Below are 57,128 nucleotides of genomic sequence, written 5' to 3' on the forward strand. Positions count from 1 at the left end.
ACGAGGCTTTGAGTCGGATCAGATTCGTGAGGCGCTGTCCGCGCTGCAACAAGACTAATCGCTCCTCCTTATATAGAAGCAAAATAAAAACGGCCACTCATCTGAGTGGCCGTTTGTTTTAGCGCTGTATCTTTTATATGCCCTTAACTGGCTTTGGCAAACTGGCTGAGGCTAAGCGCAGGCTGCATGATCGCCAGCACCTGTTCGGCAGTAATGGCGTTTAGGCACTCATTTTCCACACAGCTGGTCTTACGGTGGTTGGCGGCGCTCACACAAGGAGAGCAGGCTAGCCCAGCATAAATGGGGGTACAGTTACCCAGTGCGCTGTACAGGCTTGGTGTCTCTGGACCAAAAATCACGAAAGTTTTAAGGCCAGTAACCGACGCGAAGTGCGGTGGACCTGAGTCGTTCGACAGCATCAGATCAGATGCGGCATAAAGTGGTACCAACTCCTTAAACTCAAATAGGCCAGCACTGTTGATGCAGCGCGGATTGTCCACTTGGTTTGATAAAACTTCTGCCCCATCAAATTCCGCTTTAGAACCGGTGATGATCACCAGCATGTCAGGGTAATCGCTGAGAACTTGACGAATCACCTGAGCAAAGCGGTCTTTGAACCAGCGACGCTGTGGCAGAAGATCACTGGCATTGGGATTGACCAGCATAATTCGTTGCTGCCCAGGCACAAACTGCGGGTAACGGCTTTGAATTTTATCGAATACGCTTTGAGTCAGTTCCGGATTTATCTCAGCTCGAGCCAGCACCACTTCGTCATCGCTGATAAGGGCTTTCTGATAGTGAGTGCCCGGTTTTGCCAACGCACCACGAACCAGCGCCATAAAGTTCTGAGAAATATGACGGTGGCTATTGTACATCACCGGGTGCGTCAACATGTTGCCACGGTATAAGCCTTCATCGTGAGTGCGGTGAAAACCGACCCGATTGCTGGCACCACAAAGACCACTGAGCAGCGCAGTAAAGCGGGAGAACAGCTCAAGATCGATTACCGTATCGATGCCCTTTTGGCGCGACCAAGCCAAAAACTTCAAGGTATCCAAAGCCAGAGTCACCAAGTTGTCAGGGCGGATGGTGAAGATGTTGTCCTTGGGGATGGTGTTTAGCAGACTCAAGCTCACCGCATTGTCTTTAAAGATCACGAAGTGAAGCTCTGTATTTTGCTGCTTTAGCCAGCGCATGGCTGGGTCGGCCAAGATGGCGCTGCCCATCTCTGACAGCTCAACAAACAGCACGTTTTTCGGTGCGGTGCGTTTAGCTGGCGTAAACCAACGGATGACGGACTGAACCATCGACAATAGGAAACACAGCGGCACGCCGGCGTAATGGTCGATGTTGCGCATGGTATCGACTTTCATGCTTATTGCTCCTTAACCAGAGCGCCACGACGCTTGGTAAAGACGAAGAGTGAGGCGATGGTGAAGTTAAACAGCATCCCTGCGGCAACACCGGCAATCAGCGCCAACTGCTTATGTTCCATGAAGTAGGGCGCAAAGGTTGTTAGTAGGTAGTAGGTGCCCCAGTTCGGTACGAAACTGATGAGACACATGGCCATGTACTTGCCCCATTGGGTGGCTTTTGGGGTGTCATTGCTGCTGGCAAAGGTGACTTTGCGGTTCCAGAACCAGTTCCAAGTGGCGGTCATCCAGTAGGAACCGCCGCGAGCCGCTAGGTGCGGAATGCCAAATAGAGTTGAAAGCAAGCTGTAGAGCATCAAGTCCACAACAAAACCACTTGAGCCCACTAGGCCAAATTTGATGAAGCGAAACGCCACCTGTTTGAAAGCCAGCCACTGAGGCTCCAGTTGAGCTTGATGCTCAGCCAGAAACGCTTTGGCAAGCAAACGCAGCTCGGACAGTGACATCACCAGCGCGACTAAGGCCAATAGATATTGAAACGCCACCAAGTAGCCGAAGACTTGAAAATCGTTGTCGTAGAACGGCAGCGTGAATACGGCAACAAAGCCTAAGAAAACAAAGGAAAGGCGGGTCTTTAGATTGTCTAGAGACTGCGGTCGAATGGTGCTAGCGCTTTTGGAAACTTTGTTGGCCCAGGCGTTCCCCAAAATGGCGGAGACAATGCCAACCCAGGCTCCTGCCAATACGTCTGCGGGCCAGTGGGCGCCAACGGCAATGCGGGAGATAGCGGTACCGATAGCGAGCGCAACGATTAGCGTACGAAGGTGGGATTTCAGGTGCAACATAGCGATGCCAGCTAGCAGGAAAATGGTGCCAGTGTGCCCCGATGGGAACGCGTGTTTGTTTAGCGCTGGGCCAATCACATTGACCAGTTCAGCGCCCAGAACGCCATGGGGACGAGCGATGCCCAAAATCGCTTTACCCGTGTTAAGAAGCACAGCACCGACGAGCATGGTGAGCAGCAGCGGTAACCAGGTTTGGCGATGTCTTCTTAACAACAGCATCGCCAAAGGGAACAGGAAGAAACCGTCTCCTAGGTTTGTGAGCAGAACCCAAACAGGCTCGCCGAAAGTGGGTGCCAAGGATCCATTTAGCAGCAAAAATAGCGGTTCATTAAGCTGAAACAACAGCAGTGCCGCGGTTGCAGGTAGCAGCAGTAAGCTGGCGTACCTAAACAGGGGCATTGCACCAAATGGGGTTGAACTCATACCTCGGAACACCTTGTGAACAATTTTTATCTTGCGGGCATCCTAGAGCAGTGGCCGTGACTAAAATGTGGAAAAAAGTTCACATAACCCTGCTTGGAGTTGAGGTTTGTTTAACTTGTCAGGAATTCTCTTACGACAGGAGTTTTAAATAATATTATTTAAATCAATTGTTTAATTTGGTGGGTGGCGTGTGGGTTGGAAACAGGCGCTGGCGATGAGAAAAAATCGGTTAGGGACTGGCAAAGTGAAAAGCGCACCTTTTCGGTGCGCTTAGTCTCAGTAATTTCGGTCTATTTGGCTTGGCAAAGATAAAACTGGAACTGGTTAATGGCGATGCCATCGATGCCGGTTTCCAGTGAGTCAATGCGTTCACAGCTCAGTCCGAATTGTGGGTAGTCGAGGTTCGCTTCGGCGCCCTTATCTCGCACTAGGATGCCTCGGCTTTGAGGGCTCGGCTGGCCAAACCATATGCTAAACTGGGTGGTTCTGTTTGCCAGTACCTGAGTCTGTTCAGGGTAGGCGTACCATGCTATTCGGCTGGCTTTAGTCCAATTATCGACCAGCAATACGGCATCGGAATTGGGTCCGAAATGCTCGGATTTCAAGGTGGCGGCATGTTGAGCAGCTTGTTGCCAACCATTTAGATCTCGTAGAGCTTTGGCCATAAATGGCATGGTCTTAAGTGGCATGAAGGCAAAAAACAGGAATACAAAGCCGATGACCACTAATGACAGTGAAGTGGATGCGTAGGTGAGTAATCGTACCCAGCGTTGTTGCCATTGCTCAATGATCCAAACTGCGCTTAATGGCGCCAACAGTGTCCACGCCATGGCAGGCCAGTTTGGCAGCACCGGACCATCTCCCGCGGAGTAACCAATTACCAGTAAAAGAGGCCATGCGCTCCAGACCAGCAGCGCGGCGCTGTCTTTATCGCTCTGCCAGCGTTTACGCAGCAGCGCAAGGGTGGCCGCAATGGCACCCACATACGCCAAGAAGGAGTACAGCCCCGCCTGTGCTAGCTGAATTACCACCGCATCTTTGAGCTGCCAAGCGTTGACAGTTAAGCCGCGGTCGGTTTGGTAGTTAAAAGAGATCCAGTCATTGGCTTGGTTCCAGATAAGCACCGGAGAGATTAAAGCCAGAGCCAGCAGGGCGGCCAGCCAAGGAGCGGGTTTGAGTATCCAGCGCCAGCCGTGGTATTGGCACATAAAGCCAATCAGCCCCAAAGGCAGGAATACCGCGGTGTATTTGGATAATCCAGCTAAACCGTAGAGGGCACCAAGGGCTAACCACAGTCCGAGAGAGGGGGCTTTGTGGAGTTTGTAAGTGACCTGAATGGCTGCCAGTGCCACCACCATCAGTGGCATATCAGGAACCAAACCCCAGCCCATCAACTGCAGAAACGGCGCAAGGTTTAAGATCGCCACGGCGACAAATGGCGCGCGCTCATCAGCCGCAGGGAACAACTGTCGTGTTAGGTGCAGCACCTGAATGCTCGCCATGGCAAACAGCAGAGTTGGTACCAGGCGCACTGTAAACTCAGAGTAGCCAAAAGGGGCTATCAGCATCTGCAGCCATCCCACCAGAGGCGGATGGTCGAAATAACTTAACGCAGGGTGCAGAGCGTAAAGGGCATAGTGAGCCTCATCAACACCCAGTGGAACTTGACCTGCAATGGCAAGGTGGATCAGGGCGATGACGGCAATAAGCAGGTAACTCATGCGCTGAGACTGGGCAGAGTTTTGGGGTAATTTCATGGAAATGCCTGTTGGGCTGAAGATGGCGCTAGTCTACGAAGAGCCCTTTGTGAAAATCAAGCGAGCTGATTTTTGTACCAATGGAGTTCGGTTTTTTGATGAGCTTTGCCATCGCTTGACCCTACTGAAGAGGACAAATCGCAACATTTGCTGATTCGCTACTGGTTTGCGTGGTGACGTTGCGGATATAATTGGCCGTTTGGATAGGCCACTTTATGGCACGCTTGCCATTTAAAGTCGCCCAAATGAATTTACTACTGCCTTTTTCAGGATGACCGCATGCGTATGACCACGGCTGAAATTCGGGAAGCTTTCCTGGAATATTTCCGTACCCAAAACCACGAAGTGGTGGCTTCCAGCTCTCTGGTGCCACACAACGATCCCACCTTGCTGTTCACCAACGCTGGTATGAACCAGTTTAAGGACTGCTTCCTTGGTGCCGAGCAACGTAGCTACACCCGAGCCACCACAGCGCAGCGCTGTGTGCGAGCTGGTGGTAAGCATAACGATCTGGAAAACGTGGGTTTTACGGCGCGTCACCACACCTTCTTTGAAATGTTGGGTAACTTCAGCTTCGGCGATTACTTTAAGCGTGAAGCAATTAAGTTTGCGTGGGAGTTTCTGACGGTAGAGATGAAACTGCCGAAAGAGAAGCTGTGTGTAACCGTATACGAAACCGATGACGAAGCTTTCGACATCTGGAACAAAGAGATGGGCGTGCCTGCCGAAGACATCATTCGTATCGGTGATAACAAAGGCGCACCATACGCTTCAGATAACTTCTGGCAGATGGGTGATACCGGTCCATGTGGTCCATGTACCGAAATTTTCTACGATCACGGTGAGCAGCACTGGGGCGGCCGCCCTGGTACGCCGGAAGAGGATGGCGATCGCTTCATCGAAATCTGGAACATCGTATTCATGCAGTACAACCGTCATGCCGACGGAACCATGGAGCCTCTGCCTAAGCCTGCGGTAGATACCGGTATGGGCATTGAGCGTGTGGCTGCCATTCTGCAAGGTGGTCACTCCAACTACGACATCGACATCTTCCAGACCCTGATCAAAGAGGCTGCTAACGTTGTTGGCACCGAAGACTTGGACAATAAGTCACTGCGCGTGATTGCCGACCACATTCGCTCGTGTGCCTACCTAATTGTTGACGGCGTAATGCCATCCAATGAAGGTCGTGGTTACGTACTGCGCCGCATTATTCGCCGTGCGGTACGTCACGGGAACAAGCTGGGCGCTACCGGTACCTTCTTCCACAAACTGGTTGGCCCGCTGGCCGAAGTGATGGGTGGTGCTGGTGAAGAGCTGAAAGCTCAGCAAGCGATGGTTGAAAAAGTACTGCGTATCGAAGAGGAAAACTTCGGTCGTACTCTGGAGCGTGGCCTGCAAATTCTCAGCGACGCCCTAGAAAACTTAGATGGCAAAGTGCTGGATGGCGAAACCGTATTTAAGCTGTACGACACCTATGGTTTCCCTGCGGATCTGACCAACGACGTGGCTCGTGAGCGTGGTTTTGAGATCGACGAAGACGGCTTTAACGCCGAGATGGAAGCACAGCGTCAGCGAGCCCGCGATGCCGGTAAGTTCAGCGTGGATTACGCCAACGTTACCGCCATTGATGCGCAAAGCGAATTTACTGGCTACGACAAGGCTGAGCAGTGGGGCAAGGTTATCGCCATCTACAAAGAGGGCGAATCCGTTGGCCAACTGCTGGAAGGTGAAGAGGGCCAGGTGATTCTGGACCGCACCAGCTTCTATGGCGAAAGTGGTGGCCAGGTGGGTGATACCGGTGAGCTTATCATGCAAGATGGCGCGTTCACCGTTACCGATACTAAGAAATCCGGCGATGCCATTCTTCACATCGGTTACGTCTCCGGTGGTGAAATCCACGTGGGTGAAGAACTTACCGCTGCGATCACCGAAGAGCGTCGTCAAGCCATTAAGTTGAACCACTCTGCGACTCACTTAGTTCACGCCGCGCTGCGCAAAGTGCTGGGCGACCACGTGACTCAGAAAGGCTCTCTGGTTACTGCCGATTCACTGCGTTTTGACTTCAGCCACTTCGAAGGTGTGAGTGTGAAAGCACTGCGCACCGTAGAAAAGCTGGTTAACGAGCAGATTCGCGCTAACAACCCCGTGGCAACCCGCCTAATGGACATTGACGCTGCTAAAGAGGCAGGAGCTATGGCGCTATTCGGTGAGAAGTACGACGATGAAGTTCGTGTTGTTGGCATGGGCGAGTTCTCTACCGAGCTCTGTGGTGGCACCCACGTTGAACGCACCGGTGATATCGGTTTCTTCAAGATCATCTCTGAAGGTGGTATTGCTGCGGGTGTTCGCCGTATCGAAGCGATCACCGGTGAAGTGGCGATTGAAGCCATGCACGAACTGGGTGAGCAGCTGGATCAAGTGGCAGCTCTGATGAAGAGCGACTCTCGCAACATCGGTGAGCGTGCTCAAACCATGATTGAGCGTACCAAGTGGTTGGAAAAAGAAGTTGAGCGTTTGAACGCCAAACTTAGCGCCCATGCAGGAGCGTCTCTAGTGGAAGACGCGCTGGATATCAATGGCACCAAAGTCATCGTGGCTAATCTAGAAGGAGCCGATCCTAAGAGCCTACGTGACACCGTAGATCAGCTTAAAAATAAGCTAGGTACCGGTGTTGTGGTATTGGCTGTGGCCAAAGATGACAAAGTGAGCTTGATTGCTGGCGTTACCAAAGACCTTATCGGCAAAGTGAAAGCAGGTGAGCTGGTGAACATGGTAGCTCAGCAAGTCGGTGGTAAAGGTGGCGGTCGTCCTGATATGGCGATGGCTGGCGGTAGTGATGTTGCCGCCGTACCGACAGCGCTGGCAAGCGTTAATGATTGGCTGGCTCAGCGACTGTAATCGGTGGCACTGCTAGTACAAAAATATGGTGGAACCTCGGTAGGCTCGTTTGAGCGTATCGAGGCCGTGGCCGATCAGATAGTGCGTACCGTAAACCTGGGTCATCAGGTGGTGGTGGTGCTGTCGGCCATGGCCGGTGAGACCAATCGTTTGTTGGGTTTGGCATCCAAGGTTTCAGCCAAGCCCAGCGCTCGTGAGTTGGATGTTCTTGTGAGCAGCGGTGAACAAATCTCCGTTGCCTTAATGGCATTAGCCCTTCAAAAGCGGGGCATTCAAGGCATATCCTTGTTGGGAAGTCAGGTGTCTATTCATACTGATGATCACCATGGACGAGCTGAGATAACCGAAGTGCAATGTCAGCGCATTGAGCGTTGCCTGACTCTTGGGCAAGTGCCGATCATCGCGGGTTTTCAAGGTATTAATGGTGCTGGAGACATCACCACTTTGGGCCGAGGTGGTTCAGATACCACAGCGGTTGCAGTGGCCGCTAGCATTCGCGCTGATGAATGCCAGATTTTCACCGATGTGGAAGGGGTCTATACTACGGATCCACGTGTAGAACCTCATGCTCGAAAGATGGACTGCATTACCTTTGAAGAGATGCTAGAGCTCTCTAGCCTCGGAGCCAAGGTGTTGCAGATCAGGTCGGTTGAGTTTGCAGGAAAACATCGTGTACCTTTGCGAGTATTATCCAGTTTCCAAGCGGGAGAGGGCACCCTTATCCGTTATGACAATCAAGGACAGAGTGAAGGAATTACTGGAATTGCGTTTAACCGTAATGAAGTTGCCATTACCCTTTCCGGTTTAGAAGAGACGACCACTACAGTCGCTGAAGTATTTGCGCCTCTCAATGAAGCAAAAATACCCGTGGATATGTTGGTGCAGTCTGCTGCAGTTAATGATAGGGTGGAATTGACTTTTACGTTACCGCAGAGCGATTTAGCGGTAGCCAAGTCACTACTTGATCCTGTTGTGGAACGTTTCTCTGGCCAGCCTTTGGTTGCCAAAGAGAATATGTGTAAAGTCTCTGTTGTGGGAGCAGGCCTGCCTCAGCATAGTGAATTGACTCAACAAGTGCTGGAAGTGTTAGCGGAAGAAGGCATTCATGTACATCTCTTGGCGTCTGCGGAAATCAAGCTTTCTGTGGCCATCGAGGAGAAATACTTAGAATTAGCGGTCAGAAGTTTACATAGTGCTTTTAAATTGAGTGAGAACGTATAATATCTGCCTATACGGGTAGAATTAATCTAAGCTAACTTTATAATAGCGCACAAGAATTCACTACTGACCGTAGTGGGCTTGATCAAAGAGGAGCAAGAGAATGCTGATTTTGACTCGCCGCGTAGGCGAAACCTTGATGATTGGTGACGAAGTCACCGTCACCGTTCTGGGAGTGAAGGGAAACCAAGTGCGCATTGGTGTTAATGCTCCGAAAGAGGTTTCTGTACACCGCGAAGAGATCTACATGCGAATTCAAGCCGAGAAAGACGGCTCGCCGCAAGGTGGAAACTTCTAAAAAAACCGACGCAATGGCGTCGGTTTTTTTATGGGCGAATGAAATTCGCTCTTGCGCTATTTCGAGTCATAATATTTGCTCTATTTGACCGATGACAGACCGAGTTGGGCAAAAACAGTGCAGTCGATGTCGTTGTCGGGAAAAAGCGTTTGACTTATTTCTGCCACACCGTAATATACGCCCCGCACCAACGCAGAGACACTCTGTATTGGTGTGGGTGGTACTTCCTCCCAAACGATAAAGTGCATGGTGAGGTGGCCGAGTGGCTGAAGGCGCGCCCCTGCTAAGGGCGTATACCTTGATCGGTATCGAGGGTTCGAATCCCTCCCTCACCGCCATTGCGCGCTCGTAGCTCAGCTGGATAGAGTACCTGGCTACGAACCAGGCGGTCGGAGGTTCGAATCCTCCCGAGCGCGCCATATTATTGATGTCTGAGCGGAGCTCAGATTATCATTGCGTCACGGTCGGATTGCCGGCCTTCGGGACAAGCCCTACGGCGGTTATACCGGCGAAAGCGTTGCTTTCTAACTTCCGTTATAACCCTCCCGAGCGCGCCATTATTTAAGGAAGCCACGCAAAAGTGCTTGCGTGGCTTTTATTTTCCCCAAGGGGAAGACAACAATTTGAAGTGCGTCCTTAGCTCAGCTGGATAGAGTACCTGGCTACGAACCAGGCGGTCGGAGGTTCGAATCCTCCAGGACGCGCCATTTTAAATTGCTACCTGAGCAAGCTCAGGTGCTGTTGGCGACTTAGGTCGGATTGCCGGCCTTCGGACGAGTCCTACGGCGTTTATGCGGCGAAAGCGTTGCTTTCTTACTCCGCAGAAACCCTCCAGGACGCGCCATCTTATTGATTATCTGATTAGATTCAGATAATAGTGAAAAATACGCGCTCGTAGCTCAGCTGGATAGAGTACCTGGCTACGAACCAGGCGGTCGGAGGTTCGAATCCTCCCGAGCGCGCCATTTTCTCACACAACAACAAGTTTCTGCGCGCTCGTAGCTCAGCTGGATAGAGTACCTGGCTACGAACCAGGCGGTCGGAGGTTCGAATCCTCCCGAGCGCGCCATTATTTTTAGTAATTCTTAGAATTATCTAAATCTGCGTCCTTAGCTCAGCTGGATAGAGTACCTGGCTACGAACCAGGCGGTCGGAGGTTCGAATCCTCCAGGACGCGCCATTTTAAATGCTGCCTGAGCAAGCTCAGGGGCGGTTGGCGACTTAGGTCGGATTGCCGGCCTTCAGACAAGTCCTACGGCGTTTATGCGGCGAAAGCGTTGCTTTCTTACTCCGCAGAAACCCTCCAGGACGCGCCATTTTTAAATCGAACTCAATTTCATGGAAGTTCGACTACAATCAAGTTTCTGCGCGCTCGTAGCTCAGCTGGATAGAGTACCTGGCTACGAACCAGGCGGTCGGAGGTTCGAATCCTCCCGAGCGCGCCATCATTTATAATGAAGCCCGAGCAGTGCTCGGGTTTTTTTATGCGCGTTCGGTCGGATTGCCGGCCTGCGGGCAAGCCCTTTGGCGTGATACCGGCGAAAGCGCTGCTTTCTAACTTCCGTTATCACCCTCCCGAGCGCGCCATCATTTATAATGAAGCCCGAGCAGTGCTCGGGTTTTTTTATGCGCGTTCGGTCGGATTGCCGGCCTGCGGGCAAGCCCTTCGGCGTGATACCGGCGAAAGCGCTGCTTTCTAACTTCCGTTATCACCCTCCCGAGCGCGCCATCATTTATAATGAAGCCCGAGCAGTGCTCGGGTTTTTTTATGCGCGTTCGGTCGTATTGCCGACCTGCGGGCAAGCCCTTCGGCGTGATACCGGCGAAAGCGTTGCTTTCTAACTTCCGTTATCACCCTCCCGAGCGCGCCATCATTTATAATGAAGCCCGAGCAGTGCTCGGGTTTTTTATGCGCGTTCGGTCGGATTGCCGGCCTTGGGTCACGCCTGAACTTTTCCATGTATCGAGAATCCGTTTAACCCCTAATAAGCGCTTTACGCTGTCCTGACAGCGTTAGGGATACCAAGTTCGTATAATGCGTTGGAAGTGTTTCTGGGGGCGGCTGTGGCTTTGTGGGGAGGAGGGGGAAACCCTCAGTGACTTCATAAGTTGAAGTCACTGAGTATTCTGGAATCAGTCGTAGATGGTGGGAATAGGTTGGCGTTTATGTTGAGTCGCCTTGTAGATCCCTATTAGTTTGGCCTCAGCTTCTGCCTCGATGGTCTTTCCTTCCAGAAAATCATCAATTTGATCGTAGGTCAGGCCTAGAGCTACTTCGTCTTCCAGTTGAGGGCGGTCCTCCTCCAGATCGGCCGTTGGAGCTTTGACGACCAGGCGTTCTGGGGCGCCAAGGTAGCTCGCGAGTTTACGCACTTGGCGCTTGTTAAGACCGAAGATAGGCGCTAAGTCGCAGGCTCCATCACCATGCTTGGTGTAAAAGCCGGTGATGTTCTCGGCACTGTGATCGGTTCCAGCCACTAAGCCGCCAACGAGTCCAGCAATCTCATATTGAGCGACCATGCGCATGCGCGCTTTAACGTTACCTTTGACGAAATCAACTTTGGCGACATCGCTGGTATCGATGCCAGCTTCTGCCACTGCATTAAGAGTGTCGGTGTGAACCCCATCGACTCCTGCTTTGACGTTTACCGTTACCAGCTTGCTGGGCTCGATAAATCGGCATGCCATTTGTGCTTCATCTTCATCCTGCTGGGTTCCATAAGGCAGGCGCACAGCAATGAACTGGTATTCAGGTTGAGCTAAATCTTGGTTTAAGCCATCGATGGCCAATTGGCATAAACGGCCGGTCAGGCTGGAGTCGACACCGCCGCTAATGCCTAGAACCACGGCTTTGCAGCCCGATTGTTTGAGTTTGCTTTGAATAAATGCCACACGGCGAGTGACTTCAAACTCTGGCTCAATATCTGCCAATACCTTCATTTCCCTAAGGATCTGCCCTTTCACTGGATACTCCAACTGATTCGATACATGGGGTTAATCTATCACTGCCTTTTACGAGGGAAAAGGCCGTATAGGTCATCGACAAGCGATTGTGATGACCTAATAGTCGATAGCGCCACATTGCAAGTGTGATCTGGGTCAATTACTGCTTGCTGCGTGGGTTGCACTTGATCACAGTTGCTGAATTTTAACCATCAGCTTTGCTGATGGTGCATAGTGGTTTTATTGATGAATATGCTTAGAAATGAGACTTTTGGCCTCATTAAATATGCATTCTCGAATAGGATTGTCAGCACTGTCTTTGCGCCATATAAACGAAAGTGTTCGTGTCATATCCATCTCCGGTACATTGAGGGCGACCAGTCGGCCCTCGGCGAGGTCTTTGGCAACGTCGAGATAGGGAAGGCAGCTTAAATAATAGCCTTGGATCACTAAGTTTCTTAACACTGGCACATGCTCATACTCACGCCACACATCGAGCTCTGGTGCGAGGTGGTGAATGGCGGTGTTAAAGATACGGCGAGTACCAGCACCGGGCTCTCGCAGTACCCACTTAGCTTGGCTAAGTTGTATGGGACTTATCTGTTGATATTGGGCATAGGGATGGTGTTTACCGGCGACGATCACTAGGTGGTCTTCTCGCCATACTTTTTGGGCGATACGGCTGTCATCACAGCGTCCTTCAATGATGCCCAGATCATAGTGGTAATCCAAAATTCCATTAATTACCTTTTCGGTGTTTTTAACTTCAAGATCGACCCTAACTTCAGGGAAATCGCTGTCAATCCTGCTAATTAATGTGGGCACCAGGTGCTCGGCCGCGGTCTGGCTAGCCGCCAAAGTGATCTCACCACTGACCAGGTGTTGGTCATAGAGTCCTAACTCAATTTGACGAGCATCATCGAGCAGTTTTTTGGCTTTTGGTCGCAGCCAGTGACCCCAATGGCTGAGCACCATTCGTTTACCATGGCGCTCAAATAAGGGCCGACCTAGACTGCGCTCCAATTGAGATAGGGACATGCTGGCTGCGGACTGGGTCATGGCCAGTTGATTGGCGGCCTTTGACACGCCTCCGGTTTCGGCAATTGCATGAAAAACGGCCAACTGTTTAAGGGAAAATCGCATTCGAAAAAACACCGAATAAGGATGATGTTTCATTAGACCACAAAACCAACAATGCATCAGTTTTATTGAATAAATCTGGAAGCAATATCAATTATCTGATTCTTGAAGTTCGGGGTAATCTGAGGACGTAGATAGAGCACAACAATAAAAAAGGTAGGTAATGTGATGACTCGTTTTCAGAAAGTGGCTGATTATATGCACCCGCCCAAAGTGGTGCTTGCCCCCACTCAGACCATCACTGACGCGTTAGCCATAATGCAGCAATCTCAAGCCGGTTGGGCGCCGGTTGTGGACAGTCGAAACCAGTTGGTTGGCGTGTTGACGGAGCACGATCTTCTCATCGACCTTTGGTGTTGTGATTATCGTCCGTCCATGGATTTAACAGTACAAGAACTGATGCAGCAGCAGGTGGTGGCATTGAGCCCAAGGGATCTGATTCGAGATTTAGCCGAGCAGATCTGCATCGATGTTGAGCAGGTTTACCCAACGTCGGTGATGGGACGAGCAACTGCGTTGTGTTCATTGTCCCTTAAAGAGCGGGTTCGCCAAAGTAAACCCGCTAAGCCTCATCAATATCCTGTGGTGGAAAACGGCCAATTGGTGGGCACCATGAGCCGTCACGATCTATTGCGAGCCCTGAGCCCCCTATATGGCGAATCGGTAGCTAAAGCCAGTTAACTCATGCTGGTGGCTCGAGTATGGCCACCAGTTATCCATTGCCCCTGTCGCTTGATTGTCATGTTGGTACATCACTACCTCAGTAGAATGTCGAGTTAGCAGTTGAGTTCGCCTAAAGTGTGGTGTGCTTTCAGCGGCGGGGCGATTTAGGGATCCGACACACACAGGCAGAGGGATCTGCCCTCCCTAATCAATAAAAAAGGAGAGCTGGGCTCTCCTTTTTTATCTCAGCGAAATTCAGTGATCACACTGTTTGCGACGACATAGAGTAAAGTTACGTATGTGAGCGCCCGCTATGGTTGCTGCGCCCACTAAAGTGGCGATCTTCTCCCCGTTCTCTCCAAGTACGTCGTGTCCCCAGATGCCAGTGAAAAGCAAAGTGATCAGGCCTAAGGTGCCAAAAATGGCAACGGCTATATCTTTGTGTTGCTTACAGCCCAAGCTTAAGGAGAGCATGCTTAAAGGAACCACCAGCCACAACAGCAGTTGATGGAAGGCTTCCTGCCCTAAAATGGTGGTTCCCAAGCTAGGTGATAGGGTTAGCAGCAGTGGCAGTGTTAAGCAGTGGATGGCGCAGAGTGCCGATGCTGAGATGGCGTATTTATCGAGACTCGGGCTAAATTCGGACAGGGCTTTCATGGTAAATAATATCCATTTTCATTTGATTTGTTGCAACGTAACATATTTAGGGTGGCGAGTCGTGTATTTTAGGCAGGACTAAATTGCTCCGTTGACTGATGCTCGATTTCCCAAGCACGCCGCTAATTCCACATGAATGCCGGGAAACTGCTTTTTGAGGGCTTGGGCGAGCCCTTTTTGCGCTAGGGGCGTGCCATGAATCAGGCGAATCTGCTTAGGTAGGGTTGTCATTTTTCTGACAAATTTGATCAGATCCGGTTGGTCGGCATGGGCAGAATAGCCGCTGAGACTGTGTACTTTGGCATTGACCTGCATGAGCTCATCGTCGATGACCGCTTTGCCAGGGCCCGTCATCTGGCTGAGTCGGTGCCCCAAGGTGCCTTTTGCTTGATAGCCGACAAATAGGATGTCGGTGCGGGGATCGCCTGCTAGGGCTTTTAAGTAGTTAATAATTCGACCGCCACTGCACATTCCACTGGCGGCAATGATGATGGCGGGCTCGCCAGTTTTCGCGAGCCGATTGACCAAGGCTTGGTGATGTTGATGGCTATCTATGGTGATCAGTTGTTCGAAGTTCAGTGGGTGTCGCCCTTGAGCCACCTTTTGTTTGGCTTCGTTATCCCAAAGCCATTGCAGCTTCTGGTAACGGCGATTTATCTGGGAGGCCAACGGCGAGTCCAAAATGATCGGCAGACGTTGATGGACGGCGTTTTTCGATAAGTGAAACAGGATCTCTTCAATTTCGTAAAGCAGCTCCTGAGTTCGCCCAATGCTAAATGCTGGGATCAGCGTGGCTCCGCCATCAGCCAGCGTGTTTGACAGCAACTGTTTTAACCGTTCAGTGCGCTGGCTACGTTGCTGATGACTGCGGTTACCATAGGTGGATTCCATGACCAGTAGATCGGCTCGTTCTGGCGACACAGGATCTGGCAGCAGCGGTGTGTGGTAGCAGCCAAGATCGCCACTGAACACCACTCGCTGCTGATTTTTTAGTGCCACCTCCACCACGCTGGAGCCTAAAATGTGTCCCGCAGGGTTAAGCCGAATCATTGCCGCGGCGTCGCTGTCGATGGCGTGCCATTGATTGTACTCCACGGGGCGCAGCTGACGTTCTAGTTGGCCAAGCATCGCCTGAATAAGGCGACTGTCGGAGGTGATGCCTAGGGCGATGGCGTCCCGTAGGATCAAAGGCATCAATTCGGCACTGGCGTTGCTACAATAGATAGGGCCTCGAAACCCCTCGATGAGCAGGTGTGGCAGTCGGCCAATATGATCAATATGGCAGTGAGTAACGATCACCGCCTCGATGCCGTTAAGGCAAAAATCGATCTGTTTATCGTCATCGCCCAAACGCTGGCGCTCTTCTCCCTGAAATAGACCGCAATCGATGAGGACGGAGTGCTGTGAGTCCAGCCACAACTGGTGGCATGAGCCGGTTACGCCATTGCTGGCACCATGATGGGTGATTTTCACCTGCAAACTTCCTTATTAGCTTGTGCTAGGTGGCAAAATCGGATTCCAGCGTCCTTCATCCTTGAAGTTCATCGCGCAGAGGATCCGCTTACTATCTTATAGCTGAATTTAGAAAAACCGTTGCCGTTGTTCCATGATTTGGCTCAGTAATTTGCGGTTTCATTCACTTGAAGCCGACCTAAAGCGGCGGCTCTGAGCGACCAAGTCTTGGATTGCTTTCTTTGATGAGAAGCCGTTATTTTCGACCTCGTGCGCCACTGTCAAAGACAAACCGCAATTAATTAGAACCGATATTAGTAGTGTTAAATCAAGGATATTCCTCTTAAGGTCAGCGATAATAGGCTCTAATCAAAGCGGTATTTGACTGACCGAACCGGGTCAGTCGTTTTAGGAACACACATGCGTCGACATCAACAAGCCACGGTAAGTTATCAGAACGTCAATTTTGGCGTGCTTAAATCACTGATTCCCTACCTGCTCGAGTTCAAAGTGATTTTAGGCTTGTCGTTAGCCTGCCTAGTTGGTGCCAAGGTCGCCAGCGTTGGCTTGCCTTTCATCTTAAAAGACATCGTAGATACCCTAGATGGCGTTGGTGACATTCCCGCCGCAACGGCCATCCCTCTGGCGCTGTTATTGGCTTACGGCCTGACTCGTTTTGCCAACGTACTGTTTGGTGAACTGCGCGATACCCTGTTTGGTCGCATTACAGAGCGCGCCATGCGCCGAGTTGGCTTGAAGGTGTTTAAGCACCTGCATCGTTTGGATCTGGCGTTTCATCTGGAACGGCGTACCGGCGGTGTGTCTCGCGACATTGAGCGGGGCACCAATGGCATCAGTTTTCTGATGCGGTTTATGGTGTTCAACATCGTTCCGACTCTGCTGGAAATCACCTTGGTTGTGGGACTGTTATGGTGGAACTACCACATCGGTTTTGCGTTGATTGTTGCTGTGGCCGTCACCGCATACATCGGTTTTTCAGTGGTGGCCACTGAGTGGCGTACTGACTTTGTTCGTCAGGTAAATGCCGCTGAATCTCAAAGCAGTACCCGCGCCGTAGACAGCTTGTTGAATTTTGAAACCGTTAAGTATTTCACCAATGAAGATCATGAAAGCCAGCACTACGACAAGGAGCTGGCTAATTGGGAGCAAGCGCGTCGGAAAAACCGGCTGTCGCTGTTTGCCCTAAATGGTGGTCAGGCGCTGATTATTGCCGTGGCCATGACCGCCGCGATGATTCTAGCGGCATCCGATGTGGTGAATGAGCAGATGACTTTGGGGGATTTTGTACTCATCAACAGCTTCATGATGCAGGTGTTCATGCCTCTAAACTTTCTCGGTTTTGTATATCGAGAGATGAAAGGGGCGCTGGCCAACATTGAGCGGATGTTTGAGCTGCTTGATAGAGAACCGCTGGTCAACGACAAACCGGAGGCGCCAGCCCTGAAGATGAACGGCGGCACCATCTGCTTTGATAATGTGGCCTTTGGGTATCACCCACAAAGACCGATCCTTAACGGGGTTAGCTTTGAGGTAAAACCTAAGCAAAAGGTGGCCATCGTCGGTGCCAGTGGCGCGGGTAAATCGACCCTGTTTAAACTGCTGTTCCGGTTCTATGAGGTGAGCTCCGGTGAGATTCGTATCGATGGTCAGGCCATTGATGGCATTACTCAGAAGTCCCTTCGTGGTGCCATTGGCGTGGTGCCGCAAGATACCGTGCTGTTTAACACCTCAATTTTTGACAACATCCGTTATGGCCGCGTTGATGCCAGTGACGATGAGGTGTGGCACGCCATTCGGTTAGCCCACCTTGACCAGTTTATTGAGCGGTTGCCAGAGAAGGAGCAGACTCTGGTTGGCGAGCGCGGCTTGAAGCTCTCAGGCGGCGAGAAGCAGCGAGTTGCTATCGCCAGAGCGATCTTAAAGCAGCCGCCGATCATGGTGTTTGATGAGGCCACCTCCAGTCTAGACAGCCATTCTGAACGACACATTCTGGCGGCGATGCAGGAGATTGCTAAGGAGCAAACCACGTTGGTTATTGCTCACCGCTTGTCGACCGTTGTTGATGCAGACAACATCATCGTGCTGGATCAGGGGCAGGTTGTGGAGCAGGGGACTCATGAAGAACTGCTTGAAAAACAAGGGCATTACAGTGCCTTGTGGCTGGTTCAGCAGCAGTCACAGCGTCAGTCTTTGCAGCGTTCACAACGTCAGGCGGATGACCTACAAAACGGCGGTGAGATCTCCTAGCCCTCTGCCTTGAGTCGCAATTTGTGTCTCTGGTAGCTTATTGGGCGTAGAAAACCAATCTCAAGGATGAGAGCCATGAACCGCCTGTTAATAGTGTCTGTCGCGTTGCTGGTCGCCGCGGCATTGTGGTGGACAGACACCGCTACCCCCCATCAGACAACGTCGTTATCGGCATCGCCGGAAGCGAAGTCAGAAGAGGCAAAATCGTCAATTTTCGAGCTGGCTAATATGGAAGTGGGTCGCATCCCACCTAAACCTCAAAAACAGCGCCGCGTCAGTGAAGACCAAGAGCGCGATCAGGTTGATGAGCAGCCTATCTCCTCTGAGCCAGAGCAAGCCCCTCAACCGGTACCGGCGGCCACCGCTCACCATCAGCCGATGGCGGCTCCAGCCAATGGCGCGGGTTTCGTTTCTCACCCCAGCCACAAGGCACCGCTGCAGGCTCCGATCAGCCAGACCAGACCCAGTACACCACAGCCTTAGCTTTCAAGGTGAGTGGTGCCGCGGGGTAAGAGATTCTCTGCCTCGCGTTGTCTCCTTCCACAACTTTCCCTCAGGCAGGCCTTAAGCTTGAGTTATCCATCCATATCCTTGGCTTAATACCTGACGTATTTCGAAACATTTTGGGGTATGAATAGTGAAGTGCACTTGCTAGTTTACTTATGGACAGGAGTCTAAATATTAAAAACTAGGGAAAGTGAGATGAATAAAATCGTTAAGGGAATTGGCGTTACGGCCATAGCGGCGGTGATGGCTGGCGTCAGTTTTGCTGCCCATGAATGGTATGCGGATAAGCCATTTCTGTTTCGAGCCTACTTGGACCGGCCACTGATTAAAATTGCCATGGATCAGCCTGAGATGTTGACCAGTTTAGGCGTATTGGAGTCCGTGGGGATTACCGGCCATAACGCTTATCTGGACAACGACAGCCCAGAGCAAGGGGATAAGCTGTTTGCCCAGATGGCATCATTACGAGATGGGCTTTCTCAATACGACAATGATTCACTGTCAGAATCGGAGCTGCTGTCAAAGCAGGTGGCCCAATACCTGCTTGACTTAATGAGCCAAGCGGAACCGTATCGATATCATACCTATCCGGTGAATCAACTTTTTGGCATTCAAAATGGTTACCCAACCTTCATGCAAGCTCAGCACCGTTTGCAAACTCAGGAAGACGTGGAGCATTACCTAGCGCGACTTGATGCGGTTCAGCTCAAGTTTGCTCAGACGCTAGAGGGGTTAAAGCTTCGAGAGCAAAAAGGGATTATCCCGCCGCGATTTATGATTGATCGAGTGTTAACGGAGATGACTGAGTTTGTGGCTCAGCCCATTGAGACCAACATTCTTTATACCAATCTGGAGCAAAAGGCCGCCGAGATTGAAGGGGTGTCATCGCAGCAGTCTCAAGCCTGGCTGGCGGACGCCAAATCGCGAATTCAAGACTCAGTTCATCCTGCCTATCAGTCTTTGATTGACTATTTTACCCAATTGGCGCCAAAGGCTGGCAACGACGTGGGCTACTGGCATCTGCCTGATGGTGATAAGGCCTACGAGTTGGCGCTCAAGCTGTTTACGACCACCGATTACAGCGCCGAACAGCTGCATCAGTTGGGATTGTCTGAGGTTGAGCGGCTTCAAGCGCAGATGCTGTCGATCATTACGCAGCAGGGGTACTCCGTTGACGCGGGGTTTGAAACGGCGATGGCCGAGTTAGCGGCGGATCCTAAGCACTATTATCCAGACAACGACGAAGGTCGCGCTCAGATCTTAGCTGACTATCAACGGATCTTGGATGAGATTGACGCGGGATTAGACCCTGTATTTAACGTTCGCCCGCAAGCCAGCATGGAGGTGCAGCGAATTCCTGAGTTTAAGGAGAAAACCTCACCTGGGGCGTATTATCAGCAGCCCTCTCTCGATGGAACTCGACCGGGCCGCTTCTTTGCCAACCTGTATGACATCAAAGCTACGCCCCGCTATAGCATGCGAACTCTGGCTTACCATGAGGGGATCCCCGGTCACCACTTCCAGATTGCCATCGCCATGGAGCTAGAAGGGTTGCCGTTTATGCGCCGTATGGCCCCATTTACCGCCTACATTGAAGGTTGGGCGTTGTACGCCGAACAAGTGGCTTGGGAGGCGGGATTTCAGGATCAGCCGCTGGATAATTTAGGACGCCTGCAGGCGGAACTGTTTCGTGCGGTGCGGCTAGTGGTTGACACCGGCCTTCACGCTAAGCGCTGGAGTCGTGAGCAGGCCATCGATTACATGGCCGCGAACACAGGCATGGCAAAGTCTGATGTGGTGGCAGAAGTTGAGCGCTACATTGTGATGCCAGGGCAAGCCACGGCGTATAAGGTGGGCATGCTCAAGATTCTTGAACTTCGCCAAAAAGCGCAGCAAGCGCTGGGGGATAAGTTTGAATTAACGGCATTTCACGATGCGGTACTGAAAAACGGTGCGCTGCCTTTAGATATTTTGGAGCAGGTGATTGACGATTACATCGCCAAGGTCCAAGCCAGTTGATGAGGTGAGCCCGCAAATGCGGGCTTTTTTAAGCTTAAAAGCGCCCACCCACTCGGCGTATCAGCCGCAGGGCAACTCGCAACAGCCAATTGGGAAGTGGCATCATCTCCGGTTTGATACCAGCCTGATAAGCCGGTCTGGCTTCGATTCGGCGAAGCCATTGCCGAACATAGGGGAAGGGGTGTACATCGTAGCCAAGGCGCGACAATAGCTTGGCATTTGGGTACCAAGCGATGTCTGCCAGTGAGTACTCACTTCCAGCCAGCCACGCCGTTTTACTCAGTTGACACTCTATCTCTTCGAACTGCGCATCCAGCACGGATTTGGCTTGCTGCAGATCGCTTCCAGCCTTTCCCAAACGTCGCTTGCGATGGAATTCCGCTCGATGAGGCACATGTTGTTCGTAGTATCGCCACTGCTCTGGCGTCGGCAGCCGCCCCAGCCCATTGGCATAGACGAAATTGACCACTTGGTGCTCATGGGACTGGGCCGCCTTCTCTAGCCAGCGAGTCATTAGCTGAGCCTGTTCAGGTTGTTGTGGCGTCAATGACACCTTGGGAAACTGCTGCTCCAGATAGGACAAGATGGTGCACGATTCGGTTATTGAGTGGTTGTTATGAACCAGCGCGGGCACTTCACATTTTGGGTTGATGGCTCGGTAGTGGTCGCTTAACTGTTCATTGGCCATCAGATTGATTTTGATTTTCTGAGGCGTAAGCCCTTTTTCGGCTAAGGCCAGCATTACCCTTTGGGCGCAGTTAGAGTAGGGGTGGTAATACAGCGTGAGTGTTTCAGTCATGACATCGGGTCTCATGGATTATCGGCAAGCCTAAGCGGCTAAGGGAGAGAAGCCGCCGCTTTTTTGCAGCGCTCTTTGGTAGGCGGGGCGTTTTCGCATCTGGAGCAGGTAGCGTTCAATGTGAGGGTAGTCATCGCCGAAATCGACACGGACCTGAGCCACCTCAAGGCAGTAACCTATTACAATATCTGCGGCCGTCAGTTGGTTCCCAGCGATCCACATTGAGTTTGATAGGGTATTGTCGATGTGCCCGAGCATCTTGCTCAAATTGGGCTGAAGGTAAGCAGACACCGCACGGTTGATCACCAGTTTTATCAATGGGCGAATCAATCGCGGGCTTCTGCTGATTAACCTAGAAAAGATCAATCGTTGCAGTAACAGGGGCATCAACGAACCTTGAGTTGCATGAAACCAGTAGAGATAGGCTTCGCGGCTTGGGCTGCCGGGTGTTGGTCGTAGTGGCGAGTTCGGCTGTTGATCAAGCAGGTAATCCACAATGGCATTGGTTTCCGCGAGTCGGTTTTGCCCGTCAGATATGGTGGGGGCTTTGCCAATGGGATGGAGTGCTTTGTATTCAAGGGGCGCCAGAGTGTTTGGACCTACTCGGGCGTATTTCTGAAGGTGATAGTCAAGCCCAAGCTCCTCCAGTAGCCAAAGAATCCGAATGGATTGTGAGTTTTCTAGATGGTGTACGGTTAACATTGATCATTTCCCCATTGGAAAGGCCAGCGGTAATGCTGTCCAATACTCATTTAAATGTCATGATATATATCGTGACATCTAAAATCTAGGGTTTTATGAGTTCAGCAGAGAGACGGTGTCGACGGGTGGGGTGCAAGAGGAGAGCTTTAGGCAAGCCTGGTGCTTTTAAGCCGCCAGGCTGAACCTCGTATCCAATGCGTGTTACCGCGGGGAGACTTTACGGATGTAGCCGTAATCATTTTCGGTAATGTAGAGGTTACCCAGATGATCCAATGAGATCGCTCTGGGCTCGCTGATTTTCTCACCTACGGCGTTAAAGGGCAGTCCATCGCCGCTGTGCTGATGATCCCGTCCACCGTCAATAAACAGATGGATGATGCCGCTGGGGTCAACAAACCAGATCTGCCCCCCTTTGTGTGTCGCGAGAAAATAGCCTCCGTTGGGGTGAAACCAGATTCCTCTGACTTCATTCAAGCCGGTTTCCAGTGCCGGGTAGCCATGGCCGCCGCCTCGGATCTTTCCATTTCCGGCCACCGCCGTTTTGTTACCCTTGGCATCAACCCGGTAAACCTTGTGACCATTGCGGTCGGTGACATAAAGTTGATTCTTGTCGTTCAAGGCCAGATTGGCTAGCTCTTTGAAGCCACTGGCGATCACCTCAACCCCCGCCTCGGGCGTCCAGCGTTTGAGCTCACTTCCAGAGGCGTAGTAGGCAAGAGTGGCATCCGAGCTCACCCACAACCCTCTGCCAGTTTCAATGCCGCTAGGGTCGTGGAATAGGGTGGAAATCTGACCGTTGGGAAGCACTCGGCGAACTTTGTTATTTCCGGTATCTAAGATGTCCACTGCGCCGCTTCGCTGAACCCAGATCCCATTGGGAAAACACAGCGCCACTTGTTGAGCTGGAGCCGGTTGGTCGCCACCGTCAGCGCATTGGTTGGTGCCTGCCAAGGTGGTTATCTGGCCTTGTTCATCAATGCGCCGGATGCCGTGAGCATCCTTATCGGCAATGATGACATTACCCTGATAGTCGGCAATGGCATGATGAGGGCGAGATAACTCAACTTGAATCGCAGGCTTACCTTCAAATTCTGAATGCCAGTTGTTTAGGTATTTTTGGCGATCTTCACCGGTTCCGGCAATGGTTGAGATGCTGCCATACTGATTACTGAACCGCTCAAAGTTGTGATATTGATTGATCTCCATGGCCAGTGTGGCGCCGACCCCGGCAAGTAACAGAGCACCGGACAGTAGGATAAAGTGGCGAAAGGGAAGCTGTGACATCATGGTCTCCTAAAAAATTCGGCCACTGGCGAGAGTGGCCGCTAAGCATGAAGAAAGATGACTTAGTCAATGGCGACTACCTGCACTGTATGGCTCAGTGTATTGGTGCCTCACTAACGGGTAGGTACGATACGGTAATGGTCTAAAAATAACTTTGATCCACATCTAAAGTTTTGATCAAAACTTACACTTGGTGTTTTTAGAGCCATTCTTTAATTGGTTTTTGATTCTTAACTGGTCGAAACTATATGGTGGAATGCATTCCAGTCCGTGACCTTGGAAAGTGTTTGAAAATTGAGAGCTGGCGGCGATTCACACAAACAACATTTACACTCGCACGAGGCTGTTTTTATCCACTTGCTCGCTTAAGCTAATGTCAATTGCTGATATTCACAGCTTGGCTCGCTTCGGTAGAACTCTGTTGACCCCTACCTTTGTCTAAGTGCGTTTTGGTTGATTACTGGCCAAATTGGCTGCGATATTAGTGTCCAACTGTCTCCCATTTAGGAATTGACTCATGTTTAAAGCCCTTCAGCTAACTCAAGACGGCAAAGCAACTCTGGCCAAGGTATGTGAACTGGACGACAGTGCACTGCCGGCGGGAGAGGTATTGGTGGAGGTTGTTGCCTCGTCACTGAATTACAAAGACGGCCTAGCGGTAACCGGTAAGGGTAAGATTATCCGTGATTTCCCTATGGTCCCAGGCATTGATTTTGCTGGTAAGGTGCTGGAATCCAGTGACGATCGCTATCAGGCAGGAGATGAGGTGGTTCTCACTGGGTGGGGCGTAGGTGAGCGTCACTGGGGCGGTATGGCGCAGCGCGCTCGAGTCAAAGCCGATTGGTTAGTGCCGATGCCCAAAGGCGGCGATCACCACAAAGCGATGATGATTGGCACTGCAGGCTTGACGGCGATGCTGTGCGTTCAGGCGCTGGAAGATGCCGGAGTGAAGCCCGAGCATGGTGAGGTGCTGGTTACTGGTGCCAGCGGCGGGGTGGGTTCAGTAGCAGTAAGCCTTCTGTCCCAATTGGGCTATGAGGTCGTGGCGTCCACAGGGCGTGTCGAGGAAAATGGCGACATGCTGACCGCGTTGGGGGCTAAAACCCTGATGCCTCGCAGTGAACTGGAAGCTGAGTGTCGTCCATTGGAGCGTTCCCGCTGGGCGGGTATTGTCGATACCGTGGGCGGCCAGGTGTTGGCCACCGCTTTGGCCCAAGCTAACTATGGTGGCGCGGCGGCCATCTGTGGTTTGGCCGGTAGCTTTGCACTGCCAACGACGGTAATGCCGTTTATTTTGCGTGGGGTGTCGTTACTGGGGGTGGATTCGGTAATGTGCCCTCTTGAAAAACGTCAGCGCGCTTGGAATCGAATTTTAGAGATCTTGCCGCAAAGCTACTTTGATCAAGCTTGCACCAGCATTAGTCTGGAACAAGTGCATGATTACGCAGACCGAATCGTAAAAGGCCAAGTGACCGGTCGTGTGTTGATCACTCTGTAACTTTGTGGTTTGTCAGTGAAGCCAGCACTCTGTGCTGGCTTTTTTATGCCTGAAATGTATATCCATGGTTTCTATTGTTCTGAGGAATCCGGAAAGGAAAGGCGCTCCGCACCTATCTTGTTAGAGAACCCTAATGGTTATCTAGGAGCATCAACATGGATAAAGGCAGTGGATTGAAAGCGGCGGTAACTGGTGTGTTGTCCGTTGGCGTATTAGCACTTTCCAGCCAAGCTCATGCGGTACCTGATCAACCCAAGGCATGGGAAAAATGTGCTGGAGTGGCGAAAAAGGGCATGAATGACTGCGGTGCTCTCGATGGCAGCCATGGTTGTGCAGGGCAGGCGAAAATGGACAACGACCCCAATGAGTGGGTGTACGTGCCTCAAGGCACCTGCAAAAAATTAGGAGGTAAGGTCGCTAAAGTGAAACCTGCAAAGGGCGCCGCTTAGTGTTATCACTCTCATCGACTGCAGCGAGTTTTAGCGTTCGTGAAACTCACATGGGCGAACTCCTAGCGGAGGCGACGTCGTTGCCGTTTATTGAAGTGATGGCCGACAACTTTATGGCCCTACGTGGGCCACATTATTATCAGCTGCAGCAATTGGCGGAGCGTTACCCGGTTGTGTTGCACTGCGTCGGCCTCTCTCTAGGGGGAGCTGGGCCAACGGAGGAATACCTGAAACGACTTACCCACATGGCCAATGAATTAAGCGCCATTGCCATCTCCGACCATTTGAGTGTCAGCACGATTGACGGCACAGACCTTCATGATCTACTCCCCATTCGATATGACCATCGCACCTTAGAGCAGCTCGAGTCCCAGATACAGCGGGTGCAAACACAAACTCGGTTACCGCTGCTGCTGGAAAACATCTCTCGCTATCTTGCTTATCGTGACGACCTCATCGACGAAGGGGAGATGTTGGCTGAGCTGAATCGGCGCACAGATGTCGGAATTTTGCTGGATATTAATAATCTGTACGTTACCGCGCATAACCTTGATGACGACCCGCTGGTGCTGCTTAAGCACTTTCCCTTGCATGCAGTGGGTTACTGCCACCTTGCTGGGCATGAACGCCGACAGGCGCTGCTAGTGGACACCCATGGCTGTCATGTTAGCGAAGCCGTGTGGCAGCTTTTTCAACAAGTGCTTAACAGTATGGGACCCAAACCCACCATTATTGAATGGGATAACCAGATACCCCCTGTGGTGACCATGTTGCGAGAGAGTGCCATCGCCGAGCGCATTTTGCAGGAGGCTAATTATGGCTAACAGTCGTGATCCGCTTAATTTTTATCAGCATCATGGGGTGTTGGGGTTTAAAGCAACGCTGGCTCCGATTGAGCAAGCGTTGGCAATTTATAGAACAAATCGGGTCGGCGCTTATATCACTGCGGTGTCGAATAGTTATCCTTGTTTTCGATTTTTAATTGGCGATAAATTATTTGAACAAATAGCTAGAAACTATGTCTTAGACTTTGAGTTTGCTAGAAACAGTTCGATGAAATTAGAAGATTGTGGCCTGAACTTATTATCGTGGCTGCAGGCTAAACCTCAATCGAAAGTGCTTTTGATGGACTTTCCATTCCTCGGGGCTTTACTTAGGTGGGAGTGGGGATGGCATTGTGCCCACCATACCCCCAAAGAGGTAGATCTGGATCACGCTGCTTGCTCCGAAAAACGGTGCTATGTGGCATCTTCTTATGATATTCCTGAAATCTGGAAAGCCTTGATGTCACTGGCTCGTGGTGATGAGGTTGAGCTGGACGTCGTCAGTGGCAAGCAGAGGTTGTGGGTAATAGAATCCAAACCGAGATCGGTGCAATGGCAGCGATTGCGCTGAGTGAATTGTTTGAGTGAATAACATGGGAAAGTGTGACGAAGATCAAGAATGTTTTTTCTTTTGAGGCGGAGATTATATTTCTTTGTTATTTATTAACTGAGTCATTTTTAACTTCACTACTGTTCTTAATGTACCTTTGTACCAACTTATAAAGTTGGAACTCATTCCAGAAAATGATCCTATTAACCTAACTTCTTAAAATTTGCAGCCGAGCTTATTTTTTAGGAAAACCCCCTGGTTAAATGTGTTTAATGCCAATTTCTCCCGTTTTGGAATTGGTTCCAGATTTACACTTGCCATCAAGTTAATCACAACAAAGGTGAAAACCAGATGAGCAAGGTAGATCTGTTAGGACGCCGTAATTTTATTAAAGGCTTAGGCGCCGCTAGCGTCGCCATGGCCACTCCAGCACTGGCTTCTTCTGTTAGCGCAAACGAAGTTAAATGGGATGAGACTGTTGAAATCGCCATTATTGGTTCCGGTTTTGCTGGTCTGGCAGCTGGTATCGAAGCAACTCGCAAAGGTTGCAAATCTGTAACCATCTTTGAAAAGATGCCAGTGTTTGGTGGTAACTCCGCTATCAACGGTGGCCTGTTTGCTGCACCTGGTACTCCAATGCAGAAGAAAGAAGGTGTGGACGACTCTGTAGAGCGTATGGTGTCCGACCAGCTGAAGTCTGGCCGTGGCATTGCTGATGAAGAGCTGTTGCGTCACGTTGCTTCTCACGCTAACGAAGCGTTGCAATTGACCATGGATGCTGGTGCTGAATTCCACCCTTACCTACAGCAATTGGGCGGTCACTCCGTTCCTCGTACTTACCAAACTACCGTAAGCTGTGGTGCTGGTATCACTCAGCCGCTGCTGAAAGAGTGTCGTAAGCTGGGCGTTGGTACGGTAAGCCGCGCTAAGTTCGAAGGCTTTGTGCTTGACGATAACGGTAAAGTAGTGGGTGCTAAGATCCGCACTGGTTACTACTTCGGTGAAGAAGGCAAAGGTAAACTGATCTACGTTAAAGCGACTCGCGGCGTGATCATGGCTACCGGCGGCTTTGGTCAGAACATCGATCTTCGTATGGCTCAGGATCCTACTTTGACCGCAGAAGTTGGTTGTACCAACGCCAAAGGTGCGACCGGTGAAGGTATGTTCGAAATGTTCCGTCTGGGCGCAATTCCTGTACACCTAGCTCACATTCAGTCTGGTCCATGGGCGTCTCCAGATGAAGGTGGCTTCGGTTACGTATCTAACTACTCCATCTTTAACTTCCCACACTCTATTGCGATCAACCGCATGACTGGTAAGCGTTTCATGAACGAAATCGCTGACCGTAAGACTCGTGCTGACGCTGAGCTGAACTGCCGTGATGCGCAGGGCAACCCGCTGCCACCAATCATGATCACCAGCTACGAGCATGCGAAAGAGCACCCTAACTGCAAGAAAGTACTGAAGTACAACGTAGGCTGGAAATTCGATTCTGTTGAAGAGCTGGCTAAGCACTTCGACGTACCTCTGAAAGAGCTGAAAGCTCAGATCGAAGAGTACAACGGCTACGTTAAGTCCGGTAACGACGAGCAGTTCGGTAAGAACATGGGTAAAGCCAAAGGCAAATACATCAAAGCACCATTCACCGTGGTACGCCTGTGGCCGAAAGTGCACTACTGCCAAGGTGGTGTTCAGGTGACTAAAGAAGCTCGCGTAAAAGACAGCTTCACTGGTCAGCCAATTGAAGGCCTGTTCGCTGCTGGCGAAGTGTGCGGTGGTATCCATGGCGTGAGCCGTTTGGGTAGCTGCTCTATCCCTGAGTGTATGGTGATGGGCATGACTGCTGCACGCACCATCATGGGCGCCTAAGTCTTAGATCGATTTTAGAGGATACAATGATGAACAAATTTATGACTCTGGCTGCAGCTATGATGCTGACCTTCGGTGCTCAAGCCGCTGATCTGCAGCCTGGTGACAGCATGACCAAAATGGGTGCTAAGCACGGCCGTGTATACCACGAAATGAACTACGACGATGGCTGTAAGTCTTGTCACGACCAAGGTATGCGCAAGCGTCCTTCTGACACTGCTTGTCTTGAGTGTCACGATCGCGATGATTTGGCTGAAGCGACTGCCCGTGAAGGTGATGAAGTGTGGCAGAACCCACACAACAACCTGCACTACGGAAAAGAGGTACCGTGTATTGAATGTCACGGCGAACATCAAGCTAAGCGCCCTCTTTGCCTAGATTGTCACACTTTTAAGTTTGATAAGCATAAACAATAAACAAGACACAGCTTAAATAACTTAAAATAAATTTCTAGAGTTGGGTGGGTAGTTCTCCGAATTAACCTTCCCACCCAACTCATTTTATATTCTTAAATTTCCAGTATGATTTAAGAACTGTTGTAGGAATGATGATAATGAAAAAAGCACTACTATTTGCAAGCCTATTCGCTGCTAATAACGCCATGGCGATTGAGATTCCTGATTTTCTTGATAAAAAGGAAATTGAAAACGCCACCTTTAAATGTCTGACTGAAGAGCAGAAATATTCTGCAGCAGATCAAAAATACGTTGATATTTTGTGGCAAGAGACCCTGAAATATCTTGAAGGTTACGCGGTTGCATTGAGTACCTCTGATGGTAACTGCCGCAACTCTGACCTGACCATGTACCAAACCAACACCCATGACCTGAAAGGTCCTCAGTACATGTGCATCATGGACCGTCGCGACATGAAGCTGATGGTTAAGCACATCTACTCTGTATTGGCCAACCCTGATGAAGCGAAACAGTGCTTCGGTGCTCGTGAAGACGTAAACTGGATCTACAGCCCAGGCGGTGAGTTAGAAGCCAAGTCTCCAGTAGCTAAGTGGTTGAACCGTACCACTTTTGAAGAGTTCTTCGAGAAAAACGTAACCAACGAAGAAGTTAAGAAGTACGGTCGTGAATACACCAAGAACTTCTACAAGATGGTAACCGGTGACGACATCAAACTGCCTGATGCTTTCCCATTCGATGTCAGTGCAAACTCTCTGCCTAACCTGTGGGCGTCTGTGGGCTGGTTCCCAATGTACGCAGAAGAGAGCGAGCGTAACAAGCGTAACTTCGAAAAGACCCGTGGTAACTACGCTTACGCTGAAGTATTTGGTCACTGGGGCCTGCTGCGAATTGATGAAATTAGCGGCGAGAAAGTGGGCGCCGAAGTGGGTATGGTGACTCAGCGCGTAGATTCCTTCTATCCTTACCACAACCACGCTATCTCTGAAATCTACTACACCATGCGTGAGCCTGCGTGTACTGATGAGTTCAAGAACTTTGCGGTTCGTGAAGACAGCCCTCTAGTGAAAACCATCAGCGAAACCGACACCGTTCGTGAAGTGGAATTCGATGCTGGTATGGCTAACGAAGAGTGGTTCTGGGCCAACACCTCTCCAGAGAAAGATGACCTGGCGTACTTCCACCAGAACACCATCCACGCATTCCAGTACAACGGTGCAGAGTGCCACGCTAAGCCAGAAGAGAAAGCCATCGTAACCGTATGGGCTCGCTCTAATGCTAACGACAAGCGTAACGACTACGGCACCACCTTGCTGTGTGAGTCTGCAGACCGCCCTAACACCCCAGCAATGCGCGGCGAAAAAATTCGCTGTGACCTGACTAAGCTCAAGTACTAAGTCAGATTATTGCCTGCGAAGTGAATGCTTCGCAGGCAATTAAAAATACCCATTACCAAAGCAAGTAATAGTTATTTTTAAATTAAACATTTATCAACTCTCTCTCTAAAAAGAAAATTATTAAGCCCTTGTCAATCCTATTGGCAAAATCTCTATTAAAGGAACGAATGATGAAACTCATGAAACTAACTACTTTAGCGGCACTATGCCAAATGGCTTTAGTTCCGGTAACTCACGCAGCTGTAAATGGCGACCTGTCTTTAGGTGGTTTTGTTCGCGCTAACTATAGCTTGGTTGATTACAGCGACTCTTCTAAAGATAAAAGCGGTGATGCCTCTTTTGATGCAATGAGCCTAACTTTTGATGGCAAAATTGATGGCATCGGTATTAGCGTTGATTACCGTTTTGCTAGCGGCTTTAACTACATCAAGCGTGGCTACGGCTACTACGATTTCAACGACAACACCCAACTTCAGGTAGGTATTGTTAAAGTACCTTTCGGTAAAGAAGGCTTCCTGTCTAACAGCTACTGGTTCAGCACCAACTACTACCTTGGCTTCGAAGACAACTACGACACCGGTGCGAAACTGGTGTGGAACAAAGATAACTGGCACCTGGATTTTGCCTTCATCAAAGGCGCCGAGTACGGTAGCGACACCAACGAGCGTTACGGCGCTGACATCATCGGTGCTCATGAAGAGATGAACCAAGTGAACGCTCGTGCGGTATACACCATCCCAATGAGCGAAGGTCATCTGAAACTGGGTGCGTCCGTAGAAGCAGGCCAACTGTACTTCAAAGATGCCGATTCTCAGTTTGATGGCGATGACGATAGCCGTTACGCCTACGCTGCCCACGCTGATCTGCAGTGGGGCGCTTGGAACCTGCAAGCTCAGGTAACCAACTACAAATACAACACCGTTGATGGTGGCGACACCCTGACTGTGGGTGTGGTTGGTGGTACCTACGATATCGCTGCAGAAGCGACTGGCTACAACTTCAACATCGCCCGTGCATTCGACATGGGTTGGGGCACCATCACTGTGTACAACGACTACGGTCTGGTTTCTCCAGAAGGTGACGGCCAAGACGACTCCATGCAGAACGTGACTGGTGTGAGCATCTCTCGCGGTCCTATCTTTACCTACATCGACTACATCATCGGCGACAACATGACCTTCGCCGGTGGCCCAGGTGTTGGTTTGGATAACGACAACACTGACAACGAGAGCCGTTTGAACATCAACTTTGGTTTCTACTTCTAATGAGTATTGGGGAGGCTCTGCCGCTCCCCATTTTTATCGAGGTCAGCATTGTGTCTGCTGACCTCGACGTTTCATTGTCTACCCGATTTCAGGTACTTCATTCACTGACAACTTAAAAGATTCTCAGCGGTTCTTCGAGCGTTAGTCACGCTTATATGAGAGTCTATTGATGCGCTAGGTTTTGGTTGCGTTTCATCATCATCATTTCCCTGCAACGCGAAATTTGAAGTACCTGCCTTTTCCCTCTTCCTCTACCTACACGTGTTTCCACGTAGTGATCAGCCATGAATACCAATTTCTACATTACTGGGGTGGGATTGGGCACAAAAAAAGCCACCTTGCGGTGGCTTTATTGCATCTGTCTGCCTCTATTCTAGTGGGTGCACCATCTTATTGAGGTTGGCTTTGAGTAGGCTACGAAGCTGCTCCAACAGCTCAGAATTAGAGTTGGGGTTAACGTAGTAAGACTCGTTAAACATCGGCAATTTGGGCAGTTTGTGCTCCACCGGATCCAGAATCTGCATCTTGTCGCTGACGCGGAACTCTGCAATAGGGGCAATAACCAGATCATCTTCTACCGCCATGCACATTGCTTGAGGCGAAGGTGTAGACAACAACAGGTTGATGGGGCGCATCGATACGTTGTGATTGGCAAATACCTGGGCTCGGATAGGGCAGTTTTCTGGGTACAGCGCCATTGGGATGGAGTCACGCTTGAAGGCGTTACCATTTTTGGCCGCGGCCCAAACGAAGCGACGTTCAAACAGCAGTTCACCATGGGGCTGAGGATGCCAGTGAGTGGCGATGATGGCATCGAACTCACCATTATTTAGACGCTTGTAAAGGTTGCCTGATACGTCAGTGTCGATGGCTAGCTGGATATTGGTGAATTCACGGATGAACTCAACCAAGCCACTTTGCAGGTACCATTTTACGTAGTCGGTGGGCACCCCGAGGCGCAGAACCTGCTTGGTCTCCTCTTTGAGGTCATCCAAGGCTTGCACATTGAGCTGCACCATCTTGTAGGCGTAGTTCAACAACTTTTCACCCGCTTCCGTCAGCGTGGCACCACGATTGTCGCGAACCAATAGGGTTTGACCCACGCTTTCCTCAAGCTTTTTGATCTGTAAGCTCAAGGCGGACTGGGTGCGACAGATACGCTCTGCTGCTTTGGAGAGGTTTCCAGTTTCGGCAACGGCGATAAAACTTTCGAGCAGTTCAACTTTTAGCATGGGCTATTGGATTTAGTAATGATGCTCTGATTATTACTCAATATTCACCTAGACCCTAGGTTGGTAACCTAAGAGTGTGAGTTACAACCGTGAATATATCGGAGTTAATCATGAGCAACTGGAAGCAACGGGAAAACTTTCTGGTGAACGTTGCAAGACGTCACCTTCGTGGTCATAAGACCTTTGATCTGTGTCGTTCTCACCTAGTTAAAGCGAGTCAGATATCAAAAGGTACAGTTTACAATCACTTCGCAAGTGAAGCCGACCTGATGGTGGCTGTGGCGACAGCCGAGTATCAAGATTTTCTTGCCCAAGCTCATGATGACAGTCGCGGGTTTGAGGACCCATTGTGGGCTTTTCTCTACCACCACTGTCGCCGCTTGAGCGACATCATTAATAATCAGCGATTTGTGATCGCACGCATTATGCCAAATCCAGACATTCTAGCTCAAGCCAGCCCTGAAAATCAGTTGGCCTACCAGCAAGCCTATCGAGCCTATGAAGCTTGGAATCGTAATCAGGTTGAAGCCATGGGTGAGGTAACAGGGTTTGATCGACTGGAACTGGTGACCAACTTTATTCGCGGTACCATGATCAACATTGATGATGCCGAAACGTGCTGTGATGATGCGACGGTTTATCATCAGTACTGCTATGCGATGACTCAACTGTTGGGCCACTCTCACCGGCGAATTCCTGAAGCCAGAGAGTTAAAAGCCTGGTTCGTAGAGGTCCGTCAGGTCGCCTAAAAATCCGAATGCTTGGCATTCTAGATTGAAATATCATCAAGGCTCAGCTTTTTGGTTGATGGTGCTGTCTGCCTTGCAGTAACTGGGCTTTGGTATTGGTTTTCATCATGGTGCTACAACTATTACTCAATTTTCAGCTTGATAGTGAGTTGGTACTCTAACAGGGTCGAATTAACCCATTCCACGTTGGAGTAGACCATGAGCAGTTGGGAACAGAGAGAGAAGTTTTTGGTGGACGTAGCCCGTCGTCAGTTAAGGGGCCACAAAACCTTCGATCTGGTGCGTTCTCATCTGGTTAAAGCCAGTCAAATCTCCAAAGGTACCGTCTACAACCACTTTCCCAGCGAAGCCGATCTCATGGTGGCGGTGGCCACTGCAGAGTTTCAGGATTTCCTTGAACAAGCCAAGGAAGATCGAAAGAGTTTTGACGATCCTCTGTGGGCCTTTCTGTTTCATCACTGCCATCGAATCAGTGATGTCATGTGTGACGATCGATTCGTCATTGTTCGGGTGATGCCAAACCCAGAGATTTTAAGCCAAGCCAGTGAGTCGTATCAGACGGCATTTAATGAGGCGTTTGGTGCCTACACCCAGTGGACCGACGAGCTTATTGCTGAAATGGGTGAGGTGCCCGGGTTCGATCGTCCAGCCTTAGTTCGAGATTTTATCCGAGGCACCATGATCAACATTGATGATGCCGACAGCACCTGCGGCGACTTACCGGTTTATCAACAATATTGCTATGCATTGACTCACCTGCTTGGCCATTCGGACAAACGCATTCCAACGCAATCGGATCTTAAGCAGTGGTTGTCTATGCTGAGAGAAGCCGCATAACCGTTGCATCACCACCAACACAGCAAGCCGTTGTTACGCTTCAAATGAGCGATCGAGTTCGAGGTCAACTAGGAGAAGTGCGTGTTGAGGCCCCACTTATTACTGACATATGGGGCCTAAATGCTAGCGCTTGATGGCGGTTACCGAGAAGCTATGCCAATGCTTGGGTCGTCCAAGGGAGGTCATGCCGGCTTCGTTTTGCTCATCCCAGCGAACAATCTCAAACTCCGTAAACATCTTCTGTAGCTGCTTTTCAGAGATTGGTGCGGTGCTGCTGCGGTAGTTGGTCGCCCAGGTGTCATCAGGGCCCATAAAGTTACCCGCGAACACTCCGCCTTTCACCAATGCTGTGCTTATCCGTTTCCAGATGGCTGACAGCTTTTTGGGCTCGGCAAACAGTAAGCTGGAGTTGGCGACAATCACTCCTGCTTCTGGATACTCAAAGTCGTCAAAACTGGCCTCAGACAGGTGCAAGCTGGGATGGTTGCCAAAGCGCTGTTTGCATAGCGACACTGCCACTGGATTGATGTCAAAGCCGTGCACTTGGTACTTCCTATCCAACAGATAATCGACATCACTGCCTGTCCCACAGCCGCAGTCGATGGCCACCATGCAATCTGATTGATTCAGCGATGCTGCTTGAGCCGTTCTCGGATGATGGGGGCGGCTGAGTGCTTTATCGTAATATTGCCGCCAGATGACATCGTTACTGTTCATCGTCATTGGCACCCTGAACTGGAGTGTGGCTTTGTGACCAGACGGCGAACTCGTTGCCACTTGGCTCGATAAAGTGGAAGCGGCAGCCGCCAGGGAAGTCGAAAATCGGCTTGCTGATGACGCCGCCGTGGTGCTGCACTTTCGCTTGTGTGGCTGAGATATCGCCGCTGTAGAACACCAGTAGCGCCCCGCCGTGATGGGTGGTGTTACTGAGATTGGCTCGGTAAAAACCGCCATCCAGACCTTGATCGCTAAAAGCGGTATAGTCTGGACCATAGTCGGTAAATGACCACCCAAATGCCGCTTCGAAAAAGCGTTTGGTGGCGGTTAAGTCTTTCGCTGGAAACTCAACATAGTTCAGCTTGCCATCCTGGTGCATAGATCCTTCCTTGCTCCGTGCGAACCGGTTTAGCGTCAGTCGGTCGGGCTCGCAGCTTTGATTAACGATTTGTTATAGCGGCGCTTTTTCCGCCAGTCTTGAATTATAAGGCCGCCGCCACTGTAAACCAGTCCCAAGCTCAGTAGTGCCATTAGCCAGGCAAGAGGTTGATTAAAGCTACCTTGATTGAACAGATCCATAAAATGCAGCCGCCACATCAAATCGGCGACCTCAGTGTGCCGATTTTTATGGCCGATGAGCTGTCCACTGCGTGCGTCTAGGTAAACTCGAGTGTGTAATGTGTCGTTAAATTGAACTTGCCATAAGGCATTGCACTGCTTGGGCCACTCAGATTGATTTTGGGGGATATGGTTGGTGGCGACAACTTGCCCTGGGCCGGAATAGCTTGCGTTTGCCAATGATGCTGCATCTTCGGCGTTCAATTGGTAGGGGAGGCCGGTTGAGGCATCGACCAAACTCTGCTGCTGGCATTGATGGGCGTAGCGAGTGGTGCGATGGCTTAGAAGATAGTAGGGCCGCTGATTTAGCCAGATCAAACTGAGTGTCTCAGTGCTTGAGTGGCGCTCCAGTATGGTGGCGGGCTCCAGTAAGGTGAACTGAGACAGCTTGGGTACTTTGGCTTGGCTTTGGGTTGCCAAGTAGGTGCTGCCTTTGAGCTCTTCATGGGGCGTTAAGTTGAAATAGAGACCGGTTGTTAGCCAAATGAGCAGTTGCCAGCCCACCAGCAGAGCTGCCAGTCGATGTAGATAACGAATCGTCCGCGGTTTCATTACAGTTTTCCTCGGCGCCAACGCTTTTGGGCCAGATAAAAGCCACTGAGACTGGCCACAAGCGCCAACAGAGCGGTGATCAGCAGCAGAGGATTATCAACGTCAGCACCGTCGTCATAATCCATGATGTGCAGTCGCCAAAAGAGGTCAAAGGCACGCCACAGTTCATGGCGACGAGTGACAACCTCACCGGTGGCCATTGAAACGTACAAGTGAGTTGCCCACAGATTGTCGAACTGCAGCTGCCACACAGGGAGATGGCGAGAGCTCAGCTCCTGCGGCGCCTTAGTGGTTATGGCTCGAACTTTAGTGATCTGGTAATGCTCAGGCACGTGAGCGGCAGCCACCGTCATGGCCATCGATTTGGTTATCTGTTGTTGCGCCCTGCCGGTAATGGCGTTGACCAAAAGTGGTTGCTCGCCGCGCAAGCGGTAGTAGGGTGTGCCTGCGATATTGGTCAGCTCAATGCCTGTTGCGTCAGGGAACCTCCGCTGCAGCTCAACAATCGTCAGGCGGATTTGCTGCGGGCGAAGAAAATCCGGCGAATGGGGCTGATAGTGATCGCCGCGAATGAACCCTAAGTCCATCCACACAAAATAGGCACCACTGATAAACCAGATGGCCATTGGTAATAGCAGAATCTGCATCAAGCGACGGTGGAACTTGGCGGCAGTGAGGGGTATTCCTTTCATCTAAATCCATAGGATTAAAATCGAAGTTCAAACTTAACAAAGAGTTAGAGCGTGGAGTAGGGCTAATTTTGTTATAGGGGAACAGATGGGCGTCGATGTGTCTCGGTTTGCTTATGCACGATGCTTATAGTGATTGCATCTTTGTTTCAGGAGGGCCAATGATGCGCCAATTTCGTTCCTTAACCCTTGGCTTTGTGATGACCTCCGGTATGCGTGAGGCGGATGTAGTGAATCTGCAGACCATTTTTTCCGCCCATCCACGTAACCGATGCTTGTTTATCAGTGAGACTGGCGAGCCGGTAACAGGCCGAAGTGGTCTCAGGCTAGAAGCTAATTGCCGCTTTAGCCAAACTCCGAAGCTGGATCTACTGGTTGTTGGAGAGATGACTGAGCAGTCACTGCAAAATCCTCAATTACAGGCTTTTTTAAGTCGAGAAGTCCCGCGGGCTAGTAAGGTGATTGCGGTATCTAATGCTGTGGTGGCGTTGGCAATGGCGGGCTGTCTCGACGAGTTTTTGGTGACCGCCGACACACCTAGCATCCATCGATTGCAACAGCTTGGCATTAAAGCGATTGATTGTGGCCAGACCATAGTTGATGGCAAATTCTATACTTCAGGCCCTTGCACCAGCGCTATTGAATCGGCCTTCATGGTGATGAATGAGCTCAGAGGCAGCGGGCTGACAAAGCTGTTAGAGCTTAATCTTGAATATCACCCTAAGGCTCGGTTCTCCGACGTTTCGGTTCCTGCCCAGGCACCAGAAGAACTGGCTAGCATCAAGCCGTTAAAGATTGGGGTTACCGTCAGTCATTTTCTCTACCTGCCTGATGTGATGGGAGCCATTGATGTGCTGTCGGCACTGCCAAAGGTTGAGTTCTATTTTGTTGGAGATGCGCCAACAAAGGTGCAAGCGGCGCTGGGGCCTGAGGTTTTCATCGATACTCCGTTCGAGGATTGCCCACCATTAGACATTTTATTGGTGGGGGCGGCCATGCCTAAGCAAAGTATGAATGTCGAGCTGTTGCAGTTTATCAAGCGGCAAAGCCAGCAGGCCGCTGCAGTGATTGGGGTGTGCGCGGGCTCAGTGCTGTTGGGACAGGTAGGGTTGCTGAAAGGTAAAACCGCCGCCACCAACTTTCATATGCGCAAGTTGCTGCCACACTTCGGTGCTGAGATCTCCCGTGGGGAGGTGGTGGCTGATGGCAAGGTGTATACTGCGGGCCCCGCAATTGGCTCTTATGAAGCGGCATTGATGGCGGTAGCCGAGCTTTTTGGTCAGCCTGTGGCTGCGTATCTGGAGCAGCATCGACTTGAGTACCGCCCTCACCCACTGCACGGCGTCGGCACTCCAGAGCTGGCGGGCAAAGGGTTAACCAATTTGAGCTTAGTGCTGTGCTGTGGTTTCAATCCGTTATATCGACAAGCCGCTAAGATTGGGTGTCGACGATTGGCGCAAACAACGGCCTGATCACAATACTGGCAACGCCATGACAATAGGGGCTTTGTCTTAAATTTTGAGTTTGAGTTAGTTGTAATTTAAATGCGTGAGCTGGTTGGAGTTTTTAGTAATTTCTTGTTGGACAGTCGCTGCCAATCACTCTTTTCCATTGTTAATCAAATCAGAACGTTAAGTCTTAACCTTTACTCGCTTAGGTGGCGAGCTTTTGCTTTAAATTATGCGATTTTTATTGTCAACAATTAGTGAAATCAATGACATGTGATAATTGTTGGTTGAGAAAAATCCGGGCGTCTCTATCATTTTTCGCAGGTTTAAGAACTTGGTGAGACCCCATGAGATCCATTTTGTACACCACTTTTGGCATTGCTCTGTTAAACGGTTGCGGTTCGGGAAATTCGTCACCAACACCGGATACCCGGCCAGCCGCTCCGCAAGAGCAATCGATTATGGAGTCCGATCGGTTTGAGGTGATATCACCGGTGCCTGATGCCGTGGTAAAGGCTTACAAGCTGGACCGTGATTATTACGCTAAGTACATCGATGTTTGGGGCATACCGGTGCTTGGCCCTGAAACGGTAAGTAGTGTTCTTTTAAAGAACGCCGCTGAAATTGTGGCCCACCAATTGAGTGACGACAATTTGCAGGCTGGCATGGGCCCGCTCATTCGTGAAGCGCTATATGACCGCCATTTTCGGGTGGTGATTTTTCCGAAGCAGCCCGATGGCTACGGCTCAACTCTGGTTCCTGAATATCGTAATTTCCCTGACGAAGCGGGTTACGGCGCCACCCCCGAGGTGCCGCTGACAGGCATCAATTCTAAGGCGCTAGTGTACATGGGAGATTGGCCTAATCCACAGTCGGGAAACACCCTAGTGCATGAGTTGACCCACTCAATCCATCTACTGACTCTGGATACCTTAGTGCCCGATTTTGAAGCGCAATTGGCTAACGCTTACCAACATGCTCAGGCTGAAAATCTATGGTCGGGTACAGGCATGGGGTACATCAATACCAATCGTTTTGAATATCTCGCGGTGGGCAGTGAACTTTGGAACAACGTTAGAGCTCATGAGGCTTTGAGTAGCCGCCCTGAATCCATGAGTTTAAGGCAGCACCTGCAAGACAACGATCCCGCACTGTATAATCTGCTGTCCCTCATCTATAGCGATGAGCACCATTTGACGGAGCAGCTAACCATCTATCGGGGATATCACACCTTGACGGTGGAGCTAACCGATGCCGATTATCCCATCGCGTTAGACCTCAACCAAGTTAACTCTCAGCTTTACTCCGCAGGTGAGCGCTTTTATGTGTCCAAAATTACCAATGAGCAGGTAAGAGACCTGGCGGAAGCTCGCTACGCCTATGGTTTTAGCGCTCGTTTTCCTGGGCATGATCTGGATATTGATCTGTTTATTCCTGATCTGAACCAACGTCATGGGGATTATGTAATGCAGGAATATCGATTTAGACTAACTCAGCTGGACACGGTGCTGGCCGACTGCAGCTTCACTCGTCAGGAACTTCTTAGCTACGCGGATAGCGAGGGAAGGATACGGCTCGCGGATCCTATTTCCTGCCAACTGAGCCGTTGAGGTGACACGGGCCAGATGAATTCAAATCGCGAACAAAGGCGGCGTTGACTGAGACGCCGCCCTGAATCAATGAGAGAGTAAAGCGGTAAGATTAGGCTTTTCCTTGCACCGCTTTAAAGCGCGGATTTGACTTACAAATGACGTAAACCCGGCCTCGTCGCTTAACGATTTGGCAATCTGGGTGGCGCTTCTTGGCGGTTTTCAGGGAGCTGAGAACTTTCATGATTTGCGTCCTAAGCTCTTAAAGCGTTTCTTGAACTTCGCAATTTGCCCTTCCGACTCAACAACCCGCTGCTTACCCGTGTAGAAAGGGTGCGAGCTGCTAGAGACATCAATGGTGACATAGGGGTACAGCTGCCCTTGGTAGTCTATGGTTCGATCGGTCGCGACCGTTGAACCGACCACAAAGTACTGATCAATCGAGGTGTCGTGAAATACCACCTGGCGATATTCAGGATGAATGCCTGATTTCATAATTAGTCTCCTCCAAACGTGTGGGGAGCATAGTAATTGTTACTTTATAACATTTCAATGAGTTTGATAATTATTATCGTTTATTGATGGCGTTCATCGTATTGAGGTTAATCCAATAGCCAGCTCGGCAGTTCACCACTAGGGGAAGAGGTGATTGGGATTACTTCAGTATTGCCAAACTCCCATACCCGCAGACAAACCAGCAGGCAGATGAGTAACGTAATCAGAGTTACCTGAAAGGTTCGCATACTCGCCTCCAACAAAAAGGAGCTCAATGTGAGCTCCTTTCAGTGTAGAGGACCCGTGCCATTGGGCTGTTAATTCGCCGCCGTTACTCTGAGTTCAGGTAGTAGTGATGGATAACCCCAACCATCTTGGTCTTTGGTGATGGTTTCGCCACTTAAGTATTCGTATATCGTGGGTGCCAGCGAGCCATTTTCTCCGAGCTCGATGCGCTGCTTGGCGGTGACCGGTGCGCCCCAGAACCCTACGAATGCGTCTTTCTCAAGATAGTGCTCTCCCGCATGGCGACCAGGTACCTTGGTGTTGTAGCCCACCCCCTCTTTAGGAAACAGGTTGATGGTGCCGGAGCGGTCTTCATCGTACAGGTGCGCCAGTTGGTTTACGGCATCGGGGCGAGCGCCAAAGCTTGCCAATTGTCGCCACTGGCTTTCGTTACACCAACTCTCAGGGTTGCTTGGGCTAGCTTGAATCAGACAGGCGTCTGCCAAGCGCTGCTGCTGTTGACGCTGAAGCTTGGTGAGTGGCGCCTTGTAGGGATTATCTGCCAACAGGTTTAGCAGTGTGGGTTTGGATTGCTCAGCTAGGCTTCGATACAGCACCTTTTTCCCTTGGCGCTGAATCAGTTCATCGAAACGCTGGCCGTCACGGTGCCCCACTAAGCGAACGCTGCACTGGCGAAGGTCGCAGGGGCTTTGACGAACCACCAGGTAATCCAAGCTGTGCTTGAGGCGAGTGGCGGCTTCGCTGATCAGATCGATCTCTCGCACTGAGTGTTGCGGTTGCCAGTGGATAAGTTCTCCGTAGAGAGGCTGGGTTTGCCAGCTTTGGTGTGAGTTAAACAGATCCAGCATGTAGTTACCGCCAGCGGTGGAGGCGATCACCACATCCACACCTCGGTTGCTAGGGAAGTTGAGCGCATTGGTGATCTTCGGGCCTTCCCCTTCGTCGGAAGAGATCTTTTTCACTTCCAGTTTGATACCGTAATCCTGCTGCAGCGCTTCCAGCACCTGAACCTCTGGGTTTAGGGTGTAGTAAACCGGTGCTAAACCGTGGTCTCCGGCCATCCCCCACAGGGTCTGCTCATAGATGCCTGCATCCTTATAGACCGATTCCGTTTTCCCAAGCCAGAAGTCTAATCGATTCAGTTCACCGGTAGGGGCAATGATCTCGTCACTGAAGGGCCCGGTGAAATGAGCGAAGTGATCTGGCCACGGGTTGTAGATCAGCAGGTAGTCCGGCATGCCGGACTCCGCCAGTTGCGCCAGATTGATGATGCGCTCAATAAGATGGCGTTTGCCGCTGATTTTACTCAGGGGCGTTAGCCAACTGAGCTCCATGTAGTCAGAGAGGGCGGCGATCAGTTGTTGTCGCTGCTGGCGAATCTCAACTTCTGCCTTGGCGCGGCGGTTAAGCTCTCCAAGGCAGCGGCGTTCACCAAAGTCTCGAATGGCTTCTCCAAGACCGAGGTTGAGCAAAGCGTCAAAGCCCAGTTGAGCGTTCCAGTCATACTGGGCGTTGCAGCTCATGGTTTTGAGGTAGGGCAGGCGATCAAACATGCTGCGCCCGCCACTTTGATTGAAGATGCGCTCCAGTTGCAGGGCATCGTTGCCAAAGAAGTAATAGGCGCGGTCTTGCTGGCGGTCGACAAAGTGAAAGTTGGGGATGCCAGTGCCGCCGGGACCGGCCACTTTGGCTCCGGTCTTGGTGATAGGCAGGTTGCGTACGCTGATGGTTGGGGTGCTGGCGCTGCCCTGAGCGACGATGCCTTGGGGCTGCTGATACAGGGCTTTGAAAAACGGTAGGTAGTTAGGATCTTGATAAGGCGCTTCGGCCAATTTGGTTAAAAAGCCCAGTTGCTGCTGATGCTCTGGAGCGCCGCTGGCCTCATTACCTGGCTCAAATTGCTGGCGATTCTGATGTTGTTGCCACGCGGTGGTGAGAAAGCGGTTCGGGGCATTATCGGCATCGACCAGAGCTTCCACCAAGCCTTGCTGCAGACCATCCACCACCACCTGTACTGCGCGAGGACGTTTATCTTGGCTGCGAAGAAAATCCAGCAGCGCCTTGGGATCTTCATCGAGGGTATTGGTCATCCAGTTCTCAAAGGCGTCACTGCGATGCTTAGCAAGGGCAAACTGGCGATAGCTTTTAAGCACCGAGAAGCGCACAAAGTCGATAAGACTGATGGTGACCGCCTGTGCCTTGTTGTTCACTTTATTGGCATTTTCTGGCTTAGCATCCTCAAGGATCATCCCCAGCATCTGCTTAAATTCACCAGGCTCCATTCCTTGATGCACCTTGGCTAGCAGCGGTATCAGCAGAGGCTGAACTTTGGCGATCAGCGCTTGGTCGGCGTCGCTGTTATCGAGGTATTGGTAATGATCGTCCAGATTGCGGCCCAGTACCCAGCGTTCGTTGTTGAACAGCACGTCATACAGGCTGACCAGAGTGGCGATAAGTTCATCGTTGACAAGGCTTGGGCTTTCCGGCTCCTTGCTCGGTTCAGCGGGTTTTGATGTAAAGCGCATTAGCGAATGTTCAAAGCTGGAAAGCGCTTGAGGCTCATAGACGGTCAGCAGATGGGCCTTGAACTGGTCTTGGTCATCGTAGCCACCGTACAGGCCTTTAAACATCGCCAGAAAATAGCCCAACTGAATGGCGTAGGCTGGGTTGGCGAGGCGGGCGATCACTCGGCCTTTGGTGTCGGCGTCCAGAGGCAGGGTCAGGATATAGGCGTCTAGCGTCAAGCCACCCACAGTAAACAGGGTCAGATCGCGGCTGGTGGCGATCAGGTTGCTGCTGCCATCGAGGATCTGCTCCTTGATGATCTGAGTGCTGTGGTAGAGGCCGCCAAGAATTGGCACTTTGCTCACGGGCTCGGCCTGAGCGGTGGATGCGGCACCTAAAATTAGTGCTGCCTGAAGCAGTTTGGCTCTCTGTTTTTTAAAGCGTGTCATCGCCTGTCCCTGAACATCTATGTCGGTTTTCACTCTAACTCATTGAATGATTTAAAGACACCAACACAAGATCGAAATCTGCACCCTAAGATATTTGTAAAAATGACAAAAGTAAGTTGTCTTTTTTGTGGTTAATCGCCGGGGCGTCTCGCAGTAAAGTGTCGTCACTATCGATACGTTGGAGGATGCCATGGGCACCGTTTTAATCACCGGCGCAAACCGCGGTTTGGGTCTTGAGTTTGTTCGTCAATATGTGGCCAGTGGTCATCAGGTGTTGGCCTGTTGCCGCAACCCTCAGTCAGCCACGGCGCTGACCGAGCTGGCGACAGAGAGTCCGCAGGTTGAACTGCTGGCGCTGGATGTGACCGACGAGACTCAGATTAATCAGCTGGCAAAACAGCTACACGGTCGTGCCATCGACATCCTCATCAATAACGCAGGGGTATTGGGCGAGCAGTGTGCCGAGTTAGGCAAGATGACTCAGGCGGATTGGCTCAGCGTGCTGACCATCAATACCGTGGCTCCAGCGCTGATGATTCAAGCATTTGCAAGCCATGTGGCGGCTAGCGAGCAGAAAACCATTGTTGGCATCAGCACCCGTGTGGCCAGTATTGAAGACAATGGCTCTGGGGGCATGTACAGCTACCGCGCTTCCAAAGCGGCGCTGAATCAGATCTTAAAATCTGCCGCCAATAACCTGCAAGCAGAGGGCGTTAAAACGCTGGCTATCCATCCGGGCTGGGTGCAGACCGACATGGGGGGCGAGAACGCCACCTTTACCCCACAGCAAAGCGTTTCCGGCATGATCGCCGTTATCGACCAATTGACCCCAGAGGCATCTGGAAGCTTCAAGGTGTTCGATGGCAGCGACATCCCTTGGTAGACGCTAGATAACCATTTCATTTTGCCAGCTTCGGGCTGGATGCAGTTTGAGAGAGCAACCATGACCGATTCGTTGTTTAACACCGTTCAATTGGGCGGCCGCACTCTGGCCAACCGCATTGTTATGCCACCGATGACCCGCTCCCGTGCCAACAATGGCGATGATGCGGCTAACGCCATGATGGCGGAGTATTACGCTCAGCGTGCCGATGCGGGCTTGATTGTCTCCGAGGGCACCCAAATTGGGCCTTTGGCCAAAGGCTATGCCTGGACGCCGGGAATTTACACCCAAGCGCAGATTGATGGCTGGAAGCTCACCACCGACGCGGTGCACGCGAAAGGCGGGGTGATCTTCGCTCAGTTGTGGCACGTAGGCCGAGTAACTCACCCGGACAACATTGGTGGCCAGCAGCCGGTATCGGCGTCTGCCATCAAGGCGGACAATGTGAAGGTGTTTGTGGATAACGGCAGCGACGAGCCTGGCTTTGTGGACTGCGTAACCCCACGAGCGCTGTCGGTGGCCGAGATTGCCGAAGTGGTTGCACAGTATGCGCAAGCGGCTCGCAACGCCATCGAAGCGGGTTTTGACGGCATCGAACTGCACGCTGCCAACGGTTACCTTATCAATCAATTTATCGACTCAGAGTCTAACGCTCGCACCGACCACTATGGTGGTAGCTTGGAAAACCGTCTGCGCTTCCTTGATGAAGTAGTGGCGGCGATGAGCGCTGCCATCGGTGCTGACAAAGTGGGCGTGCGCCTGGCGCCACTAACCACCTTAAACGGCACTGTGGATGCTAATCCGCAGCAGACCTACACCGCAGCCGCAGCGGTGCTTGAGCGTCACAACGTGGCCTACATGCACATCGCAGAAGCGGATTGGGACGACGCACCAGTGATGTCTGATGAGTTTAAGCGTGGCCTGCGCCAAGCGTACTCTGGAGTGATTATCTACGCCGGTAAATACGATGCCGACCTAGCACAAACGGCGCTGGAAACCGGCTTGGCGGACATGATCGGTTTTGGTCGCCCCTTTGTAGCCAACCCAGATTTAGTAAGCCGCATTCGTGATGGCAAAGCTTGGGCGACTCATGTGCCAGAAACCCTATTTGGTGGCGGTGCCAAAGGCTTAACCGATTATCCTCTCAGCGAAGAAAGAGGTCTGTTTGCACCTATGGCCCATGGCGATTTGTCTCTGGCAAACCGGGTGGCAATGGCACCCATGACCCGCTCTCGTACCGACCAACCAGGGGATCGCCCTAACGCCTTGATGGCCGAATATTACGGTCAGCGAGCCACGGCGGGGCTTATCATCACCGAAGGGGCGCCTATCTCGGCGGTTGGGCGTGGCTACTCCATGACTCCGGGCATCTACACCCAAGCGCAGATTGTCGGCTGGCGTCAGGTTACCGATGCGGTGCATGCCAAAGGCGGTAAAATTTTTGTGCAGCTTTGGCACGTTGGCCGCCGCTCTCATGTGAGTATCTCCGGTGAACAGCCAGTGTCCGCATCGGCCATTAAGGTGTTTGATCAGGTTTATGGCCCGCTGCCCGAGGGTGGATTTGGCATGATTGAAACCAGTGCTCCTCGAGCGCTGAGCAGTGACGAGATTCAGTACACCATCGCGGATTTCGTACAAGCGGCAAAAAACGCCATGGAAGCGGGCTTTGATGGCGTAGAGCTGCACGGTGCTCATGGCTACCTTATCGACCAGTTTATGCGCGAAAGCAGCAATCAGCGCACTGATGAGTATGGCGGCAGTCGCGACAATCGCATGCGCTTTATGTTGGACGTAACCCGTTCAGTAGCGGCGGCCATTGGTGGAGACAAGGTAGCAATTCGCATCTCGCCGTTTGTGATAGAGGGTGACAATCAGGTCGACCCAGAAATCATCGAGTTGACCTTAGAAGCCGCCGCTGAGCTGCAGAAACTGAATCTGGCTTACCTGCACCTGTCGGAAAACATCTCCAATTGTCAGGAGGTGCCGGAGCAGTTCCGTCAGCAGCTACGTGCGGTATACCGTAATCCTATTATGGTGGCGGGGAAATATACTCAGGAGTCCGGTGAGGCAATTTTGGCCAAGGGCTATGCCGATCTGGTGGCCTACGGTCAGCCATTTATTACCAATCCGGATCTGGTGAGCCGCTTTAAGTATGGCATTGAACTGACGCCAGTCGGCTACGACGCCCATGCGGCCTTCTACGGTGGTGGCGCCGAAGGGTACACCGATTACCCAGCGGCTGAACTGCCAAAATAGGTTAGATATCCAAAACGCCGCAAGCCTAGCTTGGGGCGTTTTTTGTGTCGGGCTCTCGTCTAGGGGGCTCGTTGCAGGGAGGTAGAACCCACCATTGAGGTTAAATTCTCGTTTGCCGGCGAACGCCGGTATCCAGTGTCTTTGGGTCTTTGGCGCAAGGACGCTAATGCCTATGACGCCCAAAAAGAACGCAGGACCCTGATGTGCGTCAGGGAGGTGTTTGTAGGATTAGCCGACTAATTCAAGCTCAGCGTTACCGGCAGCACTCTCCAATGCTTTGCCGGCGAACGCCGGTATCCAGTGTCTTTGGGTCTTTGGCGCAAGAAAGCTAATGCCTTAGACGCCCGAACAAGGACTCTGGACCCTGACGTGCGTCAGGGAGGCGTTTGTAGGATTAGCCGATTAATCCAAGCTCAGCGTTATCGGGAGCACTCTCCAACGCTTTGCCGGTGAACGCCGGTAGCCAGAGTCTTTGGATTTTTGGCGCAAGGACGCTAATGCCTATGACGCCTCAAAAGGCCACTGGGCCCTGACGTGCGTCAGGGAGTCAGAATCCACCACCGATGTTAAATTCTCGTTTGCCGGCGCACGCCGGTATCCAGTGTTTTTGGGTCTTTGGCGCAAGAAAGCTAATGCGTCATATGCCCAAAGAAGGACTCCAGACCCTGACGTGCGTCAGGGAGGTGTTTGTAGGATTAGCCGATTAATTCAAGCTCAGCGTTATCGATAGCACTCTCCAACGTTTTGCTGGCGCACGCCGGTAGCCAGTGTCCTTAACTACACACATCAGTTCTGTGAGGAGAGCCGTTACCCCTGAAACGCAATTCGGAGTAAGCTTATTCCCAAATTCCACTGAAGAGCCCGTCATGAACTCCCTTTATACCAAGGTGCTTGAGGCCGCAGGCGCTACGGCGTCGCTTAAGGTCACCGCCATTCACATCGCTACTGGTGACATCGAAAACAACAAAAGCGCCAAGTTTGGTGCCATTGAACTGGAAGATGGCACCGTAGGCCTTACCTACACTCGCCTAGGGGATGCCCTCACTCGTTTGCAAGATGAAGCTTTGTATCAGGGCTTCATCGGCAAGCCGGTTTCTGAGCTGGCTGAGCTGTATCTAAGTGATGAGCCGTGGCAACAGGTGCTTGGCGCCGCTGCGCTTAATGGCATCAGCCAAAGCCTGTTAACGCAGCGACAGTTTTCCTATCCCAAATCGGAAGACAGCCTAGCGCTTCTTAATATTCAAGATGGCGATCGTGTCGGCATGGTGGGTTACTTCCCGCCATTGGTGGAGCAGCTGCAGCAACAGGGGATCGGCGTTACCGTGATTGAGCTTCGCAGAGACCTAGCTCGAGAGGAAAACGGCCTGCTGGTGACGGACGATACCGCCAAGTTAGCGCAGTGCACCAAGGTGCTGATCACCGGCACCACAGTCATCAACCACACCTTAGAGTCGGTATTGAGCCATTGCCAAAATGCCACCGATGTGGCCTTGGTTGGCCCAAGTGTGAGCCTGCTGCCGGAGCTGCTGTTTGAGATGGGCATTACTGCCATCGGCGGCCGAGCGGTGCTAAATACTCCCGCCTTCCTAGAGCGCTGGAAAAGCGGTGACAAGTGGAAAGACTCGGTGGTGCGCTACAGCCTTCGCAAAGCCGATTACTAAGCTTCCAATACTAAAATGCCCCGAACTGGGGCTTTTTCAGTTTTTAGGTTAGTCCGACTTTTCCGGATACAGCTCATGGTAGGCGGTGATGAAGTCAGAGCGTATTAAGAATTCCAGGTGATTGGCTTGCTCGGTAGGGCAGAACAACATCACGTGAACGTTCTGGTCGCCATAAGCGGAGTTGTCGATGTGCACATGGGGATCGGGCCCTGGCAGGTCGACGCCAGCGTGTTTTTCGACCACGCCATTGTAGCGGCGCGCCACCTCAATAAACTCCTCACAATGCCCTTCAATTTGCTTATTGAACTCAGGAAGTAGCGGCAGCAAGTTTTTAAATCCGGGCACGACAATGGTGAAGTTGTGGTAGACGTAACGTTTCATGAAGTTGAGGTTTTTGACCGGATAGGTGAAGAACATGCTGTTGGGCAACGTAATGGTTTTGCCGGTGAAATGGTAGTGGCCATGGTGCAGATCGATCTCCTGAATCACCGTTGCCATTAGGTTGTGCTCAAGTACTTCGCCACTGCTTTTGCCCACTTCAATCCAGTCGCCGATGCGAAATGAGCGCGAGGAAGCTCTTTGAATGGAGCCGGTAAAGCAGAGGATGATCTCTTTCGATGCCACCACAACGGCCACGGCGATGGCGGTTAAGGAGAGAGCAAATTCACTGACTTCAGAGCGCCACAATAGGAACATCGACAGTAGTACGATGCTAAAGGAGGTGTTTTTGGTCAGTGAGATCCACTTGCGCTGGTCTTCTGACAGGAACATGGCATCGCCACGAATGCGGTAGAGGGTGAGCCGCCGAATGCCCCAGATGATGAAGATAAGCACAATGCTCAGCAGCAGCTTATTATCAACTAGAAATGTTAAAACTTTCTGAGCGTTTTCCATGGGTTACCCACTATTTTTTCGTTTTACTCACCATAGCGGAATCGCCAAAACGCTTCAAACCTAGCGCTTTGAAATTGAGATAAGTGTGGAGTCTCATTCTCCAGCGTTTTGCCGGCGCACGCCGGTAGCCAGTGTCCTCGGGTTTTGGATGTAAGGAAGCCAATACCTCACACGCCGCAAAAGGCCACTGGGCCCTGACGTGCGTCAGGGAGGCGTTTGTAGGATTAGCCGATGAATCCAAGCTCAGCGTTATCGGCAGCACTCTCCAACGCTTTGCCGGCGCACGCCGGTAGCCAGTGTCTTTGGGTCTTGGGCGCAAGGACGCTAATGCCTCAGACGCCCAAAAAGAACTCAGGACCCTGACGTGCGTCAGGGAGGCGTTTGCGGGCTAGAAGATAACTCCAAGCTAAGCGATATCGGCCGTACTTTCAAACGCCTTGCCGGCGAAGGCCGGTATCTAGTGGCCTGGGATGGTAGAAGCAGGGCCACTGGGTCCTGATGTGCGTCAGGGAGCATATATCTGAGTACGCTGGTAACCGACTGACTGCGTCAGGGAACCAATTACTGGATAAGCGGGTAACTGGCTGACCGAGTTCTATAGGCTAGCTAATGTCACTCAGTGACTTCAGCCCCAACAGCGGTATCCCAAAATTGGTTTAGTGCATCTAATACTCGCTCTGGGGCTTCCAGTTGCGGGTAGTGACCAACGCCATTGAGGCGAACAATAGGATGTTGAGGCAGATGGTCGGCAAAGTAGTTCACCAGAGAGTGGCCGGAAATGGGGTCGTCGACACCATCAATTAGGGTGATGGGAATCTGGCTCTGATCCAGCGCATCAAACCAACGCTGTTGATGTACCCGCCGCTGATGCATGTAGCGAATCAGGTAGGGTAGGGCACGCTGTCCCTGATTGACGGACATCAGTTGCCAGAGCCCGGTCAGCTCCGTCTCTGATGGCGGTTGCTTGCCCCAGATCTTATTCAAGCTGCGGCGAAAGGCCGCCTCGCCAATAAGGGGAGCAATGTAGGGGCCGATTCCGCTGGCCAACAGTTTTTGAATCAGCAATGGCTGATGAGCATCGGGAAACAGGCCGCCGTTAAGTAAAGCCGCACTGCGCCAGCGTACTTTTGCCTCACCGCCATTTTGACGAGCAAGGAGCTCTTGCGCCACGCTGTCGCCGTAGTCATGGGCGATAAGGTGAGCCTCCTCAATGCCCAATTGCTGACATAGGGCCTCGAAAGCATCGGCCTGCTGGCACAGGTCATAAGCGACAACGGGTTTATCACTAAACCCAAATCCCAGCATGTCCAAATAAACCACTCGAAATCGCTGGTTTAGCGTTGGCAGCAGGTATTGCCAATCCCAACAAGCTGAAGGAAACCCGTGGATCAGCACTAGGGCAGGGCCTTGTCCTTGCTCCCCATAGAACCAACGATGCCCCTGCCATGACCAATACTGCCCCTGACTGTGCCAGTGTTGCAGCTCGGGGATAAGCTGGGTTTGAGAGTCCATAATTGCGTCCTTGCTTGGCTGCATTTTTATAAAGTGCAGTGAAAACTGTTCATAAAAGATACAGCCATTTTGTACTCGAGCTCAATAACTTTACGTTAGCGGTTGGAATTCGGCTAACTTACTGCCTTTAAAGTAAAAACAGGAATTTTCGATCCAGATCTAGGATGTGATTCATGGTTGGGGCTATGCTTGCGATTCAAACGAAAAAGAATTGTTTACCTTGAAATGGTGAGTTAGATGACCCGACCTATTATTCTCGATTGTGATCCTGGCCATGATGATGCCATCGCCCTGATTTTGGCAGCGGCAAGCCCTGAGCTGGAGCTGCTGGCCGTGACCACCAGTGCTGGTAACCAAACGCCAGACAAAACCCTGCGCAACGCGCTGCGAGTACTCACCTTGATTGGCCGTACCGACATCCCTGTTGCTGGCGGCGCCCACAAACCGATTAGCCGCGAGCTGATTATTGCCGATAGCGTACATGGAGAATCTGGCCTGGATGGGCCAGAACTGCCTGAGCCAGCTTTTGCTCCGGTGGGCGAGCATGGTGTGGCACTGATGGCCGAAAAGATTCTGGGCAGCAAGCAGCCGGTGACTTTAGTACCAACCGGTCCGCTGACCAACATTGCGCTGCTGCTGGCCACCTACCCAGAATGCAAAGACAACATCGAGCAGATCGTTCTGATGGGCGGCTCTGCTGGTGCTGGCAACTGGAGCCCAGCGGCTGAGTTTAATATCTTGGTTGACCCTGAAGCGGCCGATATTGTGTTCCGCAGCGGCCTGCCTGTGGTTATGCACGGCTTAGACGTGACCCACAAGGCACAGATGATGGCTGAAGATATCGAGCGCATTCGTGCCATCGACAACCGCCCAGCGCAGGTGGTGGCGGAGCTGCTGGACTTCTTCATGCTGTATCACCGAGATCCTAAGTGGGGCTTTGAAGGTGCGCCACTGCACGATCCTTGCACCATCGCCTACTTGATTAACCCTGAGCTATTTAGCTGCATCGATACTTGGGTTGGTGTGGAAACCAAAGGCGAGCACACACAGGGCATGACCGTGGTTGACCGTTACCAGCTTAGTGGCAATGAGCCAAACGCCAAGGTTGCCATGGATCTTGACCGTCCGGGCTTTGTGGAGCTGCTGGTTGAGCGCTTAGCGCACTACAACGCCTAAAACTCAGTGAATTAGGCCACCAATGAGGGGCAAATAATGCCCCTGACTCCGTAGGGCTGATATACTTGCCCTCATTACCAAGCCGCAGTGGTAACCCCTCTGCGGCTTTGATTTTTTTATGAGAGCAACTATGCCATTTTCCTCTTTAGGGGTAAGCCGACCCATTGCCGATGCTGTGGCCGAATGCGGCTATCAACAGCCAACAGAAATTCAGCGTCAGGCCATCCCTTTTGCCTTAAAGGGGCAAAACCTCATCGCCGCGGCGCAGACCGGTACCGGCAAAACGGCGGCGTTCATCCTGCCGATTTTAGAGCGCCTGAGCCAAGGTCAAACTCAGCGCAAAAAGCGTGTTCGCGCTCTGGTACTGGCTCCTACTCGAGAGCTGGTAGTGCAAGTTGCCGATAACGCTCAGCAATACGCCAAACACCTGAACCTCAATGTGCTTGCCATGTATGGTGGCACCGAGATTCAGCCTCAAGTGGAAGCGCTGATTGAAGGCGTTGATCTGTTGGTGGCGACCCCTGGGCGACTGCTGGATATGTACACTCGCCGCGCCTTGCATTTCGATGAAGTGGAAGTGTTGGTGATGGACGAGGCCGATAAAATGCTCGACATGGGCTTTATCGACACCATCAATCGCATCGTTGAAAAGCTGCCACGGGAACGTCAATCTTTGCTGTTTTCCGCCACCTTGTCTAACCGCGTTCGAGACTTAGCCAAATCGGCAGTTCACGATGCGGTTGAGATCAAACTGGCGGCGGCCAAGGCCAGCAAGTCCAATATTGAGCAGTGGGTGATTCCTGTCGATAAAGACCGTAAGTCGGCGCTGCTGAGCCACCTGATTCAAACCTCGCCGTGGCAACAGGCGCTGATCTTCATTAAAACCAAAGCCGGTGCGGCCAAGTTGGTGGAGCAGCTGTCCAAACGTGGCATTGAGGCCGAGTGTATTCATAGCGGCCGCTCCCAAGCGGTGCGAGAGCAAATTCTGGCAGACTTCAAATCGGGAAACATTGCCTATCTGATTGCTACCGGCGTGGCAGCCCGAGGCATCGACATCGATAACTTAGAGCGCGTGGTGAACTACGACTTGCCGTTCCCGGCAGACGACTACGTGCACCGCATCGGCCGTACTGGCCGAGCCAGCGCACTGGGTGAGGCGGTCTCTTTCCTGTCAAAAGATGATTTTAAAAACCTGTGCATGATCGAAAGCCGACTGGATCATCTGCTTGAACGTCGTGATGTAGAAGGTTTTGAGCCTCGCAAACCGATTCCCACCTCCATCTTAAATTACGTGCCAAAGGCAAAGCGGCAAGGTGGTGGCGCGAAAGCGGACGGAGTACGGCGAGGGGCAAAGCCTCGCCGAGCTGAAAAAGGCCCGCGACAGAGTTAGCGGTTGGGAAGACGTTAAACAGTGGGCAGCTGGTTAAATCTGCCCACAGTGTTGGCTAGATGGGCAGCTCAATCTTTACGCCTAAACCTGGGTGGTTGTCATATAGGCTGATGCTACCGTGATGCAGCCCAGCGACCGCTTTGGCCAGAGACAGACCCAAGCCTAAGCCGCCATCGGTGCGGCTTTTGTCCACCCGATACAGCCGCTCAAATACTCGAGGTTTGTCGGCATCGCTGATTCCCGGCCCATTGTCGGCCAGAGTGATTGCTATGTGGTTGCCTTGATTGTGGGCTTCAAGCTCAATGCGACTGCCTTGGGGGCAATAGCGCAGGGCGTTTTCCACCAAGTTGGCTAACTGCTGAATCAGGAGTTCGCGGTCGCCCTGAATCTTGAGGGCGCTGTCGGGCTTGTTGACCGACAACGTCATGCCGGCATCGTCGGCCACATCCACGTAAATATCGGCTACGGTGTCGATAATGGCATTGATGTCGACCTCAGAGAATCGACTGCGGCGCGCTCCGGATTCGATCTGTGAAATTCGCAGCAGGGCATCAAAGATGCTGGCCAGACGCTGAGAGTCTGACTGTGCTTGCTCCAACTCCCGCTGCAAGTCTTGAGCGTCTTCAATAGCCAGAGCATCCGCGGCATCTTTGATGTTCCACAGGTTATGTTGCAGCCGGGTAATTGGGGTTTTGAGTTCATGGGCGATGTTGGCTGAGATGTCACTCATGGCCGCCACCGAGCCTTCGAGCCGCGATAGCATCTCATCCACGGCAACGCCGATGCGCGCCAGATCGTTCATTTTATGGGTTTCGCCGGTGCGGGCACTGAGCTCGCCCTCAGCGGCGGCGGCCAGTACCTGCTCAATGCGGTTAATGCGCCGCTGGCTCGCGCGAGTCATGGCGATGACGATGGCGGCAGTAAAGCCGGTGACCAGCAGCCCTGAAAGCACAAAGCCAGTGGTCAGTGCCGCCAGAATGTCATCGTCTTCGATGGGGTCGTCATCAATGTCTACGTTCTGGCCACGAGCCAACTGTTTGGATTCTTTGACGATCTCTTTATTTTGCTGCCCGAGTTCGTAATCCACATAGGCCAAGCTGAGGCTGGCCATCAACATCAGGCTCAGCATTGAGACCAACACAAACATCAGCCCCTGCTGTGTCGCGGTGCTCTGCAGCCAAGTAGGCAGCTTAACCCCTTGGGTCAATCGAGTGGTGAGGGAGCGAATCATCGGTTTGTCTCTCCCCTGTGTTCCAGTTTGTAGCCCGCACCGCGCACGGTTTGAATCAAGGTGTCACCAAAGGGTTTTTCTAATTTGTTGCGCAGACGGCTGATGTGGGTTTCCACCACACTGGTTTGCGGGTCAAAGTGGATATCCCAAACGTGTTCCAGCAACATGGTGCGAGTAATCACTCGCCCAGGGTGGCGCAGAAACAGCTCCAGAATTCGAAACTCTTTAGGCTGAAGATCCAGCACTTTCCCCTGGCGGCTGGCACTGTGCTCAAACATGTTTAGGGTGAGATCGCCATAACTCAGTTCTGGCTTTGCTTGGTTGCTGATGGTCACCGAACGTCGCGACAACGCGGTGACGCGGGCCAACAATTCGGAAAAGGCAAAGGGTTTGGTGAGGTAGTCATCCCCTCCGGCTTCCAGCCCTTCGACGCGGTCGTCCACCCCGCCTAATGAGGTAAGAAACAGCACCGGAGTGGCGATTTGAGCCGCGCGCAGGGCCTTAACCAGAGACAGGCCGTCCAGGCCTGGCAGCATTCGGTCAACAATGGCTACATCAAACTGTTCTGTCATGCAAAGGGTTAGGGCGTGCTTACCGTTGTCGGTCACCTCAACGTAATGTCCGGCTTCTTTCAGCCCTTTGTCGACAAAGCGGCTTAGGCTGACGTCATCTTCTACTAACAAAATTCGCATGATGATTCTCGGTTGCTGTGCCACATCAAAGCCACGCTAGGCGGCAACGATGGGTTGTTGACTCTCTTGAGTGGCCGAATCGGATACCGGCTGGTCCTCTTTGGCATTGGTTTGATTGGCGTTGTGGGCGTACCACTTGGTCAGCAATGCGCCGATCATTCCTGCCAATAAACAGGCTCCTAGTGTAACCAGTCCTAGGGCAAAAAACAGAGTAAACGCCAGCAATTCAACCACCCCTTTTAGACCATTGTGTCGTATGGACGACAGGGAAGACGTTAATTTCGCTCGCAAGTTTGCGTATCGGTTTGAGTTAATCATAATCATTGCTCCTTCGGGCACCGGTTTGGGTGCCCGCTAAACAGAAAGGCATTATTGGGCTGCTAGGCGAGTTTCCATGGTGCTGCCATCGGCTTTCACCAACTTCATCTCGTAACTGACGTTGTGGTCGTCTTCCAGCTCAATTTCATAGACCTGTGCGCTGTTTTGGTTTTCAGCGTCGCTCAGCGCCGCTTCCAGCGACTTGAACTGGCCAGATTTGACGCCAGATAACCACGCGGCTTGCTCGATGAGATCGTCATGGTCGCGTTCGCGTTTCTCGCGGCTAATGACCACTTCTCCAGTGGTGGCGCTGATTACGGTGTAGAAGTTGTTGCCGTTGTCGCCAATCAGCTCAATCTCATACAACGCCTGGCCCATTTCAACTTCGCGCTCAGCTTCCATCGGCTCGCCGCCGGTGTGCTTTTTGGCAACCATGATCGCCTGCTTTAATGAGACCGCATCGGCGTCGATGTTGGCCGGTGCGTCATCGGCAAATGCACCGGCGCTGAAGATGGTGGTTAGAGCTGCTGCCAAGATGATCGGTTTGGTGGTGATGGATGATTTCATTGTGTAGTCCTCGCTTAAGTAACGCCGGATTATCCCGGTTGATGGTGCTACTTTACCTAGGCGAGCTTGCGGGCAGTTTTCGTCAACTATACATTTTTGTAAGCTTTTACTGATAGGTAGTGGCTAATAATTATTTAGGTAATGCTCCTCTAAAAGTTAATTAATAGCTTTCGTACACTGGCTCCATCAAATCAGATACCCCTTTGGAGCAGAGCATGAGCAAAGTACTCGTCATTTCAGGACATCCTGAGTTAAGCAAATCGTTCACCAACACCGTGATTTTGGAGCAGCTATCTGCAGGCCTTGAGGACGTGGAAATCCGTCGTTTGGACAGCCTCTATCCCAACTATCAGATCGACGTGAATGCGGAGCAGCAGGCCTTGGTTGAAGCCGATGTCATTGTGCTTCAGTTCCCTTACTACTGGTACTCCATGCCAGCGCTGATGAAAAAGTGGATGGACGACGTATTCAGCTTTAACTTCGCCTATGGTCCGCAAGGGGACAAGCTGAAAGGTAAAGATTTTATCTTAAGCTTTACCGTGGGTGGGCCAGAGGAGGCGTACAGCCCCCTGGGCTACAACCATTTCTCTATTGAGCAGTTAATGCGTCCTTTAGAGCAAACCGCGTATCTGGCGGGCATGAACTACCGCAAGCCTGTTTATACCCACGGCATGGTGTACATTCCCGGTGTTTACAACGAATTGGATCAGGTGCAGGCCAAAGCCCGCGATCATGCCAACCGGTTAATGGCGCAAATCAGCGACATTACTGAGTCGGCCAGCAGTCGCATCCGCAAGCTGGTGGCTCAGTGGTTTGCTCAGTTTGATCAGTTGCCAGAGCAGAGTGAGTTCTTTACCGGCCACCTGTCGAACGATCTGAATTTAGTGATGCCAGAGGGCAGCTTTAAA

General features: G+C 51.6%; 50 protein-coding genes, 7 tRNA genes and 2 pseudogenes (2 of these 59 cut by a window edge). 34 read left to right on the forward strand and 25 right to left on the reverse strand.

Annotated features, from left to right (window positions below; genetic code table 11):
* Nucleotides 1–58: the end of a regulatory protein RecX gene (locus FCL42_RS00575; RefSeq protein WP_229359757.1), read on the forward strand. The gene continues 377 nt to the left of window position 1, outside the view; the window shows 58 of its 435 coding nt (coding positions 378–435); its start codon lies beyond the left edge, outside the window; its stop codon occupies nt 56–58.
* 85 nt (nt 59–143) lie between these two features.
* Here FCL42_RS00575 and FCL42_RS00580 read toward each other — a convergent pair whose 3' ends face one another.
* The 3 genes from FCL42_RS00580 to FCL42_RS00590 form a co-directional block, all read right to left on the reverse strand.
* Nucleotides 144–1,373, reverse strand: coding sequence for a glycosyltransferase family 9 protein (locus FCL42_RS00580; RefSeq protein WP_136861435.1), 1,230 nt, complete (start codon nt 1,371–1,373; stop codon nt 144–146).
* 2 nt (nt 1,374–1,375) lie between these two features.
* Nucleotides 1,376–2,641: a phosphatase PAP2 family protein gene (locus tag FCL42_RS00585; RefSeq protein ID WP_136861436.1), complete on the reverse strand. Its 1,266-nt coding sequence runs from the start codon at nt 2,639–2,641 to the stop codon at nt 1,376–1,378.
* Between the two features lie 290 nt (nt 2,642–2,931).
* Complete coding sequence (locus tag FCL42_RS00590; protein WP_136861437.1) at nt 2,932–4,398, reverse strand: ArnT family glycosyltransferase; 1,467 nt, start codon at nt 4,396–4,398, stop codon at nt 2,932–2,934.
* A gap of 279 nt (nt 4,399–4,677) precedes the next feature.
* On the opposite strand from FCL42_RS00590, the gene alaS reads away from it, so the two are divergent.
* From alaS to FCL42_RS00640, 10 genes are all read left to right on the forward strand, one after another.
* On the forward strand, nt 4,678–7,299 hold the full coding sequence (gene alaS, locus FCL42_RS00595; RefSeq protein ID WP_136861438.1) for an alanine--tRNA ligase: 2,622 nt from the start codon (nt 4,678–4,680) through the stop codon (nt 7,297–7,299).
* 3 nt (nt 7,300–7,302) lie between these two features.
* A complete protein-coding gene (locus FCL42_RS00600) occupies nt 7,303–8,520 on the forward strand; it encodes an aspartate kinase (RefSeq protein ID WP_136861439.1) in 1,218 nt (405 codons plus the stop codon).
* Between the two features lie 100 nt (nt 8,521–8,620).
* The gene (gene csrA, locus FCL42_RS00605) at nt 8,621–8,815 is read left to right on the forward strand and encodes a carbon storage regulator CsrA (protein WP_136861440.1); all 195 of its coding nucleotides are present in this window, start codon (nt 8,621–8,623) and stop codon (nt 8,813–8,815) included.
* Between the two features lie 248 nt (nt 8,816–9,063).
* Nucleotides 9,064–9,153, forward strand: a tRNA-Ser gene (locus FCL42_RS00610).
* Between the two features lie 4 nt (nt 9,154–9,157).
* Nucleotides 9,158–9,234, forward strand: a tRNA-Arg gene (locus FCL42_RS00615).
* Nucleotides 9,235–9,445: 211 nt separating this feature from the next.
* Nucleotides 9,446–9,522: transfer RNA gene (locus tag FCL42_RS00620), tRNA-Arg, on the forward strand.
* Between the two features lie 181 nt (nt 9,523–9,703).
* A tRNA-Arg gene (locus tag FCL42_RS00625) sits at nt 9,704–9,780 on the forward strand.
* A gap of 27 nt (nt 9,781–9,807) precedes the next feature.
* A tRNA-Arg gene (locus FCL42_RS00630) sits at nt 9,808–9,884 on the forward strand.
* A 34-nt stretch (nt 9,885–9,918) separates the two neighbouring features.
* Nucleotides 9,919–9,995 (forward strand) — tRNA-Arg (locus FCL42_RS00635).
* Nucleotides 9,996–10,183: 188 nt separating this feature from the next.
* Nucleotides 10,184–10,260 (forward strand) — tRNA-Arg (locus FCL42_RS00640).
* Nucleotides 10,261–10,948: 688 nt separating this feature from the next.
* Here FCL42_RS00640 and nadE read toward each other — a convergent pair.
* Together nadE and FCL42_RS00650 are read right to left on the reverse strand one after the other, a co-directional pair.
* Entirely contained in the window at nt 10,949–11,779 is an 831-nt protein-coding gene (gene nadE / locus FCL42_RS00645) for an ammonia-dependent NAD(+) synthetase (RefSeq protein WP_136861441.1), read from the reverse strand.
* Between the two features lie 219 nt (nt 11,780–11,998).
* Nucleotides 11,999–12,901 (reverse strand): LysR substrate-binding domain-containing protein, encoded by a 903-nt coding sequence (locus tag FCL42_RS00650; RefSeq protein ID WP_136861442.1) that lies wholly within the window; start codon nt 12,899–12,901, stop codon nt 11,999–12,001.
* A 165-nt stretch (nt 12,902–13,066) separates the two neighbouring features.
* Here FCL42_RS00650 and FCL42_RS00655 point away from each other — a divergent pair, with 165 nt between their 5' ends.
* Nucleotides 13,067–13,579: a CBS domain-containing protein gene (locus FCL42_RS00655; RefSeq protein ID WP_136861443.1), complete on the forward strand. Its 513-nt coding sequence runs from the start codon at nt 13,067–13,069 to the stop codon at nt 13,577–13,579.
* Between the two features lie 237 nt (nt 13,580–13,816).
* Here FCL42_RS00655 and FCL42_RS00660 read toward each other — a convergent pair whose 3' ends face one another.
* The gene (locus FCL42_RS00660) at nt 13,817–14,218 is read right to left on the reverse strand and encodes a MerC domain-containing protein (protein ID WP_136861444.1); all 402 of its coding nucleotides are present in this window, start codon (nt 14,216–14,218) and stop codon (nt 13,817–13,819) included.
* 78 nt (nt 14,219–14,296) lie between these two features.
* Nucleotides 14,297–15,691 (reverse strand): MBL fold metallo-hydrolase RNA specificity domain-containing protein, encoded by a 1,395-nt coding sequence (locus FCL42_RS00665; RefSeq protein ID WP_136861445.1) that lies wholly within the window; start codon nt 15,689–15,691, stop codon nt 14,297–14,299.
* A 399-nt stretch (nt 15,692–16,090) separates the two neighbouring features.
* Here FCL42_RS00665 and FCL42_RS00670 point away from each other — a divergent pair, with 399 nt between their 5' ends.
* From FCL42_RS00670 to FCL42_RS00680, 3 genes are all read left to right on the forward strand, one after another.
* Nucleotides 16,091–17,938 carry an ABCB family ABC transporter ATP-binding protein/permease gene (locus FCL42_RS00670; protein WP_136861446.1) on the forward strand — a complete coding sequence of 616 codons (1,848 nt, stop codon included), beginning with the start codon at nt 16,091–16,093 and terminating at the stop codon, nt 17,936–17,938.
* 75 nt (nt 17,939–18,013) lie between these two features.
* On the forward strand, nt 18,014–18,421 hold the full coding sequence (locus FCL42_RS00675; protein ID WP_136861447.1) for a hypothetical protein: 408 nt from the start codon (nt 18,014–18,016) through the stop codon (nt 18,419–18,421).
* 219 nt (nt 18,422–18,640) lie between these two features.
* Nucleotides 18,641–20,464, forward strand: a complete 1,824-nt coding sequence (locus FCL42_RS00680; RefSeq protein WP_136861448.1) for a DUF885 domain-containing protein — start codon at nt 18,641–18,643, stop codon at nt 20,462–20,464.
* Nucleotides 20,465–20,498: 34 nt separating this feature from the next.
* Here the strand turns inward: FCL42_RS00680 and FCL42_RS00685 are convergent, their stop codons facing one another.
* The 3 genes from FCL42_RS00685 to FCL42_RS00695 form a co-directional block, all read right to left on the reverse strand.
* Complete coding sequence (locus tag FCL42_RS00685) at nt 20,499–21,263, reverse strand: glutathione S-transferase family protein (RefSeq protein WP_169308234.1); 765 nt, start codon at nt 21,261–21,263, stop codon at nt 20,499–20,501.
* A gap of 30 nt (nt 21,264–21,293) precedes the next feature.
* Entirely contained in the window at nt 21,294–21,965 is a 672-nt protein-coding gene (locus FCL42_RS00690) for a glutathione S-transferase family protein (protein WP_136861450.1), read from the reverse strand.
* 201 nt (nt 21,966–22,166) lie between these two features.
* Nucleotides 22,167–23,249: an NHL repeat-containing protein gene (locus FCL42_RS00695; protein ID WP_136861451.1), complete on the reverse strand. Its 1,083-nt coding sequence runs from the start codon at nt 23,247–23,249 to the stop codon at nt 22,167–22,169.
* A 517-nt stretch (nt 23,250–23,766) separates the two neighbouring features.
* Here FCL42_RS00695 and FCL42_RS00700 point away from each other — a divergent pair.
* The 8 genes from FCL42_RS00700 to FCL42_RS00735 all read left to right on the forward strand — a co-directional run bounded on the left by FCL42_RS00700 (nt 23,767) and on the right by FCL42_RS00735 (nt 31,514).
* Nucleotides 23,767–24,747 carry an MDR family oxidoreductase gene (locus FCL42_RS00700; protein WP_136861452.1) on the forward strand — a complete coding sequence of 327 codons (981 nt, stop codon included), beginning with the start codon at nt 23,767–23,769 and terminating at the stop codon, nt 24,745–24,747.
* 155 nt (nt 24,748–24,902) lie between these two features.
* Nucleotides 24,903–25,196 carry a BufA1 family periplasmic bufferin-type metallophore gene (locus tag FCL42_RS00705; protein ID WP_136861453.1) on the forward strand — a complete coding sequence of 98 codons (294 nt, stop codon included), beginning with the start codon at nt 24,903–24,905 and terminating at the stop codon, nt 25,194–25,196.
* Nucleotides 25,196–26,020, forward strand: coding sequence for a DUF692 domain-containing protein (locus FCL42_RS00710; protein WP_267873226.1), 825 nt, complete (start codon nt 25,196–25,198; stop codon nt 26,018–26,020). Before FCL42_RS00705 ends, FCL42_RS00710 begins: the two co-directional genes overlap by 1 nt.
* On the forward strand, nt 26,013–26,591 hold the full coding sequence (locus FCL42_RS00715; protein WP_136861455.1) for an HvfC/BufC family peptide modification chaperone: 579 nt from the start codon (nt 26,013–26,015) through the stop codon (nt 26,589–26,591). Before FCL42_RS00710 ends, FCL42_RS00715 begins: the two co-directional genes overlap by 8 nt.
* Before the next feature lie 330 nt (nt 26,592–26,921).
* A complete protein-coding gene (locus FCL42_RS00720) occupies nt 26,922–28,439 on the forward strand; it encodes a flavocytochrome c (protein WP_136861456.1) in 1,518 nt (505 codons plus the stop codon).
* A 110-nt stretch (nt 28,440–28,549) separates the two neighbouring features.
* Entirely contained in the window at nt 28,550–28,855 is a 306-nt protein-coding gene (locus tag FCL42_RS00725; RefSeq protein ID WP_229359758.1) for a cytochrome c3 family protein, read from the forward strand.
* Nucleotides 28,856–28,992: 137 nt separating this feature from the next.
* Entirely contained in the window at nt 28,993–30,249 is a 1,257-nt protein-coding gene (locus tag FCL42_RS00730; protein ID WP_136861457.1) for a cupin domain-containing protein, read from the forward strand.
* Between the two features lie 179 nt (nt 30,250–30,428).
* On the forward strand, nt 30,429–31,514 hold the full coding sequence (locus tag FCL42_RS00735; protein WP_136861458.1) for a hypothetical protein: 1,086 nt from the start codon (nt 30,429–30,431) through the stop codon (nt 31,512–31,514).
* 368 nt (nt 31,515–31,882) lie between these two features.
* On the opposite strand, the gene FCL42_RS00740 is transcribed toward FCL42_RS00735, so the two are convergent.
* Nucleotides 31,883–32,746: a LysR family transcriptional regulator gene (locus FCL42_RS00740; protein ID WP_136861459.1), complete on the reverse strand. Its 864-nt coding sequence runs from the start codon at nt 32,744–32,746 to the stop codon at nt 31,883–31,885.
* A gap of 110 nt (nt 32,747–32,856) precedes the next feature.
* Between FCL42_RS00740 and FCL42_RS00745 the strand changes: the two genes are divergently transcribed.
* Complete coding sequence (locus tag FCL42_RS00745) at nt 32,857–33,495, forward strand: TetR/AcrR family transcriptional regulator (RefSeq protein ID WP_136861460.1); 639 nt, start codon at nt 32,857–32,859, stop codon at nt 33,493–33,495.
* A gap of 198 nt (nt 33,496–33,693) precedes the next feature.
* Nucleotides 33,694–34,332 carry a TetR/AcrR family transcriptional regulator gene (locus FCL42_RS00750; RefSeq protein ID WP_136861461.1) on the forward strand — a complete coding sequence of 213 codons (639 nt, stop codon included), beginning with the start codon at nt 33,694–33,696 and terminating at the stop codon, nt 34,330–34,332.
* 123 nt (nt 34,333–34,455) lie between these two features.
* Here the strand turns inward: FCL42_RS00750 and FCL42_RS00755 are convergent, their stop codons facing one another.
* From FCL42_RS00755 to FCL42_RS00770, 4 genes are read right to left on the reverse strand one after another with little or no spacing between them, the layout of a single operon-like run.
* Nucleotides 34,456–35,049, reverse strand: coding sequence for a class I SAM-dependent methyltransferase (locus tag FCL42_RS00755; protein WP_136861462.1), 594 nt, complete (start codon nt 35,047–35,049; stop codon nt 34,456–34,458).
* The gene (locus FCL42_RS00760) at nt 35,039–35,428 is read right to left on the reverse strand and encodes a VOC family protein (protein WP_136861463.1); all 390 of its coding nucleotides are present in this window, start codon (nt 35,426–35,428) and stop codon (nt 35,039–35,041) included. The genes FCL42_RS00755 and FCL42_RS00760 overlap by 11 nt, the downstream gene beginning before the upstream one ends.
* Before the next feature lie 35 nt (nt 35,429–35,463).
* Nucleotides 35,464–36,219: a PepSY domain-containing protein gene (locus FCL42_RS00765; RefSeq protein WP_136861464.1), complete on the reverse strand. Its 756-nt coding sequence runs from the start codon at nt 36,217–36,219 to the stop codon at nt 35,464–35,466.
* Nucleotides 36,219–36,911, reverse strand: a complete 693-nt coding sequence (locus tag FCL42_RS00770) for a peptidase (RefSeq protein WP_136861465.1) — start codon at nt 36,909–36,911, stop codon at nt 36,219–36,221. Before FCL42_RS00770 ends, FCL42_RS00765 begins: the two co-directional genes overlap by 1 nt.
* A 158-nt stretch (nt 36,912–37,069) precedes the next feature.
* On the opposite strand from FCL42_RS00770, the gene FCL42_RS00775 reads away from it, so the two are divergent.
* Entirely contained in the window at nt 37,070–38,380 is a 1,311-nt protein-coding gene (locus tag FCL42_RS00775; protein ID WP_205729197.1) for a DJ-1/PfpI family protein, read from the forward strand.
* Between the two features lie 323 nt (nt 38,381–38,703).
* Entirely contained in the window at nt 38,704–39,966 is a 1,263-nt protein-coding gene (locus tag FCL42_RS00780; RefSeq protein ID WP_136861467.1) for a hypothetical protein, read from the forward strand.
* A gap of 91 nt (nt 39,967–40,057) precedes the next feature.
* Here FCL42_RS00780 and ykgO read toward each other — a convergent pair whose 3' ends face one another.
* From ykgO to FCL42_RS00795, 4 genes are all read right to left on the reverse strand, one after another.
* Nucleotides 40,058–40,189 carry a type B 50S ribosomal protein L36 gene (ykgO, locus tag FCL42_RS00785; RefSeq protein ID WP_136861468.1) on the reverse strand — a complete coding sequence of 44 codons (132 nt, stop codon included), beginning with the start codon at nt 40,187–40,189 and terminating at the stop codon, nt 40,058–40,060.
* Nucleotides 40,186–40,440, reverse strand: a complete 255-nt coding sequence (locus tag FCL42_RS00790; RefSeq protein WP_136861469.1) for a type B 50S ribosomal protein L31 — start codon at nt 40,438–40,440, stop codon at nt 40,186–40,188. The genes ykgO and FCL42_RS00790 overlap by 4 nt, the downstream gene beginning before the upstream one ends.
* A 107-nt stretch (nt 40,441–40,547) precedes the next feature.
* The gene (locus tag FCL42_RS21650; RefSeq protein ID WP_169308237.1) at nt 40,548–40,688 is read right to left on the reverse strand and encodes a hypothetical protein; all 141 of its coding nucleotides are present in this window, start codon (nt 40,686–40,688) and stop codon (nt 40,548–40,550) included.
* 69 nt (nt 40,689–40,757) lie between these two features.
* Complete coding sequence (locus FCL42_RS00795; RefSeq protein WP_229359741.1) at nt 40,758–43,673, reverse strand: alkaline phosphatase family protein; 2,916 nt, start codon at nt 43,671–43,673, stop codon at nt 40,758–40,760.
* 157 nt (nt 43,674–43,830) lie between these two features.
* Between FCL42_RS00795 and FCL42_RS00800 the strand changes: the two genes are divergently transcribed.
* The 4 genes and pseudogenes from FCL42_RS00800 (at nt 43,831) to FCL42_RS00815 (ending at nt 48,440) form a co-directional block, all read left to right on the forward strand.
* The gene (locus FCL42_RS00800) at nt 43,831–44,523 is read left to right on the forward strand and encodes an SDR family oxidoreductase (protein WP_136861470.1); all 693 of its coding nucleotides are present in this window, start codon (nt 43,831–43,833) and stop codon (nt 44,521–44,523) included.
* 60 nt (nt 44,524–44,583) lie between these two features.
* Nucleotides 44,584–45,666 (forward strand): annotated as a pseudogene (locus tag FCL42_RS00805) (alkene reductase); the annotation flags it as partial.
* A 30-nt stretch (nt 45,667–45,696) separates the two neighbouring features.
* Nucleotides 45,697–46,779: pseudogene (locus FCL42_RS00810) on the forward strand (alkene reductase); the annotation flags it as partial.
* Nucleotides 46,780–47,645: 866 nt separating this feature from the next.
* A complete protein-coding gene (locus FCL42_RS00815) occupies nt 47,646–48,440 on the forward strand; it encodes a DUF364 domain-containing protein (protein ID WP_136861471.1) in 795 nt (264 codons plus the stop codon).
* Nucleotides 48,441–48,488: 48 nt separating this feature from the next.
* On the opposite strand, the gene FCL42_RS00820 is transcribed toward FCL42_RS00815, so the two are convergent.
* Both FCL42_RS00820 and FCL42_RS00825 read right to left on the reverse strand, forming a co-directional pair.
* Nucleotides 48,489–49,334, reverse strand: coding sequence for a mechanosensitive ion channel family protein (locus FCL42_RS00820; protein ID WP_136861472.1), 846 nt, complete (start codon nt 49,332–49,334; stop codon nt 48,489–48,491).
* Between the two features lie 612 nt (nt 49,335–49,946).
* Nucleotides 49,947–50,846, reverse strand: coding sequence for an alpha/beta fold hydrolase (locus FCL42_RS00825; RefSeq protein ID WP_205729198.1), 900 nt, complete (start codon nt 50,844–50,846; stop codon nt 49,947–49,949).
* A gap of 237 nt (nt 50,847–51,083) precedes the next feature.
* Here FCL42_RS00825 and rihA point away from each other — a divergent pair, with 237 nt between their 5' ends.
* Both rihA and FCL42_RS00835 read left to right on the forward strand, forming a co-directional pair.
* Nucleotides 51,084–52,022 carry a pyrimidine-specific ribonucleoside hydrolase RihA gene (rihA, locus tag FCL42_RS00830; protein WP_136861473.1) on the forward strand — a complete coding sequence of 313 codons (939 nt, stop codon included), beginning with the start codon at nt 51,084–51,086 and terminating at the stop codon, nt 52,020–52,022.
* 130 nt (nt 52,023–52,152) lie between these two features.
* Entirely contained in the window at nt 52,153–53,412 is a 1,260-nt protein-coding gene (locus FCL42_RS00835) for a DEAD/DEAH box helicase (RefSeq protein ID WP_136861474.1), read from the forward strand.
* A 55-nt stretch (nt 53,413–53,467) separates the two neighbouring features.
* Here FCL42_RS00835 and FCL42_RS00840 read toward each other — a convergent pair whose 3' ends face one another.
* From FCL42_RS00840 to FCL42_RS00855, 4 genes are read right to left on the reverse strand one after another with little or no spacing between them, the layout of a single operon-like run.
* Entirely contained in the window at nt 53,468–54,643 is a 1,176-nt protein-coding gene (locus tag FCL42_RS00840; protein WP_136861475.1) for a sensor histidine kinase, read from the reverse strand.
* A complete protein-coding gene (locus FCL42_RS00845) occupies nt 54,640–55,335 on the reverse strand; it encodes a response regulator transcription factor (protein WP_136861476.1) in 696 nt (231 codons plus the stop codon). Before FCL42_RS00845 ends, FCL42_RS00840 begins: the two co-directional genes overlap by 4 nt.
* Before the next feature lie 36 nt (nt 55,336–55,371).
* On the reverse strand, nt 55,372–55,653 hold the full coding sequence (locus tag FCL42_RS00850; protein WP_136861477.1) for a hypothetical protein: 282 nt from the start codon (nt 55,651–55,653) through the stop codon (nt 55,372–55,374).
* 51 nt (nt 55,654–55,704) lie between these two features.
* On the reverse strand, nt 55,705–56,220 hold the full coding sequence (locus FCL42_RS00855; RefSeq protein WP_136861478.1) for a PepSY domain-containing protein: 516 nt from the start codon (nt 56,218–56,220) through the stop codon (nt 55,705–55,707).
* Nucleotides 56,221–56,435: 215 nt separating this feature from the next.
* On the opposite strand from FCL42_RS00855, the gene FCL42_RS00860 reads away from it, so the two are divergent.
* Nucleotides 56,436–57,128 carry the 5' portion of an NAD(P)H-dependent oxidoreductase gene (locus FCL42_RS00860; protein WP_136861479.1) on the forward strand. Its footprint extends 267 nt past the window's final position, so only the first 693 of its 960 coding nucleotides appear in the window; its start codon is at nt 56,436–56,438; its stop codon lies off the right edge, out of view.

It is taken from the genome of Ferrimonas aestuarii (assembly GCF_005116665.1).
GTDB lineage: Bacteria > Pseudomonadota > Gammaproteobacteria > Enterobacterales > Shewanellaceae > Ferrimonas > Ferrimonas aestuarii.

Coding starts and splice junctions, on each gene's coding strand:
- FCL42_RS00780 (WP_136861467.1), top strand. CDS start 38,704: ATGAGATCCATTTTGTACACCACTTTTGGCATTGCTCTGTTAAACGGT.
- FCL42_RS00590 (WP_136861437.1), bottom strand. CDS start 4,398: ATGAAATTACCCCAAAACTCTGCCCAGTCTCAGCGCATGAGTTACCTG.
- FCL42_RS00845 (WP_136861476.1), bottom strand. CDS start 55,335: ATGCGAATTTTGTTAGTAGAAGATGACGTCAGCCTAAGCCGCTTTGTC.
- FCL42_RS00825 (WP_205729198.1), bottom strand. CDS start 50,846: ATGGACTCTCAAACCCAGCTTATCCCCGAGCTGCAACACTGGCACAGT.
- FCL42_RS00820 (WP_136861472.1), bottom strand. CDS start 49,334: ATGGAAAACGCTCAGAAAGTTTTAACATTTCTAGTTGATAATAAGCTG.
- FCL42_RS00675 (WP_136861447.1), top strand. CDS start 18,014: ATGAACCGCCTGTTAATAGTGTCTGTCGCGTTGCTGGTCGCCGCGGCA.
- FCL42_RS00855 (WP_136861478.1), bottom strand. CDS start 56,220: ATGAAATCATCCATCACCACCAAACCGATCATCTTGGCAGCAGCTCTA.
- rihA (WP_136861473.1), top strand. CDS start 51,084: ATGACCCGACCTATTATTCTCGATTGTGATCCTGGCCATGATGATGCC.
- FCL42_RS00740 (WP_136861459.1), bottom strand. CDS start 32,746: ATGCTAAAAGTTGAACTGCTCGAAAGTTTTATCGCCGTTGCCGAAACT.
- FCL42_RS00655 (WP_136861443.1), top strand. CDS start 13,067: ATGACTCGTTTTCAGAAAGTGGCTGATTATATGCACCCGCCCAAAGTG.
- FCL42_RS00840 (WP_136861475.1), bottom strand. CDS start 54,643: ATGATTCGCTCCCTCACCACTCGATTGACCCAAGGGGTTAAGCTGCCT.
- FCL42_RS00580 (WP_136861435.1), bottom strand. CDS start 1,373: ATGAAAGTCGATACCATGCGCAACATCGACCATTACGCCGGCGTGCCG.
- FCL42_RS00755 (WP_136861462.1), bottom strand. CDS start 35,049: ATGAACAGTAACGATGTCATCTGGCGGCAATATTACGATAAAGCACTC.
- FCL42_RS00700 (WP_136861452.1), top strand. CDS start 23,767: ATGTTTAAAGCCCTTCAGCTAACTCAAGACGGCAAAGCAACTCTGGCC.
- FCL42_RS00680 (WP_136861448.1), top strand. CDS start 18,641: ATGAATAAAATCGTTAAGGGAATTGGCGTTACGGCCATAGCGGCGGTG.
- FCL42_RS00745 (WP_136861460.1), top strand. CDS start 32,857: ATGAGCAACTGGAAGCAACGGGAAAACTTTCTGGTGAACGTTGCAAGA.
- FCL42_RS00660 (WP_136861444.1), bottom strand. CDS start 14,218: ATGAAAGCCCTGTCCGAATTTAGCCCGAGTCTCGATAAATACGCCATC.
- FCL42_RS00775 (WP_205729197.1), top strand. CDS start 37,070: ATGATGCGCCAATTTCGTTCCTTAACCCTTGGCTTTGTGATGACCTCC.
- ykgO (WP_136861468.1), bottom strand. CDS start 40,189: ATGAAAGTTCTCAGCTCCCTGAAAACCGCCAAGAAGCGCCACCCAGAT.
- FCL42_RS00685 (WP_169308234.1), bottom strand. CDS start 21,263: ATGACTGAAACACTCACGCTGTATTACCACCCCTACTCTAACTGCGCC.
- FCL42_RS00735 (WP_136861458.1), top strand. CDS start 30,429: ATGAAACTAACTACTTTAGCGGCACTATGCCAAATGGCTTTAGTTCCG.
- FCL42_RS00850 (WP_136861477.1), bottom strand. CDS start 55,653: ATGATTAACTCAAACCGATACGCAAACTTGCGAGCGAAATTAACGTCT.
- FCL42_RS00770 (WP_136861465.1), bottom strand. CDS start 36,911: ATGAAAGGAATACCCCTCACTGCCGCCAAGTTCCACCGTCGCTTGATG.
- FCL42_RS00765 (WP_136861464.1), bottom strand. CDS start 36,219: ATGAAACCGCGGACGATTCGTTATCTACATCGACTGGCAGCTCTGCTG.
- csrA (WP_136861440.1), top strand. CDS start 8,621: ATGCTGATTTTGACTCGCCGCGTAGGCGAAACCTTGATGATTGGTGAC.
- FCL42_RS00715 (WP_136861455.1), top strand. CDS start 26,013: ATGGCTAACAGTCGTGATCCGCTTAATTTTTATCAGCATCATGGGGTG.
- FCL42_RS00760 (WP_136861463.1), bottom strand. CDS start 35,428: ATGCACCAGGATGGCAAGCTGAACTATGTTGAGTTTCCAGCGAAAGAC.
- FCL42_RS00670 (WP_136861446.1), top strand. CDS start 16,091: ATGCGTCGACATCAACAAGCCACGGTAAGTTATCAGAACGTCAATTTT.
- FCL42_RS00695 (WP_136861451.1), bottom strand. CDS start 23,249: ATGTCACAGCTTCCCTTTCGCCACTTTATCCTACTGTCCGGTGCTCTG.
- FCL42_RS00835 (WP_136861474.1), top strand. CDS start 52,153: ATGCCATTTTCCTCTTTAGGGGTAAGCCGACCCATTGCCGATGCTGTG.
- FCL42_RS00720 (WP_136861456.1), top strand. CDS start 26,922: ATGAGCAAGGTAGATCTGTTAGGACGCCGTAATTTTATTAAAGGCTTA.
- FCL42_RS21650 (WP_169308237.1), bottom strand. CDS start 40,688: ATGCGAACCTTTCAGGTAACTCTGATTACGTTACTCATCTGCCTGCTG.
- alaS (WP_136861438.1), top strand. CDS start 4,678: ATGCGTATGACCACGGCTGAAATTCGGGAAGCTTTCCTGGAATATTTC.
- FCL42_RS00585 (WP_136861436.1), bottom strand. CDS start 2,641: ATGAGTTCAACCCCATTTGGTGCAATGCCCCTGTTTAGGTACGCCAGC.
- FCL42_RS00725 (WP_229359758.1), top strand. CDS start 28,550: ATGACCAAAATGGGTGCTAAGCACGGCCGTGTATACCACGAAATGAAC.
- FCL42_RS00705 (WP_136861453.1), top strand. CDS start 24,903: ATGGATAAAGGCAGTGGATTGAAAGCGGCGGTAACTGGTGTGTTGTCC.
- FCL42_RS00730 (WP_136861457.1), top strand. CDS start 28,993: ATGAAAAAAGCACTACTATTTGCAAGCCTATTCGCTGCTAATAACGCC.
- FCL42_RS00790 (WP_136861469.1), bottom strand. CDS start 40,440: ATGAAATCAGGCATTCATCCTGAATATCGCCAGGTGGTATTTCACGAC.
- FCL42_RS00815 (WP_136861471.1), top strand. CDS start 47,646: ATGAACTCCCTTTATACCAAGGTGCTTGAGGCCGCAGGCGCTACGGCG.
- FCL42_RS00800 (WP_136861470.1), top strand. CDS start 43,831: ATGGGCACCGTTTTAATCACCGGCGCAAACCGCGGTTTGGGTCTTGAG.
- FCL42_RS00750 (WP_136861461.1), top strand. CDS start 33,694: ATGAGCAGTTGGGAACAGAGAGAGAAGTTTTTGGTGGACGTAGCCCGT.
- FCL42_RS00690 (WP_136861450.1), bottom strand. CDS start 21,965: ATGTTAACCGTACACCATCTAGAAAACTCACAATCCATTCGGATTCTT.
- FCL42_RS00650 (WP_136861442.1), bottom strand. CDS start 12,901: ATGCGATTTTCCCTTAAACAGTTGGCCGTTTTTCATGCAATTGCCGAA.